This window comes from Acinetobacter sp. WC-743, assembly GCF_000335555.1.
Lineage (GTDB): Bacteria > Pseudomonadota > Gammaproteobacteria > Pseudomonadales > Moraxellaceae > Acinetobacter > Acinetobacter bereziniae.
This window is the reverse complement of sequence record NZ_AMFQ01000034.1, coordinates 1-55,049: the sequence shown is the minus strand read 5'-3', so window position 1 is coordinate 55,049 and position 55,049 is coordinate 1. Positions and strand designations below refer to the sequence as shown.

The window sequence follows — 55,049 nt, the reverse complement described above, 5'->3', positions numbered from 1 at the left end:
TCCAATGTAAATGCCAATTATGCGTCGGTAAACGAACAGTCAGGAGTTTTCGCTGGAGATGATGGTTATCAGATCAAGGTGAAGAATAATACTGATTTGAAAGGAGCGATCATTACTTCGACACAGACTGCTGAAAACTTAAAGAAAAATAGTTTAGATACAGGCACATTGACGCATTCAGATATTCGTAATGTCAGTGAGTATGATGCCAAAGGTATTAGCTTGAGTGCAGGGTTTAATGCAGGCAAAAGTGATGAAAAAGGTGGCAAAACGCCTGATACTGTACTTTCTACACCAAACAAAATTGATCAACATGCATCCACGACTACAGGTGTAAGTAAGTCGATCGGTTTTGGTTTAGACAGTGATAAAGACAGTAGTGTGACCAAGAGCGGTATCAATACGTCAAATATCACCATTCGAGATGAACAAGGTCAGCAAGCATTAACAGGTAAAACCGCTGAACAGATCAAGTCAGACATCTTGACCAGTGTGACGACAGATACAGCCCGAGAAAACAGTGGTGCGTTGAAAAATAACTTTGATAAAGATAAGGTTCAAAGTGAAATTAACTTGCAGATGGAAGTGACGAAGAACTTCGATGCAAATCGCCAAGAAGCAAAAGCAGAGATTAATAAGAAGATTGATGAAGCGAAGAAAGAAAATCAATCCATTATAGACAAACAAAAACAGGGTTTAAGTTTAAGTGATCAAGAGCAGACCCAATTGAATGCTTACAATGACAAAGTCGCCAACTATCAAAAACTAGGTGTATTGGTTGATACGATATCAACAGGATTGTCAGCGCCAACAAGTTCAGGACTTAGTATTGCGACAGCAACCTTAAGTCCTGTAGCAAGTTATGAGATAGGTCAATACTTTAAATCTAAGGATGCAGAAGGAAGTACAGCGCATATTTTAGCCCATACCGTTCTAGGTGCAGCAGTTGCAGCAGCGGGAGGAAATGATGCATTGACTGCTTGACTTTCAGCAGGAGGAGCTGAGGCAGCCGCACCAGTTTTATCTAATTTCTTATATGGTAAGGATGCAAAAGATTTAACGGCAGATGAAAAGAGTACGATCAGTGCAATCACTGGTTTAGTCGCCTCTGGTGTTGGAGCGACTACAGGTGATGTATCAAATACAGTTCAGAGTGGGAACGTTGCGCAAAATGTGGTAGAAGAGGATAATTTATTCGGAGTTTTAATGGCAGATAAGAAAATAGATAAGCAAAAAAATAACTATTATTTCCAAGCACTACAAGCGTGTACTCCTGTAATTGTTAGAATTGATGACAAGAGTCGAGATTTTTTACATTTTGTGGTTGTAGATGGGGTTACTGTAAGAAACGGACAAAAGGTTCTAGCAATCAGAGATCCTCATGGGAAGTCATATTTGAGTCCATTAGATAGTTTCAAAAAATCATTCACAGGGGATGCTGTTATTCCTAGGAGTTATAAGTAATGTTAGAGTTAACTGCTAGTTTTTCTGATAATTTGTATACAGAAATGATATTAGAAGCAGATAGGATGCCTTGTTTGTGTAAAATCTCTAGGATATTTGAAATTGAGTTTTTGGTTGCAAATCCTCAAGTCATAGGGGTGGTTGAGGATTGGAATCATAGAGACATTGATATGAGGGTCCCCGCTGGTGCGGGGGGAAAATATACACATTATAGTTATGGGCTAATTTCAATTTCTAAAAAAGAAACTGATCGATATATAATTGAAAATTTATCAATCTTTGTATTGGGAATGGGATGGATTGAGGTAATAGAAAGTAGAGAATATACAAATATTGTAGAGGTTGAAGAGCCAGATTGGCTTAAAAATAATTAAAAAATAGTTAATGATTTTGTCTCAACTGGAGATTTTGATCCTATAAAAAATCTTTTAATGGTGAAGCAATTGTTCCTAGGAATTATAAGTAAATGTTAATTTTAAATTTAGAGCTTCCTGATAATATTTATTCTGAAATGATGTTGGAATGTTCTGATATTCCGTGTTTAGTCAAAATAGATAGTAATTTTATAATTGATTTTTTTGAGACAGTACCCCTTGTCTCAGGGTATGTTTTAGAATGGTCTTGGTATGATTTAAATGAAAGGATTCCTGCTGGGGCTGGAGGAGATTACTTATACTATAAAAGAAGCTTAATTACTTTAGACCAAATTGATAATAAAAGGTTCAATATTATTGGATTAAGTATGTTTGTAAATGGTGTAGGATGGTGCAAAGTTATTGAAAATGGTCAATATGCTAATCCAAATCCTGAGTTATGGGATATAGATCCAGATGAATAGAAGAGTGGCAATAGTAATAAATTGTATTATTTTCAACTGATAGTTAAGATGTCTGTGAAAATTAAACATGTAATAAATTGCCTCGTTCCCAATATAGTCTCTTAGGTGGGCAAACTGACTTACAGATTGCAGCCAATACTCTTGCACCATATGTATAAATGTCATTGGGCAACAATTGGGGCATGGCGAAGACAAGAATAAAGTAGCTCAATTGGCTGCCCATGCGATATTGGGAGCAACGCTTGCCTTTGTAAATGGCGGTAACCCAGCAGCAGGAGGCAGTGCGGCGGTTGCGAGTGAAGCAGCGGCGGATTATTTAGCTGGACGTTACAATGATGGCAAAACTGCGATAAATCCTAAAACAGCTGATTTTGATCCTAATCTTTTACCAGAAGATGTTAAAACTAGCATCCGCGATTTGACAGCTGCAATCGGAGTCGCTGTTGGCGGAACTGTAGGAGATTCAGCATTTAATGCGCAGATAGCAGGTGTGGTTGGGCAAAATGCTGTTGAAAATAATGAGTTTTCAATAATTAGTCAGGGTATTGAAAAGAAATTAGCTGAAAATAAAAAGAAAGATGAAGGTCAGCCTAAATTTAGCTGTCCAAAAGGTCAGAGTTGCATTATTCCAATACCTGAAAAAACTATGGGTGAGAAGGCGATTGGAATTATAAACGATTTGACAGTTCGTCAATTAGCAGCAGCTTTAGGGGCTGATAATGATCCATTAACGGGAGAATATATAACACCAAATGAAAGGCAGTTAGCTAAAGCATCGATGTTAAGTTTAGGTTTCTCTAGAACATTATCAGGTCCAATAAAATTGACTGAAGAAGTCATTATTGCTTTAGAATCAAAAATAGGTAAAGTTGCAACGCAGAAACTTCTAGCATTACCAGCTCCTAAATCTAGTAAATTAGTGAATATGCAACACATGGAATCACATGAAATTCAACAGGCTCAGAGTATTATTGATTTGAAAGGTGGTATTTTTGAAGGTACTCCTACAGCTAGATATCCTGCTATTGATGGTTGGCTCGATGGTATACCTGTTCAACTTAAAACATTTACAGGAAATGGTTTAACTGCTATACAGCGAAATATATTAAAAGCAGATGCTGCTTTGAAAAAAGAAGGATATCATCAAGCAGAAATGTATATTGATGCTGTCCAAACAGGCATTACCCGAAAACAGTTAAATGATTTTATAAAACCAGGAACACCTATCAGTAATATCTTAAATGAAGGTGCTGTAAAATCAGTTTCAATTAACACAAAAGATGGTTGGTTAATTATTAATAGATCTACTTTTAATAAGTAAAAAAGGGTGTTTTATGATTTCGTACTCGATTCCATGTAAAAATAATCTTTCATCTACTTTTTTGTTTAATTTTATTAAAAATGAACTAGAACAAAATAATATTTCAGATGTTAAATTAATTTTTGATGAAGATCAGAAAAAATTATATATAGATACTCTAAAGGCAAGAATTTGGGTTGATATTTATAATATTGAAACAACTTTAAAGGACTTAAAGGATACAGTATTAGGCGAGTCATTAATTTTAAGTTGCTTTCCTGATAAAAATGAAGATGATGTTTTATATTATTATATGTATGATATTAGTTCAAAAAGTAGAGATCCTGAAACAATAAAAATTATGAATAAATTAGCTTATGTATTATCTAAAAGTGAAAATAGTTTCATACTTGATGATAATGGAATTTTGGTAGCTAATAAAGGAATATATCTTCCTGATGAAATTATAAAATTCATTAAATAGTCCTAATTAAAATGGATCAACTAAAACTAGGGGCATACTATAGCTATTTAATTTAACTTTAGGAAATTTAAATGCTTGTAGTAGTGATAGGCTTTGTTGCATAAAGAGCTAAAAGATAGAGTTCCCTCTAATGGGCTTAAATTTAGAAGGAAAAGAACCTACATGTGGTCATAATTCATGTGCTATGGTTTTAGATACGTTGGGTAAGCCTGTGAATGTGGAATCTTTAATTGCTACGCTTAAACCAACTCAAGAAGGAATATTATCGAAAGAAGTTTCTAATTTACTAAGTAAGAATAATGTTGAAAATTTATTTCTTAATGGTCGTACTATCAATGACATTAGTCGCTATACCGATAAAGGTACCCCAGTTATTGTAAGAATTACTGATTCTAAAAACCCAAAAGAATTCTCACATTTTGTTGTAGTGGATGGTATCACTGAAAGGGCAGGGCAAAAAGTGGTAGCAATTCGCGATCCACATGGTAAAAGTTATTTTAGTCCACTTGAGACCTTTAAGAATGCGTTTACTGGCGAGGCTATAATCCCAAGGAATTTTAAATAATGTTACAAGTTCAAGCTAAATTCGAAGACGATCTTCATACAGAAAATATGCTTAAAACATCACAAATACCGTGTTTATGTAAGATTGCTGAAAAATTTGAAATCGATTTTTTAGTCGCTTATCCTCAGGTTACAGGTCTTGTAACAGGTTGGGAGTATAAAGAAATTGATTTAAGAGTATCTGCAGGTGCTGGAGGAGAGTATCTTCATTATAAATATGGCTTAATTACCATATCTAAGCTTGAGAATGATTTGTATATTATTGAAAACCTGTCTATGTTCGAATCAGGAAGTGGATGGCTTCCAGTAGTTGAAAATAGAGAATATAGTCATGTACCTGAAGTGGAAGAACCAGACTGGTTGAAAAACATGTAGTTTTATATAAATTAATAGGCTTCTTGCGAAAGTATAGAGTGTTTATAATTGTTTCATAAAATTCGAAAATTTAATAACCTGCGATGATATTTAATTCAAACGTTTAGAATGATGCATTGACTGTTGGACTTTCAGCAGTAGGAGCGGAAGCGGTAGTACCCAAACTTGCACAATACTTATATTGTAAGGATGCAAAAGATTTAACAGCAGATGAAAAGAGTATGATCAGTGCAATCACGGGTTTAGTCGCCTCTGGCGTTGGACCGACTACAGGCGATGTATCAAGTACAGTTCAAAGTGGACAAGTTGCGCAGGTTGCTGTTGAGGATAATTCACTCATTACCACAAAAAATGATGGTAAAGTTAAATACTATACAAAAGAAGATGATAAATATAATTTATTGCAATATTTGGTTGCAACAAATCAGCTAACATCTGATCAAGTCCCTGACAGTATATTTAAAGATTTAGCGAATACAGACGTATCTTTCACTTTAGATGGTAAAGAGATAAGTACACGGTAATATGTATTAGTTCCGACTTGATCCTACACGCTAACCCTAACAAATCAACAACAAGCGATACTCTCCATCACTTTCGACTGGGGCTCGATGAACACAAGGCAAAACTTGCTGTGTTGGATGATCAACGGCTAAACGCCAAAGATGACCTAAGCCTAAGTTAATCGGTAAGGCGTTGGGTTTAGGCTGATAATGTAAATCAAAAAAATAGTCTTTTAAAAAGTTTTCAAACTCTGCTGCTGACCCTTCATGGAGTGCTTTAAGTTTTTCTCGAATTTCTGGAATAAGTATTTTTTGCTCAGCCTCAGCGTTTAGTAGAATATCACTAGACGCGCCATGATAAGTGCATAAGAAAGTATCTGTTTCAATCGGAGAGCGGTCAACATGAAACGAATAAACATCCGTAGAAATGAAATCTAATTCCTCATCACGTTTATAATATTGAATGAGGTTTAGTGTAGGCGAAGCACCAAGCCGAGTTAATTGTTTTATATCATTTAAAATAATTTCTCTTGCCAGTTCACCTTGTTCAGTAAGTTTTAAAGCAAGAAGATCTTCCTCAGACACTTCTGTTATATTTTCTTTTAACTCGAGTTTAGACACAATCTCTTTAAAATCGCCCGTTAAATTTCTGTGCCAACACATTGCATTGGTATCACCTTGAAATGCTGTTTTGATCAGTTCGTCAAAACTAAAAACAAGGCGAATTTGAGGATGGTCTGAAAAGGTGTGGGTCATAGAGATGGATCATAATAGGGAAACAAGATTGAAGACTTTAACTTAGTTTTAGAGGTGGGGATTAAAAGCTATAACACTGTCTCTATAGTAGGATATTGTAGCAATAGTGGATATAATTTAAAGAATTTTACATGACAAAAATCATAAAAGGCTCAACTCTTTTCAATTATATTAAAATTTTATATCGTTAATTGATTAATATTCTTCAAATAAATATCAATCTGACAGTCACTATAATTGGATTAAACTGTCAGATTAAATTTGAAAAAGCATCATGCAGGCTATACTTACATTCTGATGTTACCTAAGCGCTATGCATCGCATCTATTCATATAAAAACGATGGCTTAGAGTTGAATCCAAGTAGTCTTTAATTGAGTAAACTTATCGATTGCATGTAGCGATAAATCACGACCATAGCCAGATTGCTTGTATCCACCGAAAGGTGTGCAGACATCTAAAGCATCTACGGTATTGATGGATACAGTCCCAACTAAAAGTTGCTTGGAAAGAATGATGGCTTTTTGGATATCTTGCGTCCAGATCGAAGCGGCAAGTCCATAGATTGAGTGATTAGCAAGTTCGATTGCTTCTTCTTGAGTTTCAAAGGTCGTGATGCTCACCACTGGACCAAAAACCTCTTTGTGAAAGATATCAAATTCCGGTGTAACGCCAGTCAAAATTGTTGGCGCAATATAGCTTGCTTGATCTAAATCATCATCTAAATTTAAACTAATGCTATGACATTCAGCACCTTGTGACTTAGCTTGGTCAATTGCTAGTCGTACATTGTTGGCATGTTGGCGATCAATTAAGCATCCCATTTGGGTATTGGGATCAAGTGGATGCCCAATCTTGATATTTTTTGCTTTTTCGACAAATTTTTGAATAAATTGTGGTGCAATACTGCGTTCCAATAATATACGCGAATTTGCAGAACACACTTCACCTTGATTATAGAAAGCCCCAAAAATCGCTTTATCAAGGGCTTGATCAATATTTGCATCTGCAAAGATAATATTGGCACTTTTTCCGCCTGTTTCAGGCCAAACAGGCTTCATATTGGATTCAGCTGAATAAACTAAAAACTTTTTGGCTGTTTCCGTCGAGCCTGTGAAGACCAAACAATCAATATCAGGGTGGCGTCCTAAGGCTTGTCCAGTGACTTGCCCTAAGCCTGTAAGGACTTGCAAAACACCATCTGGGATTCCTGCCTGTTGGGCAAGTTCTGCCAGTTTAAGTGCAGTAAAAGGAGATTGTTCAGCAGGCTTTAACAGCACGCAATTCCCTGTTGCCAATGCAGGTGCAAGTTTCCAACTCGCTAAATCCAGTGGAAAGTTCCACGGCACAACAGCTGCAACAACCCCGATGGGTTCACGACAAATCATCGCCAACTGATCGTGGTGGGTCGGGGCAATTTCATCATACATTTTATCGATGCTTTCCGCATACCACTCAAAACAGAATGCTGCACCGGGAATATCAACATTGAGTGAATCTTGAATCGGTTTACCCACATTGAGACTTTCAAGTAAGGCAAGTTCTTCAGCATGCTCAAGAATCAGTTCTGCAAGTTTTTTGAGTTTCTGTTTACGTTCACGTGGAGCTAATCGTGACCACACCCCGCTTTGAAAGGTATTTCTGGCATGTTGCACAGCTTGATTGACTTCTTGTGCATCACATGCTGACATGCTGACTAAAAACTCGCCAGTGGCAGGGTTTGTGACAGGGTATGTTTGTTTAGCCTCAACATATTGTCCTGCTATAAAATAAGACTTTGGGAGTTTAATTTGAGAAAGTTGATCGAACCAATCCTGTTTGAGTTTCATTGAGTTTCCTTAGAATTTTAATGTTATGGCACAATAAACCGTATAATTTTTAGATCAGGTTGTGAATTCGTTTTATATAAGCTTTTGCTTTAGAAAAAACAAATTAGTAGGCATCCCTATTTTCTTATAGGTATCAATACTTCATCTAGTAAAACAGTTGAACCTTTATATCCTTTTGAAATAAAATTTTGCAATCTGCATCATGTTTAAGCGGCAATACAACTGAGCAAACGCTCAAAAAAAGCATCACATTCATCCATCTGAGAAATTTCGATATATTCATCAGGCTTGTGTGCGACTTGAATCGAACCTGGACCACAAACTAACACAGCCGTATTCAATTGCTGTTGAAATAATCCGCCTTCTGTACCAAATGATATTTTCTGTAATTCAGTTTCGGGTTTGAGCAGTGATTGTAAGAATTTAACCGCTTGAATGGTCGTCGATGTATTCAGTCCGGGGTATTGATTGATTTCCTGAATATTGACAAATTTTGCAGAAGGACTCTGTTCAATATAATTAAAAATTTTTTCTTGTATGGCATCTGTTGTTTGTTCAGCAATATTACGAATCTCATAATCTAAGATACATTCATTGGGCACGATATTTAACGCTTTACCACCGTGTATTTTTCCTATGTGTACCGTGCTAAAGGGTACATCATAGTCCGTGTCTAAAATAGAACCTTCCGCGATCTCTTTTTGCGTAGTGCGAATCGCCTCAATCAAACTTTGCGCATTATGAATTGCATTGACATACAATGGTGCTAAAGCAGAGTGACCTTCTTGACCATGACATATGGCTTTGAATACTGCTTTACCTTTATGACCTGTTGCGATATTCATACTGGTGGGCTCACCAATGATACAAAGCTCTGGTTGAATAATAAATTCGGAGAGCAAACCAAGAATACCGCGTACACCAATACAACCGATTTCTTCATCATAAGAAAGACATAAATGTAGTGGTTTATTTAATTGAGGCAAGTCTACTGCGTTGATCATGGCGTGAATTGCACAGGCGATGAACCCCTTCATATCCGCAGTACCCCGACCATAAATTTTATGATCTTTGATCAATGCTTGAAATGGATTACTACTCCATGCTTGTCCTTCAACGGGAACAACATCCGTATGCCCAGACAATAAGATGCCAGCTCGGTCTTTAGGTCCAATCGTTGCAAATAAGTTGGCTTTGGTTTGCTCAGCATTTGAATTTAAAAATATACTGATTCCCTTAGATTCAAGTAGATTTTTGACATAAGAGATTAGCGCTAAATTACTTTTATGCGATGTCGTATCGAATTCAATAAGTTTTTGAAGCAATTGAATACTAGATAAGTTAGACATCTGAGGCGTCCTTTTGTGTTTGGTTTTTTATATAGGGATCGTAGAAATGAGCAGAGCTCATACCAGAAATAAATTGATCAGAGATAAAGCTTTTACAACGACTAATAAATGCTTCAACGACAATATTCTTTGGTACATTTTTAGGGGTTGCTATACCGATATACATGGGGCGATGTTCTTCAGCAATGCGTATTCGTATCAATCGCTTACCATCAAGACTGTAATTATTTTTTGGGCGAACATTTAATATGGTATAACCAATATTATTGGCAACCATTGAACGAACCACATCAATATTCTTTGAAGAGCGGACAACATTGGGTTTGAGATTTTTAGTGCTAAATAACGATAAAAAATATTCATTGCTAAAGGGCATATCTAAAAGAATCATGGGATATGTTGAGAGTTCCTCTAGGGTGACAGCAGGAAATAAAGCTAAGGGATGCTGTTCACTGACCAGTGCATGTGGGGGTAACTTGGTTAATGGTTCAAAATGAATAATATTTGCATCTATATTCAGGTCATAGGTTAAAGCCAAATCAATATCGTTACGGATCAGTGCATTGAGAAGAGCTTGTTGATCATCTTCATAGAGATCTAAAGAAACTTGCTTATATAAATTGGAAAAGCCATTGATGATGTCGGCATAAATCATCGGTGTAAAAGCAGGAAAGCACCCAAGTTTTAAAGGTCCACGAATTGAACCTGAAAATTCAGCCGTAAGAGAGTATAGGCTGGATGCTTGATTTAAGATTTTTTTGCATTCCAACATGACACTTTTGCCCACAGTGGTTGGGATTAAGCCTTTGGCATGTTGTCGGATAAAGAGTTGAGTTTGTAATTCGGCTTCAATATGTGCAATTGCAGCGGAAATAGATGGAGAGGATACATGTATCTTCTCCGAAGCAATGATGATGCTGCCACATTCTGCGGTTGCAACAAAGTATTCCATTTGTCTTAAAGAAATTCGATTTAACACTTTGGATACACCTCCATTGTATACCCTAAAAAGGTTTATTCATTTCCTGGAACACCAAAGCTACGCGCGCGCATTGGATCTAATGCTCTTAATATATAATCATCAATTTGCGGTTGATAAATCTGCCATAGTTCGATGAGATCGGAAATGGGTCGCACTGACCAGTCTACGCGTAAATCAATGATGGGCCATTCCAACTTGTCAACAACTAAAAGACCAGCAGAATGTATTGCTCCAGCTTCCCCACCAGCCTGTTCTCCAGCTTTTAGTGCTTTGAGCAAACGTTCTGCTAAAACACCTTTACTTTGTTCGAACTGTTTCAGCATAACATGGGGCACTTGATCATTTGCGAGTAAATTACCTGCACATACTGCATGCTTCCCAATATGTTGTGCATAAATCCCTAAGGTGTGTTCTCCACTAAATGCAAAAGGCTCATTCACGGCATCTAATAAACTCAACTGTCGATATTCTATGAAATCTGTATTTCTAGTTAATTCCGTGATCGCGCGATGTGGTGATATATTGTATTTGGTCATTTCAAGTAAAATGTTGGCCAAACTTGGGTCGGTTATATTTTGACTTGCTGCAACCCCGACACCAGCTTTGGCACGAATACATCTTGCGGCAACAGCGGGAGAGGATGAACTGATCGCAGCACCAAATTGTCCTGTTTCACTACATCTTGCAATAATTGAAAATGTCATAACGTTCTCGTGTCGTTGCTTATTTTAATCAGGAATCACAGCAGTCGCATCGACTTCCACAAGCCACTCAGGTCGAGCTAAAGCAGAAACAACGATTCCAGTTGAAACGGGATAGACACCTTTAAGCCATTTACCTACGACACGATAGACATCTTCACGATAACGTGGATCGACGATATATACGGTGATTTTACAAATGTCAGCCAACTCACCTCCTGCTTCTTTGAGAAGCATGTCGATGTTAAACATGGCTTGTTCAGTTTGACCTTTGACATCAGCAAGCGCGACACTTTCAGATGTATCTAGATTTTGCCCAATTTGCCCACGAAGGAATACAGTGCGACCACGTGCCACCACAGCTTGGCAAAGATCATTGTTCAAGTTTTGTTCTGGATAGGTTTTTTGAGTATTAAAAGTCCGAATACGGGTATGTTTCACAGCTGCGTCCTAAGTCAATGAAAGTATTTATCTAGTATGCTGACTTCGCTTAGAGTCACAATTTGTGTTTTCCTTTCTATTAATTTAGTTTTTCCGTAGCAATCTAAAGCGCAATAAAAATTTAAAAATATTTAAAATTTATTGAGTAATTTCATTGGTTTGGTTCTTAGATTCAGTTTTCTTGATTCATTTGTTTTGGATATCCTATTTTCTCTTTACTCATCGACTGCCTATATTTTTCTTAAACAATGTTTTTGTTCTTTTCGATATTTCACTTCTGCAAAGCGAAATATAAAGCAAAGCATATATACAACCCGTTACAGCTGGGAAATACAACATTGGAGTGGATTCAACAATGAATTGTTGAAAATAAATGACTCAGTTCGACAAGGATTAAAAATGAGTTTAGATCAATTAGAAATAGATACGGTGGTTATTGGTGCAGGTCAAGCTGGTGTGGCAATGAGTGAACATCTGACAGAATTAAACATTCCTCATGTGGTCTTAGAAAAAAATAGAATAGCGGAAGCTTGGCGTACACGCCGTTGGGATTCTTTAGTGGCCAATGGACCTTGTTGGCATGACCGCTTTCCCAATATGGCGTTTGATGCAGATCCAGATAGTTTTGTACACCATGATCAAGTTGCGGAATACTTTGAAAAATATGCCAAGCGATTTAATGCGCCTATTTACACACATGTAGAAGTCAAAAAAGTACAAACCAATCCGCAAGCGGCAGGATTTATTGTTGCAACATCTCAAGGTACCTTAAAAGCACATCGGGTTGTGGTGGCAACAGGACCATTTCAAAAAGCCATGATTCCTGAGATAGCACCGAAAAGACAAGATTTGTACCAGATACATTCTGATCAATACAAGAACCCAGAGCAAATGCCAGATGGTGCTGTCTTGGTTGTAGGGGCAGGTTCTTCAGGTGTGCAAATTGCTGATGAATTAAATCGTGCTGGCAAAAAAGTCTATTTATCTGTGGGGCGTCATGAGCGACCACCTCGTGTTTATCGGCAACGTGATAATGTGTGGTGGCTAGGTGTATTGGGCGGATGGGACAGCAGTAAAACCGATACAGGACCTTTAAAAGGCTTGGCGGTCAGTGGGGCACATGGGGGGCAATCGATTGATTTTAGACGATTGGCAATTGAAGGCATCACGCTTGTAGGAATGACAAAACAATTTGATCAAGATAACGTAAGTTTTCACGATGATCTGCAAAAGAATTTACAAGAAAGTGATCAGGCATATTTTGAATTTCTAGATGCCGCAGACGCGTATGTTCGACGTACGGGTATCGATTTACCCGAAGAACCAGAAGCTCGCCATATCTTGAAAGATGCTCAATGTATTCAACAACCGATCTTAACGCTGGATTTAACTCAAGCCAGCATTGGCTCAATTATTTGGGCATCAGGTTTTGGCTATGACTATGATTGGTTAGATGTAAATGCCTTTGATGTGAATGGTAAACCCAATCATAAGTTAGGTGTATCCACTGAACCAGGGGTTTATTTTGTTGGCTTGCCTTATCTATATGGGCGCGGTTCAAGTTTTATTTGGGGGGTATGGCATGATGCCAAACGTATTGCAGGGCACATCGATATTCAACGTCAATATTTAGAATATCAAGATAAAACCCAAAGACATTTATTCATCCAACAAGAAAAAACTGCATGAAATAATATTTAAATTCAAATCTTTAATCTTCACTCTAGGAGGGAGGAGCAGATGACAGGACAAAATAATAAGCATGGACGCAGTTTTATTCATCATGCGAAAACAGTGAGTGAGAAAAAACTAAGCTTGTTTAATTTAATCGCCATTGCCGTTGGCTTGGTCCTCTCGCAAGGGGTGATGGTGATTATTTTGCAAGGATTTGGTTTAAGTGGGATCAGTTTTTTTATCCCACTGATTATCGGTTTTTTTCTAGCGATCAGCTATGCAACTTCATTTGCAGAGTTAGCGCTTCTCGTTCCTAAGAGTGGCAGTATCAGTGATTATAGCCTAGTAGCAACTGGGCATTTGCCCGCGATGCTTTCGGTATTTTGCGGTTATATTTTGGTTGCGATGTTTGCTGTTTCAGCAGAATTGATTTTAATTGATGATGTCATTAGAAAGATATTTAAACTAGATGTACCTTATTTTGGCATCGGTTTTATTATTTTATTTATTTCAGTCGGTTTAAATCTGCTGAAAATTGATATTTTTTCAAAAGTTCAGAATATCGTGGCTTTTGTCATGGTTGTTTTATTACTTTTGCTGGGAATTTTTGCAATTACCGGTTGGTATTATCCACATACTCAAGTCGTGGATCACCACATAAAATTTGATAGCAATACTGTAGCACTTGTTGCTTTAGCATTTTGGGGATTTGTCGGGGTAGAGTTTGTGGTCCCGATGATCGAGGAATCAAAAAATGCCAGTAAAAATATTCCCCGAGCGATGTATATCGGGCTTAGCACGATATTTATCACGATTTCATTATATGGTTTGGGAGCGCTATTCTTTTTACCTCAAGATCATTTGATCAATTCTTTGACCCCACATATTGAATATGCAACAGCGGTCTTTGGTCCGACAGGATTGTTGTTTATTGCTGTTGGTGCATTATTTGCAACCTTAAGTACTCTAAATGCGACCTTAGCTGCCTTACCACGGATGTTGCAGGGAATGGCGCTGAATAAACAAGTTTTGTCCATATTTGCTCAAGTCAATCAGAAAAATAATGTGCCATGGGTGGGTGTGCTTTTCGTTGCGGTCATCATCATGATTCCAATGTTGTTATCGCAGCGTGAAACCGAAGTCATTAAAGTTCTGTTAACAGCGGCATGTATCTCTTGGTTGATCGCTTACATCATTGCACATATCAATGTCATGGTTTTGCGTCAACGTTATCCCAAAATGTCTCGACCTTATAAAGCACCATTTTATCCATTCCTACAAATCATCGGCATTGTTGGGATGGTCTTAACGATTTTCTATGCCGTTCCTACGCCTGATTTGAGAGTCAAAATATTTACTTGGGTGGGTGTTGTCATTGGACTGACCACCATCATCAGCATTCTTTGGATCAAATTGGCAATGAAGCAACAACTCTTTCATCCTCAATCAATCGAAAGCTTGATGAAATGAAATTTGAATTTTAACAAGGAGTTATCACATGAAACAGTTATCAACAACACAAATTACTGAAATTTGGAAGAAAGACAAAGAACACCATATTCATCCTTGGACTGACTTTGCGACTTTTAAAGATGAAGGTGCAATGATTCTTGCACATAGCGAAGGATGTTATGTTTTTGATGCAGAGGGAAATAAATATCTAGATGGAATCGGTGGTCTATGGTGTGTCAATGTTGGCTATGGACGCAAAGAAATCGCTGATGCCATTTCAGAACAGGTGATGCAAATCCCTTATTATTCTGCATTTGGACATCATACTTCGATTCCTGCTGCACAATTGTCGGCAAAAATTGCTGAATTGGCACCAGGAAATTTAAATCATGTGCTGTTTGGTTGCGGGGGTTCAGTTGCTAATGATACAGCAGTACGTGTGATTCACTTTTATTTTAATCAGTTGGGAAAACCGACCAAGAAAAAGTTAATTTCTCGAAAAGATGGTTATCACGGTAGTACCTATATCAGTATGTCACTCACAGGTGTTGAGTTTGATCATATCGGTTTTGATATTGACCGTGAATTGGTACACCATATTTCATGTCCAAATCCATACCGCAGAGCAGAAGGTCAGAGTCTTGACGAATTTTGCAATGAAAAGGTACAGGAGCTCGAAAATAAAATTTTGGAACTGGGTCCAGAAAATGTCGCTGCATTTTTTGCCGAACCGATTATGGGGGCTGGCGGAGTGATTATGCCACCTGAGGGTTACCATAAAAAAACTTTAGAAATTTGCCGTAAATATGGAGTTTTATATGTATCAGATGAAGTGGTGACTGCATTTGGGCGTATTGGGTATTTCTTTGCTTCGGAATCTGAATTCGGGATTGTTCCAGATATTATTACCTGTGCCAAAGGTTTATCTTCTGGTTACTTACCTTTGGGGGCAACAATTATTTCTGATGAGATTTATGAGGTCATCAATCAACCTCAAGCAGATGGGGCACTATTTACCCATGGTTTTACCTATTCGGGGCATCCCGTTTCCTGTGCAGCTGCTTTAAAGAATATCGAAATTATTGAACGTGAAAATTTGCTTGAACACGTTCAAGATGTCGGACAATACTTTGAAGATCAATTAAAAACGCTGGTTGATTTAGACATCGTTGGAGAGGTACGCGGTAAGAAATTTATGATGTGTATTGAAAATTTAGCCGATAAAAAAACCAAAACGCTTTTCCCGAGTTCTGTCAATGTCGGTGCTCGAATCGCTGAATACTGTCAGAAAGAGGGTTTAATTATTCGTCCTGTCGGACATATGAACATCATGTCTCCACCATTAATCCTCAATAAACAACATGTAGACTTCATGGTTAGAACTTTACGCAAAGCAATTTTAAGTACAACAGCTGATTTGAGATTTGAAGGTCATTTAGCTGCTTAATCTGAAAAAAATAAGTTAACTTTAAAGAAATCAAGATTTAAATCAAATACATTTAAATCTTGATTTTTTATAACAAATTATATGATTCATCGAATTAAGTTAAACTCATGCTAATTCAACAGAATTTTATTCCAGCAAAAATTTTATATAGAATTCAAAATGTAAATTAATTTTGCTTTTCCTTTTGCCTATTTTATTTGAAATTGTTATCGCCTTTGGTGGTATGGATACTGCCGTTACTCAAGAGTGATAAGTATCTACCTTCGACCAACAAAGGGCTTTTGCTACTTTTCTCCGAAGAAAAGTAGAGCACCGTCTACACAAATTAAGCGAAATTTTGGACAAAATTGCAGGCATTGAAAACACTTTATTTATATGATGCGAGTTTTCAAGAATAATGATGATGAGTTTAATTTGTGTGATGTTTGATATGGCTTGATTAAATTATTTTCCAGCATTGAAAATCACTTCTTTAGACTATTTTCGCAAAAATCTAATACCTAGCATGTCGCTCATTCTTTGATCATTGAAGTCGCTGAATCAATACAACTCTTGATCATCATTCGATGAAGTCTTATTTTTAAGCTAACTATAAAAAAGAATATAGGGAGCTGTATTTTTTGTTATATTTAATTTATTGATATTAAATAATAATTTTTAATTTTTTTACTAAAATTCTGATTGAAATATGTTTTATTCATATGTTTTAAACTATTGTGTAATTTAGTACATATGATTTTTTAAATTTTTATATAAAAATCAATAGTTTGATTTATATTTTTTTCTATTCTTTTGTGTGTTTATTGAGCAGTACTGAGTCGCATGTAATGATTTGTTCGCATTCACATTTAATGTGTCGCAGTTAACAAATAATACATATCATGGGATTTAGTATGAATATTCTTAAAAAATTAACACTTTCTTTACTGTTGGGCACAGGGTATATCGCAACTGCACAAGCGGCTGTTACTGGTCAGGTAGATGTTAAACTCAATGTTTCAACAGGTTGTACTGTAGAAGGCTCTACAGTTGCAGGCAGTATCAACCAGTTTGGTACATTGGATTTCGGAAAAACATCGGGCAATTGGGACAACATCCTAACTGCACAAGTTGCAGCTTCAGCAACGGGCAGTCATCTCAATGTAAAATGCGACAGTACGACACCTGTTAACTTTACCGTAGCGATTGATGGTGGGCAACGCGCTGATCGTAGTCTTAAACATACAACAGGTACAGACTTAGTCAGCTATAACGTATACCGTGATGCGGCACGCACAACCGCCTATGCAATCAATACACCGCAAAGCTTTAGCGCTGCTTCTGGCGTATCTGAACAGGTGCCAATTTTTGGTGCGATTGCTGCAAATAGCGGTACAGCAAAAGCACAAGGCGACTATCAAGATACTTTATTGGTGACTGTTAATTTCTAATCCGTATACGTAACAGTGAGCAGATTTGTTATGCGTAACAAATCTGCCTAGAGGAGGAGCGTATGCATCTATTTTTGAAACAATGTTTGGGGTTTCTAACTTGTGGTTTTATTGCAACGTTTGTACATGCAGGGCAGTTGGGTGCCAAGCTCAAATTGCAGATAGAACTTGAACCATCTTGTCAGGTGAATAACCAACCCATGAATAGTGGATCAAATGGGTTAAATCTAGGTCAATTAGATTTCGGCGAAACAATGGCTTCATTTAATCAAGTTATTGAGACTCGCTTAACTAATGCTTCTGGTTCAGGTCTAACGATTCAATGTTTGACTAATTCGCCAATCAAAATCACTTTCGGAAATGGTCAAAATGATGGGCAAGTGCCATTGTCTTTCCGTACAAATTACTTCCGCGCAATGAGTAATGGCACCGATTATCTTGCTTACAACATTTTATATGGGAGTAATAGAGATGTGCTTAGACCAAATCAATTCATTACTTTGAATAATAATGGTCAACCACAGACACTTGATTTAATTGGGCAGACTGTCAATAACGGACAGCCAGTTTCTCTGGGTTATTATACCGATACGATTCCAATTACTATTGAATTTTAAAGAAAAATCATGAAAAAAATAGCTTTGAGTATTCTACTGATGTTGAATGCAGCGGGTGCTTACTCACAAACTACAGCCACTTTTCAGGTTCAAGCGACCATAGAAAAAGGGTGTGAGCTGAGCAAAGTTGAACAGTTAATTGATTTTGGTCGTCATCCTGTGATATCGCAGGATAAACTTTTGTGGGGTGGGTCAAATACTGCACAAAGTTGGAATATTCGTTGTACTGATCAATTGCCTGTAAAAATTATGTTGAGTAGTGGAGATTACTTTTCAAATTCCTCTCGGCGGATGAAACATGCTCAAGAAAATGAGTTTATATCTTATCAACTATATCGAGATACTAATATGCTGAGTGAGTATGTAAGTGGAAATGCCTACACACTTACCCCAACAACTGTTTCAGATCCGCTATTGAATTTTTCTGTATACGCTTTTGCAGATTTAGATAACAACAATCAACCACGATCGGCTGGACTTTATAAAGATATGGTCGCAATAACGATTACTTGGTGATGACATGAACGTATATAAAATGAAATTATGGTCAGGCAGAACATTATCTGCTGTATTTGTGTCGATAATGGCTTCATCTGTATTTGCCCAAGCGACTTTTTTGATTTGGCCCATTTATCCAAAAATTGAAGCAAACGAAAAAGCATCTGCAGTATGGTTAGAAAATACTGGGAAATCTGATGCAATGGTTCAAGTTCGAGTCTTTAAATGGGATCAAACGGATCAGCAAGATTCCTACCAAGAGCAAACTGAAATCATCCCAAGTCCGCCAGTCGCCAAAATAAAGGCGGGTGAAAAACATATGTTGCGATTAACGAGAGCGATCAACACGATTGCTGGAAAAGAAGATGCTTATCGAATCGTAGTTGATGAATTGCCCATTAAATTGGATTCAAATTCAGAGCAAAATACATCTACTGTAAGTTTTCAGATGCGTTATTCAATTCCACTCTTTGCATACGGAAATGGATTGGGGAGTGGTTTGACTGAAGCCTCACAAAAAACAAACGCTAAAAATACATTGGCAAAGCCGATATTGAGTTGGTGGGTTAAAAACAACCCACAAGGTGTACCAGAGCTGTATATCCAAAATAAAGGAGTGAAATTCTCTCGACTTTCGGGTATTCAGTTGAGTCCCAATTCAGAGCAAATCGTACTCGGGAAAGCAGCCTTTGGATATATCTTGGCAAACAGTACGATGAAATTTGAGTTGGATCAGTCAGTATTTACGCGTTTGAATCAGCAGAATACTTTGTATGGCGTGGATACCTCAGGTGCTAAACAAGATCTCATTGAAATGAAAAAAGAAGGAGGGCAGTAATGCGCTATATCTCCGACTCAAATCCACCTTCTTTTTTATGCAGAAGTCTCGCACTTATTTTGATGTCTAATCTTCCTGCATTTGCAACGCATGTATATGCAAATAGTTTACCACCACCACCGAAAGATGTTTCTGAAGTCAATGGGCTGTTTAAACTTTATTTAGACTTAGTCGTCAATCAGCATGCAACTCAACAGGTGGTTCCTGTGATTGTTAAGGGCGATTATTATTTTATTCAACACTCTAAATTAGATGAATTGGAAATCAAAATCCCACTTCAAAATATAGACAGCCAGCCTGAAACAATACTGACTGATTTAGAGATTTTTACATTAGGGTTTTCAGGGAAGGCATCAGACTGGGTTGCCTTAAACCAAATCCCTGAACTGAAATATGATTACAATTCAGCAAAACAGTATTTTAGTGTGGATATACCTGCCAGTTGGATGCCTGTGCAAATGCGAGGACAGGATTCTTGGTTTAAGGCACAAACAGCAGAGTCTGGAACAGGTTTACTGAATAACTACGATTTTTATAGTTATCGTCCTGAGAAGGGGGGAAATAGTACATCACTATTTACTGAACAGCGTTTTTTCTCTCCTTATGGTGTACTGAAAAATACCGGTATTTATCAAAAAACAGATTTAAAATCTATTGTAAATGACTCGAAACTTAATCATGATGGCTATCGACGTTATGATACGACTTGGCAATATGATGATCCAACCACGGTATTGTCCTATTTAGCAGGCGATGTCACGACTGGCAATAAAAACGCTTGGGGGAGTTCTGTTCGCTTAGGTGGCTTACAAATTCAACGTAATTTTGGTACACGACCAGATTTGATTACTTATCCTTTGCCACAGTTTAAAGGAGAGGCGGCATTACCGAGTACAGTTGATTTACTGATTAATGGGCAAAAAACCAGCACTTCTGAAATACAATCTGGACCTTTTATTTTAAATAATATGCCTTTTATCAATGGTAAAGGCGAAGCTGTGATTGTGACGACTGATAGTGTAGGGCGTCAGGTATCTACTGCAGTTCCATTTTATGTTTCAAATACTTTGCTTAAACCTGGACTATTGGACTATTCATTATCCTTAGGGCAGATTAGAGAAGATTATGGAATAAAGAATTCTTCATACGGTAAATTTGCTAGTTCTGCCGATGCGCGTTATGGCATCAATGACTGGTTAACCACTGAGGGGCGTGTAGAATTTTCAAATGCTCTTCGATTGGCTGGCGTTGGTTCAGTCATGAAACTTAAGCATTTTGGAGTGTTGAGCAGTTCTGTTTCTCAGAGTTGGGCTGACCGTGAATTAAACCGTTTTGAAAATAAAAATCTCAATGGAAATCAATATACATTGGGCTATAGCTATAATCAGAAACGTTTTGGTTTTGGTTTAAATCATTCTCAGCGTGACAAAGAATATGCTGATCTTTCAAAGCTTCAATACAGCAATTTGATTTCTGCAAATAGTACCAAAAATTGGGTAGCGAATACTTATTTTGCAACTGAAAACTCAGGTAGTTTTGGTGTTGCTTATATCCGTTCCAAAACCAATGATATTGAAAATAAATTAATGAATTTATCTTGGGCACCGATCTTACCTTCTTACATGCGCGGTGCAACTGTATCGTTAAGTGCTAGTCGTGACTTTGTTGAAAAAGATTGGAGTGCTGCATTTCAATTATCGGTACCCTTATCAAAACGTAATACAAATACAAGTTTAGGTTACAGTAAACAGTCAAATGGAGACTATGGTTATATTAATTTTAACCAGAATATTCCAATGGGCGGTGGTTTTGGATTTGATGTGAGTCGACGTTACAATGAAAATAGCGATGATTTTAATCAGGCACGTGTAAGTTACCGTAACCGATATGTGAATACTGATGTTGGTATGTCAGGGGATAAAAATTATAACTACTGGTTAGGTCTAACAGGTTCAGTCATTTTAATGTCTGGAGACATATTTGCTTCAAATCGACTTGGACAATCCTTTGCTTTAATTGATACCAATAAAGTCGCTGATGTACCCGTACATTATGAAAATAATCTGATTGGACAGAGTAATTCTAAAGGTTACATTTTTGTACCCACTGTGACCCCTTATTACGCTGCTAAATACACTATTAATCCAATTAATTTAGCTTCTAACTACAATACAACTCAGGTTGAAAAACGGATTGCTGCAAAACTAGGCTCTGGTGTCGTTGTGAAATTCCCAATCAAACAGTCTTATGCTGCGAATGTTTATCTGGTTCAGGAAAATGGACAGCCGATTCCTGTCGGTGCCGTGGTTCATCGTGCTGATCATGAGTCGAGCTATGTGGGCATGGATGGGATTGCGTATCTTGAAAATTTAAAAGCTGAAAATAGCATCAGTATTCAACTATCAGATCAAAAACTCTGTAAAGCTAACTTTTTATTGGATCTCAAACAAGCACAACAGCAAATTGCTGTTGTTAAGCCTGTTGTTTGCCATGAGGTTGTACAACCATGATCTTTAATATAAAAACCTTTAATTTAAAAAAATTGATACCCACTAGTATCTTTATCACTGGGTTGATGCTTATGTCTAGTCAGAGCCAAGCGATTTGTTCAGTTAATTCCAGTGGAAATACCAGTATGGGAAATATTTCATCGATCAGTTTGCTGGAAAATGGGACACAATCCAATCAATTTAGTGCAGGCTTATCATGTGTAGGTTTTAGCTTAGCAGCAGCGAATAGAACCTATTTAAAATATATGGTGAGTGAAATGCCGACCAATTTTATTAATGACCAAACAGGTGAGGTTCTGATCGTCAATTATTTGGATATCAATAATAGTCCGATTGTTGTCGGTGAAGAACGAGATCTGAGTACTTTTTCATTGATTAATATTTTTTCCTCAGTTGATGGTTCATTACCATTTTATGCGAAAATAACACCTGGACAATCTATGCCTCCAGGAACATATAGAGCCAGTACACCTTTCAAAGTAAAGTGGTATTATTCTGTGCCTTTTCTTGCTGTAGGTGGAATAGGATTTTTTGAGGAAAGCCCTGGTTTCTATCGCGGTGTCTTTGGGGCTGGAATGAGTTGGGGTTCGGGACGTGATGCATCTCTGAACCTTAGAATTAATGTTTTACCAGATTGTCGTATTTCGACCAATGATATTAACTTTGGAACAGCTGCATTTGCCAATGAGTTTGAACCTGTACAGACTTCTATGGGTATTCGTTGCTCAGCAAAAACACCTTATATGGTGAGTTTGGATGATGGTTTATATCTACAAAATGGGTTTCAGCGTGCCATGAAGTCAAATAGTGGAAATAATTTTTTACTTTATGAAATTTATAAAAACTCAACGACTGAGCGATGGGGGAATTGGGGCAGTGAACGATGGTCAAGTGCCAATGCAACAACCAATGCTGGTAATTATGATGCAATAACGCAACAAGGATATGCATTTACAGCAAAAGTGCTTGATTTTAATCCAGATAACTTACCTGCAGGTAACTATAGCGATAAATTAACTGTTAAGGTCGAATTTTAAGATGAAAACCCCAAGATTAATTTATGAATAGATAAGTCATATTATCTGTATGATATGACTGATTATACTTAGAGCAGATTTAAATTTTTATTTAAAGCGCTGCTCTAATTGTGATTGGTAATTAAATTATATAATAATTAATAAATAAAATAAATTTTTAAACAATATATCTATCAGTTTTATAATGAACCCTTATTTTTGGTTAAGATTGTCTTGCTGATAAATAAATGTTCCATATGTGTTTTTAAATATTAGATGGTTCTAAATATTTCTTGAATTTTGGATGTAGGTATTGTTGTTTAAAGAGGAACTATTGTGCGTGCTTATGCATATTTTAGAACTGATGAGGTCTCAAAGGAGGATTTTAATTATGTTGATTATCTTAAAAAGTATGGTTATGAAATTCCAAAAAATAGATTTATTTTTGAGCAGGTAAAGATCGGGATACCATTAAAATTTAGACAAAAGTTAATTATATTAATTAATTATACACTTGAAAGTGGAGATCTTTTAATCATTGATGGAATAGATTCATTAGGAAGTGATTTTAAAGAAATATATTCAAATGTCAGTACTATTTTTAAAAAGGGGATACGTTTAGTGTGTTTAGAGTTTTCAAAAAAAGAAATAAAAGGAGATGTTAAAAAAATATTCTTCCATTTTTTAAAAATGTGTTCTGATTTTGATCGCAAAGTTAAACTCGAAAAAATGGGCGGGCGTAAAAAGATAAATAAAATAGGTCGACCCGAGATATTAACTAAAAAGAAGAAAAAAGAAATTATAGAAAAATTTAAAAATGGGCAAAGTGTATATGCTTTAGCTCGACAATACGCTGTAGCTAGATCGGTTATTCAACGACTACTTTCTCAGGCAACTGCAAATATTAATTATGAGGATTAAAATGAAAAAGAAAACCAAAATAAATCGTTTAGTAAGAGCTAGGCATAAAGACAATATAGAGAAAACCATGGCTGTTCAATTAAGATATCATTTTAATAAAAATCCTTGGGTAAGTGATAAAATTCATCAAATTGAGATTTACTCTGTAGATGGTCTGATTAAGTATAAGGTTTTAAATGTTGCTTATGAGGGAAGGCGTATTACTTTTTTATATGGTTCTCTCACATATGCTGTTGATTTGAGAAATTAATTTTATATTTAACTTCTTTGATCAAAACATTTGTGTGTTGAGTGATATAAATATCGAAGGTAACTTCTCTCGATGAGAGAAGTTTAGGATAAAAGGAAAATTCATAATAAAAGCTACTATAAAAGTAAACGCATGAAGCCCTATAACCAAATGACGACATTCATTTGGTTATTTTAAAACTTAAAACCCATTACTCCAATGTTCTGAGCGGATGCATACCATCAACCATGCCCATAAATGGAGGATAGATGGAGTACCCAACCAATGCTTGAAGTGCTGGTGAAAGCGACTTTACCGTCTCTTTTGATAGCTCAAGCAAATAATTTTCTTGTTGTCGTAAATAAGCCTCACAGTACTGATGTGTCACCGCTAAGCGAGGTGCTATGGTCTGGTTTTCTCCTGCACCATGCCATGTTGTACCCAGAAAAAACAATACAGAGCCTGCTGGCATTACAGCAGATATTGCTGCTGATCTTTGAGCAATTTGATCGTCTCCCCAACAATGACTTTTCGGCACAACCACTGTCGCTCCATTGTGTTCAGTAAAGTCATCAATTGCCCAAATTGTAGCTGCACCGAGTGCTTTTCTAGGGCGAGGTAGGCGATAAAAAGCATCATCATAATGTAAATGTTGTGCTGACTCTTCTGGAAGAATATTGATCATTTGGCTTTGTGAAAGAAGAAAGCCTGGTTCAAACAAACGGTCCATTAAACCTAGAATTCGTGGGTGTACTGCAAGTTGATCAGTGATGCGCGTTTTAGCGAGGACATTATATACACGTTGTGTTTGCAGTCCCTCGAATGAATTTCGTCCTTTTCGCTCAAGTAAGGCATATGCTTCTTGTTTAATTGCTTGGCAGCTTTCTTGAGAAATTAAACTTTTGATAATGACATAGCCATCCCGCATCAATTTTTCGAAATCTTGATCAATTTCGGCTGTATTTCGCTCCGAACCTGTCTGTAACTGACGATATGTTTGTGCTTGATCACGCTGTTGATATTCATGAATATTGAATTGCTTCATCCTTCAAAACTCCCTTTTTGATGTTCCTTAAAACAAAATATTGATGCTCAATATTTAGTTCAGTTTTTTATTCATAACTACTTAGGATGTATGGGGTGTTGGGATAGGTTCAAGTTGTAAAGTATTGCTGATCAGTAACCAAAGCTGTTCCAACAATGTTGTATTCGATGGCTTTTGCTCTGTAAGCAAAGCTTGATCTATGGCAAGGCGTAAGCCACCCATTAACATGGCTACTGTGATTTCAGGATCAAGTGTAAGAGGAATTAGTCCTAACTTTTGCCCTTGAGCAATATTGCGAACACCTTGTTCGATTAAAGCTTGGATATGTGCACGTTCGATATCGAGTACTTCAGGTTCACGAGCAAGACGACCTGCAATCAAGGGCGCTAGAGGATGACTATAAAAATAATCAATGATTGCTTTGGTACGTGCCTTTTCTCTTTCACGCCACTCGAGGTCTATTGAAATCCCGTTACCTAAAGCAATTTCTCTGAGTGGTTCATAAAATTGGTCAACAACTGCAGCGATTAAACCTGTTTTGGAACCAAAGTGGTGATAGGTGAGTCCTACAGAGCTATTTGCTCGTTTAGCAATCGCACTAATTTCCATATGACCATTGTTTGCGATTAACTCTTGTTCTGCCGCAGCAATGAGACGAAGGTAAGTGTCCATCTTTTTATCAGTCATTTTTTGTTCTTTAAAAATTGAATTGAATTCAATTTAGTTTGATTTTAGAAATAGATCAAGCCAATAGCCGTTATTTCTTAATTACATTTTTGTAATACACTAAAGCTGAATAGGTCTAGAAAAATGATCAGTCCTGTTGAATAGCGATGAGTCAATGATTAAATAGATCGGTTTCTTTATAATTTCTGGAAAGAAAGTAGAATAAGCGCCCAAGCTATACATGGAGAATGTCTAGGCTTGTATGAGGGACAAATGTTTGTTGTGTATTTATTTTGATGAAATGATGATTAGTCTTACGATCTGTATAACACACTATATATGAGGCGTATTTGAGTTACTGCGATGTAATAATTTAATTCGACTTAGGGTCTATTGACACTTCGCTGTCGCAAGCATCTGTGAAGTGTCAACAGACTTTATCTATTTTCAAAATGCATAAGCCTTAGCTAAAGCGGTTTTAGCAATAAAATGGTGATAGGGCTTGTGAATTTTTGTGTTAAATTGGCTCATCAAGAATGATCAGTTAAGTTGATTTTGTCTTGCTTCGTTTTGTTGAGAGAATCTTTACCCCAATTAAACTTTTGAGCACAGATGCCAAGAGCAACAATAAATACCGCAAGAAGGGTTGTATAGGAAACCTCTTTAAAATAAGTTCCTTCAATTACCATCGTAATTAAAGCAACAACAATAAAAATGATCACCACATAGGTTAGCCAAGGAAACAACCACATTTTGAATGGAATTTCTTTTCCTTCAGCTTCAAGTTTTTTACGCAGTTTTAACTGTGAAATCGCGATAACGAGATAGACATATAATGAAACGGTACCTGTTGCTAGCATAAGAACGTCATAAATATTCATACTTTCTGTTGCAGTTAGATATGCAGCAATAATTGAAAATATACTTGAAAAGATGACCCCAATCCACGGACTATTATTGCGATTCGTTGATGCGAAACTTTTGGGCGCATCACCACGTTTTGAAAGGGAATACATCATCCGTGAACAGGTGTATAACGCAGAGTTAAAGCAACTACATACAGAGGTTAAAACGACAAAATTGACAATATGTCTAGCTTCTGGGATACCAAGCGCAGTTAAAGTTACACTGTATGTTCCCCAAGTCGGGTCTTTGAGTAAAGGGTTATTGTAAGGAATTAAACAAACAGTAATGAACATTGAACCAACGTAGAATAATATGATTCGCCATACAATTGAGTTTGATGCTTTTCGAATTTCTTTCGCAGGGTTATTTGTCTCGGCAGCTGCAACTGTGACAATTTCTGCACCCATGTAAGCAAACATAACACCAAGTAATGCCGTGATCACGGCTGAAAATCCATTGGGCATAAATTCATTAGAAGTCAAATGAGTAACACCACCTAGCATAGAGGCATCACCCCAAGGCCAAAGATGTAAAACCGCTAAACTTCCGATCACCAAGAAGAGGACAATCGCAACTACTTTAATCATGGCAAACCAGAATTCAAACTCACCATAGTTTTTGACATTGCGTAAATTTACCCATACTAGGCTTATTGTCACCAGTAACATATAGCCCCAAATCGGAATAAACGGAAACCAACTATTAAGGATCTTTCCCGCAACAAATGCTTCCCAACCCATTAATAAAGTCCAAAATGACCAATATAACCACCCGATAGAAAATCCTGCCCAACGACCAATTCCTCGGTCTGCATAGGTTGAAAATGATCCACTGTCTGGGTTGAGTACAGCCATTTCACCTAACATTCGCATAATTAAAAGAACGAGAAGCCCTCCTAATGAGTAGGCTATAAGCGCAGCGGGTCCTGTGGAATAAATCACACTTCCTGAACCTATAAATAAAGCGGCGCCTATTACTCCAGCAATTGAAATCATTGTAAGGTGACGTGGCTTAAGTCCACTTTTTAGACCTTGAGATGAATCATCTATTGAGTTAGGTTGATTTGTTATCATATTATTTCCCTTAATATTCTTTATATGGTTGCAAGGTGATGCTATCTCCATCCATGAACTATTTATCCATTGAAGCGATGACTGATGGCTTAAGTATCGACTTAAAATTTAGCCAGCTTAAAATGTGATGACACGACTGCTTGCTTGAGTGATCACACTGTTGCCATCGGGCTGTCCTAAGCTATAGTGTTGGTAATCTCTCTTTTTTGTTATGAGGTGACTAGAGCCATTTTTTATGTATTTAAAGGAGCCAATTTATTTAAATAATGAAAAGTGTATTAAAAAACGAATTAGGCAGCGCATGAATAGAAAATTTATAAAGAGATTTTTTAAAGCTGAATTATGATTAAAATACTGAGTTACGATTATTTCTTAATTTAAAGTTTGAATACCTGCATCACGTAAACATTCTAATAAGATACCGAAAGCAATCAGTATCTTTTGTTCATTGACACAAGCAAAACCAAGCAATAGCCCCTTATGCTGGGTAGAATATTGTTTGGTGTAATATTGAGAAAGGGCTCGAACTTTTACGCCTTTCTCTAAGGCATTTGCAGCAATCAATACATCATTACTGTCACTTGGTAATTTTAAAATAAGGTGCAAACCCGCTGCTGTATTGTATTCGTGAAGAAAATTTTGTCCCAGATGCCTATGGATTAAGTCAACCAAGAAGGCATGGCGCTTACTGTATAGAAGGCGCATCCTGCGAATATGTGCTTCATAATGTCCCTCTCGAATAAACTCAGCCAATATGGTCTGATCTAGTAAATGACCTCCTCGATACAATTCTGCGGCAGCCACTCGTAAAGGTGAAAATAGCTTTTTGGGGACAATCAGATAGCCTATACGCAATGCAGGGTAAATTGTTTTACTGAATGTTCCCATATAAATGACGGGAGAATCGTCTTCAAGACCTTGCAAGGAAGGGTAAGGTTGTCCTGAAAATCTGAATTCACTGTCATAATCATCTTCGATAATCCAACTTTTGTGCTGACGAGCAAATGCGATGAGCTGCTTGCGTCGTTCAAGACTCAAATGTGATCCCAAAGGATATTGATGCGAAGGCGTGACAAAGATTAACTTTGGCGATTCTTTAACATCAAGGTCAGGAATAATACCATGTTGATCCACAGGCAGAGCACGTATGTGAACACCATTGATGCGTAAAATATTACGAATTCCCCAATAGGCAGGGTCTTCAATCCAGACGTCATCTCCTAAATCACTTAAGGTACGTGAAACTAAATCAATGGCTTGATGTGTGCCTTCGGTAATGATGATTTGATCTGCATCACACTGCACAGACCGTGCAATCGTAAGATATTCGGCAAGTGCTTGACGTAATTCAATAGACCCACCTTCATTACTGTAAATCAATTGACTAACACTGGGTTCACGGCTTAAACGGGTCTGGATTCGACTGAATATATGATGCGGAAATTCGGTTACGTCGGGTGCACCTGGAACAAAAGCTCCCCATTGATAAGGAGATGCTGCCGAATAACCGACCAGATAAGAACCTCTTTGAGATAGGTTATAGGACTCGTTTTGTTTATTTTCTTCAGTGAGGCAAATGTTATTTTCTGCTTTGATCATGAAGGATTCAGGTATTTTTTCTGCAATCCAAGTCCCTTGCCCTGTGCGGGCTTCAACATATCCTTGTGCTCTTAATTGTTCATAAGCACTTAACACTGTATTACGTGAGACTTTTATTTCTTTTGCAAGATCTCGTGAAGCGGGTAAGCGAGTCTTGGGAGCAAGGACACCTTGAATAATGGCATTGCGCAAACAGCGAAAAACACGCAATTGTAGTGTTCCTTCAACATCTTGCTGCAAGCGTTGTAGTAAATAATCTCCAAGTAAGCTTTGCAAATTGGCTCTCTCCCAAAAATAAAAAGTGGCTCTCGCGAGCATAATATCAGCGATGCAAAATAATGAGATTAGGTCAATGCTCTGCGTATTTTTCTTAACAATCACGGCAAATATGATTTTTTTATATGTCAGAGCATATACAGACTTTTTGAGAAAAGCAAAAAATCTGAGCTTAATTTTTAGTAATACAGATTGTGTTATTAAAAACATGAGGCAATCAATTTATAGGTCCATTACTCAAAATGAGTCACTTTTGCTGAGGCAAGGAAATGCAACAGCAGATAAAAAATAGGAATAAATAATGAACACTTTACCGCAATGTTTTTTAAAGCAACGGCTAATCGCGAAGGCTTTGAAGCTACATCTCAAACAGCAAGTCTATTCAAGGCAAGATTTTATTGATCCCACTAAAATGCAGGATATTTTTCCTGTTGGATAAAATTCAATTTTGATTATTGAGAATGATTGAAACTCGAAATTCTAATTTTATAAATAATTTGATTTAAACATATTTTCATTAGGGAACTTTTATGACGTCACCACATTTTTTTATAAAGTTATTTGTATTGGTAAACAGTGCTGCATTAGTCACCATTCCAACACTAGCAAAAGCAGAAATCGTGTCATGGGGCAATGCAGATACAAATTTAGGTAAACTTACGGTATCAGGATGGGTTAGGGCGAATTATCAGGAAAAAGATTATTCTGATAATGACCACAAATTAAAATTCAATGCAGCCAAAATTGACTTGAAATATGATGCAAAACAATTTTATGGAAATGTGGAGTATCGTTGTTATCAAGAAGATACTTTGTGTGATTTTTCAACACTCGTGAACGCGAATTTAGGATATAAATTGACTGCTGATAGTCGAATCACGGTTGGTCTACAAGACATGCCTTTTGGTATTAGTCGATTTTGGACGAGCAGTTGGTATGGTAGTTCTCTGGATAATGTAGGGCTAGAAGACACTCACAATCTAGGGATAAATTGGCAGCAACAACTTGGACAAAATACTCGCTTAGATTTGGCTTATTTTGCTCGAGATGGGGGAAATTATGGAGGTCTTGGGGACGCTGCTCGCTATTCTGCAAACTATGTTAAGCCTGATAATCCAAGTCTCGATGATACGATTAAAGAAAAAAATATGTGGGTGGCTAGAGTTAATCAAAAAATTCCACTAGATAGTTCTCCAATAAAACTGAATGTAGGAGGATCTTATTGGTATTCCGATTTAGAAAACAACAATGGACGAACAGGTCATCGAAATGCATGGAATGTTTTTAGTCATTTAAATTATCAAAAGGCAAATTTGACAGTGACAGCTGGACAGAATCGCGCAAAGAATGAATCTTTGGTTGAACCAAACTATACAACAGTAGGTTCATTCGAATCAAAATATTATGTGGCAAACAAAGCTAATTATTATGTCGCAAATTTTGATTATCACATTGATGATTTTTATAAAGACTATGATTTATCACCCTATATCAGCTATGCAGTGTTTGATAAAGATCAATCAGGTTTTGCGACATCTTTCCGAACTATTTTGGGGGCTCAATTGGATATTCATCAGTTTTCGTTAGTTACTGAATATATTATGGGTAAAAATGATGTATTTATTGGGGGAGATGCGAATTCTTTGGCTAAAGGGGATTTTGCTGGGAATAGTAAGTTGTTGAATTTATTGTTTATCTATAAATTCTAATTTTAAAGTTATAAACTTATTTTTAATATAAGCCAACAAAAATAATCCTTCTGCCTAAATCCTTTAGGGAGAAGGCGCTTTCAATATCTAAATGCCTCACTGTTCATACGTATCTTAATTCATAATAGCTCAACAAAAAAACATCTATAAACAGATACTTTTTTGTTCAGAGCTTCCCAATTGATTAACTTTAAAACTTTATACATCTCTGAAAAATTATAAATTGGTTCTCTTTAACTCACCCAAAGTGGCTCTCGTCTCTTATTGCTAAAAGTGCAAAATTGGATCAATGACCTGCATCTCATCAACCATATGATCGAGATACTAAGATTTACCATTTATGAATGAAAAATAATGAGGTATGACATGAGTAGTAAGCACATTTCAATAAATACACGTAAACAACAAGCAACACCTCGAGGTGTTGGTGTGATGTGTCAATGGTATGCTGAAAAAGCTGAAAATGCGACAATCTGGGATATGGAGGGTAATCAATTTATTGATTTCGCTGGAGGAATCGGTGTATTAAATACAGGGCATCGCCATCCCAAAGTTATTAGTGCTGTTACTGAACAACTATCAAAATTCACCCATACCGCATATCAAGTTGTACCTTATGAAAGTTATGTCTCTCTTGCTGAGCATATCAATGAACGTGCACCAATTAATGGCAAGGCAAAATGTGCATTCTTTTCAACAGGGGCAGAAGCTGTAGAGAATGCAATAAAAATCGCCCGTTCATTCACTCAGCGTCATGGCATTATTACTTTTAGCAATGCTTTTCATGGTCGTTCATTTATGACCATGGCAATGACAGGTAAGACCGCGCCTTATAAAAGTGACTTTGGTTTAATGCCTGGAGGCGTGTTTCATGCACGTTATCCATCCGAGTTGAAAGGTATAACGGTAGATGATGCGATTCGAAGCATTGAAGATATTTTTGCAGAGGATATTGCTGCACATGATGTTGCAGCGATCGTACTTGAGCCTGTACAAGGTGAAGGCGGTTTTAACGTAGTGCCTGCTGAATTTTTAAAGCGTTTACGTTCCTTGTGTGACCTACACGGTATTTTACTGATCGCTGATGAAGTGCAGTCTGGTTTTGCGCGTACAGGTAAATTATTTGCGATGAACCACTATGAAACGAAAGCAGATTTAATCACCATGGCAAAAAGTCTGGGTGGTGGTTTTCCAATTTCTGGTGTTGTAGGGCGAGCGGATGTCATGGACGCTCCAAATCCTGGGGGGCTAGGTGGGACTTATGCTGGAAGCCCAATAGGTGTCGCTGCAGCACTTGCTGTTCTAGATGTGATTGAAAGTGAAGACTTGTGTAATCGTGCAAATGTATTAGGGGCAGAGTTAGTTGCACTTCTAAATACGATTAAAGCGACAACACATATGATTACAGATATTCGTGCACTTGGATCCATGATTGCAGTTGAATTAGAGACAGCTGAACAAGCCAAAATCATACAAAGTTATGCAATGGAAAATGGTTTATTGATTTTGACTTGTGGTCGTCATGGTAATGCGATTCGTTTCTTATATCCATTAACGATTCCTGCTACACAATTTAGCCAAGCATTGAGTATTTTAAAACAAGGATTTGCAAACTTAATTGCATCATAAGCAAAAGGACTTGAAATGCTTCAAAATCACTTAAGATATTTATTACAGCATTCAGACGTTTGTTTCGAAATGCCTAAAGATGGCTGTTATATCGAAGTCAAAGATGCTGCAACACATCAATCATTAGCATGGGTAAAAGCTTACAATCGTGAGGCTGTAGAGGACGTTATTAAGCGTTCACAAACAGCACAAACGACTTGGAAAGCTCAAACAGCATTACAGCGCGCGGATATACTTTGGAATTGGTATAAATTAATCATAGATAATCAAGAGCATTTAGCGCAGATCTTAACTGCTGAACAAGGCAAATCTTTGGCAGAGGCACGAGGTGAAATTGCTTATGCAGCATCGTTTATTCGATGGTTTGCAGAGCAAGCGCGCCGTATTGACGGTAATGTGCTTACACCAACGCAATCACATCAACGTTTATTGGTTATTAAACAGGCTATTGGAGTGACTGCAGCAATAACTCCTTGGAATTTTCCAGCAGCAATGATTACACGAAAAGTAGCTCCTGCTTTAGCCGCAGGTTGCTCTATGATCGTGAAGCCTGCTGAGCAAACGCCTTTAACTGCCTATGCTTTGGAAGTTTTAGCAGTTCAGGCAGGTTTACCACAAGATGTATTACTTCATATCAGTGGTGATGCGATTGAAGTTGGTAAAATGCTGTGTGAAAGTGCCACTGTAAAAAAACTCAGTTTTACAGGTTCGACACAAGTGGGGCGTATTTTAATGCAACAATGCGCACCAACAATTAAAAAACTGTCCCTTGAATTAGGCGGCAACGCCCCAGTTCTGGTTTTTGATGATGCAAATCTTGAACAAGCTGTTCAAGGTATTATGCAGAGCAAATTCCGTAATAGTGGTCAAACTTGTGTGTGCGCAAATCGTATTTATGTACAAGATGGGATATACGATCAATTGGCTGAAAAATTAACTGAAGCTGTCGCAAAGTTAAAAGTTGGTGATGGTCGCCTTGAGGGTTCAACCCAAGGTCCATTGATTGATGACAAAGCTGTTGCTAAGGTGCAATCTCATATTCAGGATGCAGTCAGTAAAGGTGCCAAGATAAAAGTGGGTGGGCAACGTTCAGTTATAGGTGGAACTTTTTTTGAACCTACTGTTTTGACTGAAGTGACTCAGGATATGGATGTAGCAAAGGAGGAAACCTTTGGTCCTTTAGCGCCATTGTTCCGCTTTAGTCATGAAGAACAAGCTGTGGCGATGGCGAATGATACTGAGTTTGGATTAGCAAGTTACTTATTTACGCAGAATACTGCACGTCAATGGCGTGTGGGTGAAGCACTTGAGTACGGTATGGTCGGGATAAATACCGGTCTTATTTCAAATGAAGTTGCACCATTTGGTGGGATTAAGCAATCAGGTTTGGGACGTGAAGGTTCTCAGTTTGGGATTGATGAATACCTCGAAATGAAATATCTCTGTGTAGATTTATCGGTATAAGCAATTTTTATAGTAGACCTCTTTCATAAATCAAAAATGATTATGTTGAACCAATTACATGGGTTTCGATTTATTCCAAGTCATGACTTGGAATAATCCCAACTTAAAGCAAATACAAATTGAAATCATGGACTCTATAAAGCTTTGTGTCCACATCATATATAAAATCATCACGATAAAGAACAAATCACACTAATTTTCATATGACCATTGTTTGCAATCAACTCTTGTTCAGCTGTAGCAATGAGACGAAAGTAAGTGTCCATCTTTTTATCAGTCATTTTTGTTCTTTAAAAATTGAATTCAATTTGGTTTGATTTTTAAAAGAGATCAAGCCAATAGCACTTATTTCTTAATTACATTTTTGCAATACACTAAAGCTTAATAGGTCTAGAAAAATGATCAGTGATTATGAAAGAATAGCATCTTTCATGTGATATATATCTAATTGATCATGCTTATGCACTATTCAGTTAATATTATTTGATATGAAAATTAGAATTTTATTTCTAAAGGGTTGAGATTATAAATATTTTTATTAACTACCACTTACGGTATCTTAATTTAGAATCACAACAATAAAATTTAAAAACACTCATCAAAATTCAAAAATTAAGGATTAATTCATGAGTAAAATTGAATCTAGCCCTAAATTAGGGACTTTAAGCGCAGATTGTGTAAGAAATTTTACTGTCCATTTTAGACGTCCATATGAAATTGGTCGACCTTCTGATCGATATCATGGAGAGTTTGGGTTTGATTGGGTGCGTGATGAATATATCTATCCTTTGCTTAATATTGAAGGGAAAAAAGATACGGTTCTAATCGTTCCCAACTACAGTTCACTTTATCAAGTTATGTATAGTAATACGGATAGTACTTATCATCTTAAAGATAATTTTTCATATTTCCCATCTTGGCTTTATTTTTTTGCTTCAAATTATAAAGGAATATATGGCAGTGAGGAAATAAATAAAGATGGTGTATGTTTAGATATAGAAATTCATCAGCAATTTACTGACAAAAATGACCCAGGACTGATTGATGAAAAAGAACCTCTGACAGATAATGGAACTATTCTAAAGTTTCAGGCTTCGAGTAAGTTCATCACACTATCAACATTTAATAATAATCAAAATGCTCAGACAGTATTTGAAAATGAAAATAGTATTGAATATAAACCCTTATGTGAACCTTTAAGTAGCTTTATCAACACAAAACGAGAATTTAAAAAACTAGATGCTCGTGAAGACATAACAACAGTTAATGGTGAAACTGTTAAAAAAATTGTAGAAACCAATAGATATAGTTATAAAAAAAATAATGCAATTACAATTCGTTGTTCGGGTGCAGTATTAAAAAAGAATGAATACATTAAAGTTATCGCATCACGAAATGGATGTCCGGATAAAGAGGTTGGGGTGATATATATTGGTCAAAATTCTGCGATCAGCGTCATTAGTATGGTTGAAGTTGATGTTAAAGTTAAAGGAGAAATTTTAGAAAAACCCAAAAACTATGAGTGGGAACTTAAAAACAGATATTTTAATCAATCTCTGATGGTATTTAAGGTTGTGAAAAGAGAGCTTTTTGATTTAGATTTATTGTCAAAAACAGACCCAGAAGTCCGAAGTTTTGTAAAAAAATGGTGGGAAGATGAGATAAAGAGTAAATATGGCATCAAATATTTGGAAAATATAACTGGTGAAAATGAAATTAAGGAAAATAATTTAAAAAGAAAGAAAAAGTTTAATCTAACTGAGGCTATTTATACAGAATTTATTAGAGAGTTAAAAGAACTCTATTGGCGTAAAATGTGGGTAGAATTACGATCGCCATATAGTGATTTAGAAAGAAGAACATTTATTTTTTTCACACCGATTCGTATGAGAGCTGTACCACCTGAAAATCGAAACGATAACTGGGGTGGAATCTCAGGAAGTGCAAGTTTTAAAGCTTATCCAAGTCTAAACTATTTTAAAGGAGAACTTTCTAGTCAAGATGAATTTGATAATGCTATTGTTTTCTTTAAAGATGGTGTTGAACAAGGCTTTTTGGAAACGTATGCCCATGAGCTTGGTCATGCATTAGGATTAACGCATATTTTTGAATATGGGGAATTATTTGAATCGTATCAGGGGTATACAGATAATTTAATGGATTATGACTATACTACAAGTAATGCTATATCTAAGTTTAAAAATAGAGTAAATATATTATCTAAATATCAAATTGATAATATTCGTCTAAATCAACGTATTACAGGTATATTATGGATTTGGGTCGGAAAAGAGGCTAATTATTGAATTGTAAAGAAACACAAACAGGCTTATTTTTCCTCATAAGCCTGTTTTAAATTAGTTTGATTTATTCCAATCATATTTCTAGTAGGTCTCCTTCATAACTAAAGAATCTTTATTTTGAAGGACTCATATGGATATTGAAAGTTGCTTATTCCTTATGGAGAAGGCTAGGATGAGGAGATTTTTATGTTGATATATATTTTTGAAAAAGAAATTTTTAAAGAAGTCTAATTATCGTTTAATGCTTTAGTATATTGGGTTGAGGTTTTATATTTTCAATTAGGTTGATTAAGGTTTGCTTTTTATATTTCAGACTGTATTGGTGCAAGGATTGTCTTTGGGTGGAAAACTAATAGCTTAATTATTATTTAACTGTTATTTTTGAGTTTTTAAAAAATTGAGTTGTTATATCTTATGTGGATTTTGATTTATTTTTTAAAATATATTGTATTTTTAACAAGAAAATTTAAGCTTTTATTTTTCATATTAATGCCATCAATTCTTCTAATGGGATGTGTGTATACGCCAAAAAATAAATCTGAGCCTATAAACTTTCATGAAAGTTTAACATTAATTTCGAAGAAAAATAATGTATGTAATCTCGCGATTGCTGTAATAAAGAATAAGAAAATTGTTGCATTGGATTCTGCCAACGGATGTGCCAAACCGTCTAAACAAGATACCGAAAGTATTTTTCAAGCAGCTTCACTCAGTAAACCTGTTTTTGCTTATGTCGTTATGAAATTGGTTGACGAAGGTAAATTGGAACTTGATGCGCCATTAACCAAATATTTAGCCCAAGGCTATCGGCATCAACATGACCCTTTGAAAAAACAACCTTATGATCTGGTCACTGATCCTCGCCTTCAAATGATCACTGCCTGGATGGTATTAAATCATACTTCTGGTTTACCGAATTGGGTATCAGGACCCTTAAAGTTTAATGCAACACCTGGCGAAAAATGGATGTACTCAGGGGAAGGCTTTATACTGTTACAGCGCGCTGTTGAAAATGTGACTGGTATGCCATTAGATCAAGTCATGAAAGATAAAGTATTTAACAGGCTTGGTATGGTACATAGCAGTTTTGTTTGGAATACAGACATTGAGAAAAAGCTTCTTATCGGAACTAAGTCTAATGCTCAGCCACGAAACATTATAAAACTTACTGAGCCTGTTTCTGCATTTTCTCTATATACCACAGCAGAAGATTATGGAAAATTTTTAGAAGCAGTATTAAATGATGCCAAATTGCTTCAAGCAATCACTCAATCAACTGTAATGGTCGAGCCTAAACTTAATCTAAGTTGGGGCTTAGGATGGGGTGTCGAAAAAAACCAGAAAAACACTTATATATGGCATTGGGGAAATAATCCCGGCTATCGATCTTTTGTTTTTGCTTCTGTACAAACGGGTGATGGGTTTGTATTTTTGACCAATAGTGAAAATGGCTTATATTTAGCCCAACCAATTACAGATATGATTTTGCCAGATCAGCATAAGGTATTTGAATTCACGATGCTTAAAAGTGATATCGTTAATATTTTATGTAATTCAGTGCGTATATGCTTTTAGCATTGTAATCAGAGTTTGAGTCACATATAGTCAAACCGCCTGATTATTCATACAAGTGATTTGGATGATTCATTTATTTTGTACTTATGAATCATAAACAGTCTTGCTATCACGAGGCGACATGGATGTCGCCATGTTGAGCGGGGGTATTAGGATGTACCCCTCGCTCAACGGAAGATTTTTGTTACTTTTCATCTCTGAAAAGTAAAGTATCGCCTACGCAAAACAATTTAAACTTTAGAGCTAAAGCGTGGCAGTGCAAGCTTTATATCATCAAACAATATATTGATCGCTTTAATTTTATGATCAAGAGAAATGATATTCTACTGTATTAATTTTTCAACAGATTGACTATATTTAACGCTATAATTGAATAATAAAAATAGCGAAGTGTCATAAAAAACAGGTGATAAAAATCTTTCTTAGATGAACGCTTAATTGTGCAATCTTAAAGCGAAACCTATATTAATCATAAACAAGGCTTATTTTTCCAACTAAGCCTTGTTTAAATTAGTGTGATTTGTTCCAAGTCATGACTTTAAATAATCCAAACATCAAGCAAATCCAAATTGGAATTAAAATGACGGACTCTTTAAAGCCTTGTGTCCACATGATATATAAAATCATCACGATAAAAGTCAAGACGAGATAATTACTGAAAGGCGAAAATAACGCAGGGAATTTAGTCTGAGTACCTTCTATCTGAGCTATTTTTTTAAACTTTAAATGGGTAAAACTGATAATTGCCCAATTTAAAACCAACGCAGCAACAGCCATATACATAAGATGGCTCAATGCTTGTTCAGGTATAAAATAATTCAGCAAAACGCAACCAAAAATAAGAACTGAGGAGAATACCACCGCAGGCACAGGTACGCCTTGTTGCGTTACTTTGGCAAAAATCATAGGTGCATTACCTTGAATAGCAAGTCCGTGGAGCATACGGCTATTGGCGTACATACCACTGTTATAAACAGAAAGTGCTGCGGTCAAAATAATAAAATTGAGCAGATGAGCTGCCCATTCAATACCAAGCTGACTAAAAATCATCACAAATGGACTTTTGTCCAAACCACCCAAATCAAGTTGATTCCATGGTATCAAAGACATGATGATGGCAAGAGAAGCGATATAGAAGATTAGGATTCTAAAAATGACTTGATTGATGGCTTTAGGAATACTTTTCTCAGGATTTTCTGCTTCAGCAGCAGTCATACCAATCAATTCAATACCACCAAAAGCAAACATTAAAAAGGCAAGCATATAAAATAACCCTGAAAATCCATGCGGGAAAAACCTGCCGTGCTGCCATAGGTTACTAAAACTTGCTGTTGAATCTGCGCCTGCTGTAAGTAATAAGTATAGTCCAAACACAATCATTGAAATGACGGCAGTCACTTTGATAATGGCTAACCAAAATTCAGATTCACCATAAAACTTAACATTGCCTAAATTAAAGCCTGTAACCACGATAAAGAAAAATAAAGTGGATACCCATGCAGGTATATGTGGCCACCAATAATGGATGTATTTGGCGATTGCGGTGAGTTCAGTCATCGCGACTAAAATATAGACGACCCAATAATTCCAGCCAGATAAAAAGCCTGGAAATCTTCCCCAATATTTCTGTGAAAAATAACTAAAAGAACCAGCCACTGGCTCTTCTACAATCATTTCCCCCATTTGACGCATAATTAAAAATGCAATCAAACCCACGATGGCATAGCCCAAAATAATCGAAGGTCCAGCAGATTGGATGACTTGTGCAGAACCTAAAAATAGTCCAGTACCCACAGCGCCACCCATAGCGATCAATTGGATATGACGATTTTTAAGTCCACGTTTTAATTGGGGGGAAGAGTGATTCAAAATACAATGCGCTGACTAAAAACCGGTATTGTAATAGATAGATGATCAGCCGCCTAGTTCGAAAATACGCTCAGTGCATGGATATTTTGGGTGAAAATTAAATTATATTTACATTGCAAAAAACTCATTTCAAATTGACTTGAGTTGGCAAATGCAGCACCACTTGTGCATCCTCAACAACATCTAAGCGTAAGATGGTGGATGCATCTAATTCATTTAATAACTGACTTAGTGGTCCACCATGACGAATCAATTTAACATGTTTTGGCAAGAGTTTTTGAGTGAATGAAAGTGTGTTGGTCAAAACCTGAGTTTGCTGCCATTGATGATCAACTTGATGCAACATCGTTGTTTTACTGATTCGAGATTCTGGTTTTAGTTTCTTTAATTTCGGTGTTGTTGTCGTTAAACTAAGATCTGGTTGACCTATAGTATCTGTGAGATATGCATGGATTGTCGATGTATTGATATTGACATGAATTTCAGTCAGCCATTTAGGAAGTTGATAGCCATGTACTCCTCTGATACGTGCAATTTCAGTATCTACAGGGAGCGCGACAACATGAGCATAGAAATGACGTTGACGCATGGAACGGAATAATTCTAAGGCATGTGAACCTTTTGCTTGTGGTTGGCGTACAACAATTGCGACTGAAACTTCGTTATATGGGTCATTATCACAAACATCATAATGGAAAAATGTCAGTGCCACTAAGCCATAACCAGGGAGTGCTTGCAGTGGCTCTAATGGTTGTGGAAGTTTATTTCTAAGTTGTCGAATGGGTGCCAACATTAAAAGTTGAACATTAGAACTCTTATAATAGAAATTCGGCGCCCAAACCAGTCCGACTCTTGATGCTATTTGCTTCTTAGGAATTTTTCGAAAAAAATCGATATTTCCAACAGTAGCGTCTTGAGCGACTTGATCCAAATCGGGATTCATCCTAAAGCGATCATAATATCCACCTGATGGGACTTTGACCTTATATTGTCCAAATTCAACTTCAGTAAACTGCTTATCAGTATTCATTTTAGTTAACCTTTACATGGGAAGCAGGACTAAACCATATGGATTGAGTGGCTTAGAGCTTGATGTAATCACTATAAGTTTGAAGTGGACTTTAAGGTCAAGTCGAAAAATATAACAAATAAATATGCTTGGGAAGCATGTTGCAAGATTGTAAAGTGAAGACCTTTTTTAAAAACTGGAATTTAAAAATAAATTGATAGCGATCAAGGCTCAAACATAAAACCGTTATTTTCAACTGATTTTTTGATTTACATTTTTGCTATCAGGCGATAACTAAAAGTGTTGACCATCAAGTTTACTTTAATCTTAGTATTGAAATTTAATCCAACAATTCATTTCCAATAGGAATGGGATTTGTACGCATTGATTAAAACATAGATCAACAATTGAAATGTAAATCTCAAACGGGAGAAATAAGCATGGCATATGTTACAACAAAAGATGGTGTGGAAATTTTCTATAAAGATTGGGGACCGAAAGATGCACAAGTTTTGTTTTTTCATCACGGATGGCCGCTTAGCTCGGATGATTGGGATGCACAATTATTGTTCTTTTTAAATGAAGGCTTCCGAGTCGTTGCCCATGACCGTCGAGGACATGGGCGATCAAGTCAGGTTTGGGATGGGCATGATATGGATCATTATGCGGATGATGTCGCAGAAGTGGTTAAGCATTTGCGAATAAAGAATGCTGTACATATTGGACATTCTACTGGCGGGGGTGAAGTTGTACATTACATAGCACGACATGGAGAGGAGAATGTTGCTAAAGCCGTCTTGGTCAGTGCAGTACCACCATTAATGTTAAAAACAGAAAATAATCCAAACGGTTTAGCTAAAGAAGTTTTTGATGATTTACAAAGTCAGTTATTTAAAAACCGTGCGCAGTTTTATTACGATTTACCAGCCGGTCCTTTCTACGGATTTAATCGTCCAAATAGCAAAAGGTTAGAGCCTGTGATTTTAAATTGGTGGCGTCAAGGTATGATGGGAGGTGCAAAAGCACACTATGATGGCATCGTGGCTTTTTCCCAAACTGACTTTACGGAAGACCTTAAAAAAATTTCAGTGCCAGTTTTGGTCATGCATGGCGATGATGATCAGATCGTACCCTATGAAAACTCAGGTGTTCTTTCTGCGAAACTTGTTCAAAATGGTACATTAAAAACCTATGAAGGTTACTCACATGGCATGTTGACCATTAATGCTGATGTGATCAATCCAGATCTTTTAGCATTTATTCGTGCTTAATCAAATCGACATGAATTTAAAATAGAGGCAGTGATGTCTCTATTTTTTTGCTCGGTTGATGTAGTAAGGAGAAGAATAATCTCATCTAAAATTTAATTTAAGTATTTGAAATTATTTTTAATTTAATTTTTAGTCTGATTTTTAAGTGTATTATTTAATATATTAAATTTCATTGATAAAAACACACAATATTTGATCTAAATTTTGCGGCTCGTAATACAATAAAAAGGAAGTATTAATGTATGCTTTGTTTATTTTTTGTTCATATTGGGGCATTCAGTTATTTGCTAAGAAATAGCATGATTTTTATACATTAATAAGTAATCTATTCAATTCATTGAGCTTTTTAACTTGTTTATTAAAACTTCAATCTAAAGTCAAAATCACTTGAATTATGCTTGTTTACAGCTCAGTTACAAAAAAATAATAATTTAATTAAAACTGAAAAATCAATTTAATGATTATTTAAGATATTAAAAAATATAAATAAATAATTGATCTCAAAAATTGATAGTTTTGCTAGGAATCGTATCTCTTTCTTTAAAAAGTGTGACATTGTTTACATTTTTGTCTGAGTGTGCATAATACACATCGACCAACACTAATCATTTTTGTTTGTATAGGACACTTGGTATGAAAAAGATTTTTTTAGCGGCATCAGTTGCAGTTTTAGGGGTTTCTAGTGCTTTTGCAGCAGATGGTACAATTACAATTAACGGTTTAGTTACTGATAAAACTTGTGACATCGTTACACCACAAGGTAAAGACTTTACAGTAAGCCTTCCAACTGTATCTAAGCAAACACTTGCTAAAACAGGTGATGTTGCTGGTCGTACTCCTTTCACAATCAACTTAGCAAACTGTTCAGAAGGTAAAGTTGCAACTTACTTCGAACCAGGTTCAACTGTTGACTTCGGTACTGGTCGTTTAAACAACCAAAATGCTACTGCGAACGGTGCTAAAAACGTTCAAGTTCAACTTTTAGGTTCTAACAACCAATTCATTCCAGTACTTGCTGCTGGTGCTTCTGGTGCGCAAACGAACTCTCAATGGGTAGACGTTGCTGATAAAGGTTCAGCTGATCTTAACTACTATGCTGAATACTATGCAACTGACGCTTCTGCTGCTGGTAAAGTTACAACTTCAGTTCAATATACTATTATCTATCAATAATTTTTATTGAATTGTGCAGAGCTAAAGTGGGTCAGCCCACTTAGCTCTTTTACTTTATTTTAGGTAGAGATAATCGTTATGTTCTTGAATCATTCCTTTTTTAAAAAAGGTTTACTGGCACTTTTAATTCCGTTTGGTGCAGCAAATGCTGAAATCATTATTCATGGTACTCGTGTGATTTATCCATCTGATTCACGTGAAATTACCTTACAAGTGAGTAATAACGGAAATAATCCTGCATTGGTTCAAGCATGGATTGATGAGGGGGATGCTAAATCTACACCTGATCAATCAAAAGCACCTTTTATGATTGCACCACCGATTTCACGGGTGGAAGCAAAAAAAGGACAGTCTTTACGTATTAGCAGTATGCCTAAAGCAAATGAATTAAGTAAAACTCAAGAAACGTTGTTTTGGTTGAATATTTTGGATATTCCACCGAAGCCTTCCGCCAAAGATCAAAATGTTGTGCCAGAGAACTTTTTACAACTCGCGATTCGTTCACGTATTAAGTTTTTCTATCGTCCGAGCGGAATTAAAGAAGATGCTGCTTTAGCACCTGAAAAGTTGCAATGGAGCAGTAATGGAACACAGTTGGCAATTAAAAACCCGACGCCATTTTATATTACCTTGACTTCGATTATGCAAGATCAGTCAGGTAAACGCGTTGATTTACTTGCTGAAGGTTTAATGTTGAAACCGTTTTCTGATGGAACTGTGAACTTAAAAGGTTCGAATGTCGCAAAAATGACTTTCACCACAATCAATGATTATGGTGGTCGTGTAGAGCGCAATATTAAATTGCCTTAAATTGGCAAGGCTTTAAATTTCACTGTGATGCGTCATTTAAAGCACCTTTGAATAATGATGAAACACCTTTAATCATTCCATTTAACTGAGAGTAAGCGAATTAAAAACCTATTCATTTGTCAATAGGCAGACTTCTTTATGCAAAAAAATGAACAAAGCTATAAGTGGATCAAGCGACATATTCGTTATTATGTGGCTTGTGGCGTGATTACACTTAGCATTCCAGCTCTAGTTAATGCAACTGAAACTGACTTAGACGGGACAGAACAGTCTCCGACTGCTGCAGAAGCAGAATTTGATTCGGCTTTTTTAATTGGCGACGCTAAAAAGATTGATGTAAATCGTTTTAAATATGGTAATCCTGTTTTATCTGGCGATTACAATGTCGATATTTATGTCAATGGAAATTGGTTTGGCAAACACCGTATGGTGTTTAAAGCCACTGAAAATAATCAAAATGCCTATACCTGCTTTAACTCAAGCCAACTTTTAGAATATGGCGTTAAAGCAGAAGTATTAAAAAAAGGCGAAAGCACTTATCCAACTGGATGTCAGAAAATTGAACAGTGGGTAGAAGATTCGTTTTATGAATTTGATACCTCACGTTTACGTGTTGACATCTCTATTCCACAAGTGGCTATGCAAAAAAATGCACAAGGCTATGTTGACCCAAGTGTTTGGGATCGTGGCATTAATGCTGCATTTCTTTCTTATAATGCCAGTGCCTACAAAACTTTTAATAAATTGCAGGGTGGTGAAGAAACCACCAATGCCTTTACTTCAGTAACTGCTGGGGCAAATTTAGCGGGTTGGCAATTTCGTCACAATGGTCAATGGCAGTGGCAAGATCGAACAACGGTTGATCATACTTCTAAATCAAGTTATGACGCGATCAGCACTTATGTTCAACGTGCGTTTCCTCAATACAGAGGTGTATTGACCTTAGGTGAAAGCTTCACTGATGGTGAAATCTTTGATTCATACGGCTATCGTGGTGTCGATTTCTCCAGTGATGACCGTATGCTTCCAAACAGCATGATTGGTTATGCACCACGTATTCGCGGCAATGCAAAAACCAATGCAAAAGTCGAAGTACGTCAACAAGGTCAACTTATTTATCAAACGACGGTAGCGCCGGGTAGTTTTGAGATTAATGACCTCTATCCTACAGGTTTTGGTGGTGAGCTAGAGGTTTCTATTTTAGAAGCCAATGGTGAAGTTCAGCGTTATTCGATTCCTTATGCATCTGTTGTACAAATGCTACGTCCGGGAATGAGCCGTTATTCTGTTTCAATGGGGCAATTCCGTGATAAAGATATCGACCTTGATCCATTTATCGTACAGGGTAAATATCAACGCGGAGTCAACAACTCAATTACAGCGTATGGTGGTGTACAGTTCTCTGAAGATTATTCAGCTGTGACACTAGGAAGTGCATTTGCTACACCGATTGGTGCAGTCGCACTCGATGTGACACACTCTCAAGCTGATTTTGAGCGCCGTAAAAGTGAAAGTGGGCAAAGTTTCCGAATCAGCTACAGTAAGTTGATTACCCCTACAGATACCAATTTAACTTTGGCGGCTTATAGATACTCTACTGAAAACTTCTATAAGTTACGTGATGCTATCTTAGTTCAAGATTTAGACAAGAAAGGCATTAGTTCTACGCATGTTGGCAAACAGCGTAGTGAATTTCAGATCACGTTAAATCAAGGACTTCCAGAAGGCTGGGGAAACATGTACGTGACAGGTTCATGGGTAGATTATTGGAATCGTCAAGAAACGACACGTCAATATCAGGTCGGTTATAGCAATTCTTACCGTGGTTTGACTTATGGCTTGTCAGCGATCAATCGTAATATCGAAAATAAAGCCACAAAAGTAACCAGTAATGATACTGAGTATATGCTGACATTATCATTGCCATTGTCGTTTAAGAAAAGCTCAGCCAACTTAAACTCAATCATGACGCAAGATAATGCCACAGTGGGTGTGAGTGGTGTGGTTGGTGATCGCTTTAACTATGGTACGTCTGTATCGACGCGTTATGGCGACAATCCAAGTGCTAACTTGAATGCACAGTATCGTACAAACTATGCAACTGTAGGTGGTTCTTATAGTGTTGCTGATGGTTATGAACAAGCAATGTTGACAGCACGTGGTAATATTGTTGCACATCCTCAAGGCGTATTGTTTGGACCTGATCAAGGTCAAACCATGGTCTTGGTTTATGCTCCTGAAGCAGCGGGTGCAAAAGTCAATAATGCGACCGGTTTAAGTATCAATAAATCAGGTTATGCCGTTATTCCATATGTGACACCTTATCGTTTAAATGACATTACACTTGACCCAGAAGGCATGTCTGCGGATGTTGAATTGGATGGTACCAGCCAACGTATCGCCCCTTATGCAGGTTCAATTTCACAAGTCAGTTTTGTGACTAAACTGGGTAAGGCAATTTATATTCACAGTATGAAAGAGAATGGTGACACGCTACCTTTTGCAGCAGAAGTATATGATACAAAAGGGGAAAATGTCGGTATGGTTGCGCAGGGCAGTATGGTTTACTTGAGAACCAATACCACGGCAGATACTGTAACGGTTAAATGGGGCGAAAATGCCGATGAGCAATGTCGCATTCAGTATGATGTTTCGGCGCAAGCAGCAGACAAAAAGCAAAACATGATCATGGCGGAAGGTGTGTGTCAATGAACTATAAAGTTTTAAACAGTGTATTCTTGCTTTTAGCTGGAGCAGTCAGTTCAGGGGCTTATGCTGCTTGTATACCTGATCGAGGGTTCTCAACAGTAGATGTCAGCATGGCAGTAGGACGTGTGGTTGTTCGACCAAGCGATGCTGTTGGCAAAGTTTTGAAAAAAGCGTCTTTTCCAATCAAACCGAATGGGTCAACCTATAGTTGTGGCAGTTCTGGTACGCTTGAGGCAGTTCATACTCAAAATTATTCATTGAGCCCTATCGGTAATTCTGTTTTTAATACCAATATTGATGGTATTGGTATCCGTTTATATCGAGAAGCACCGTCAGCTCCAGGTTTTGCTGATTATTATCCTTACCGACGTACTGCAACGGGTAGACGTGTTTTGGCTGAAGGTTTTTTTATTGTTGAAATTGTAAAAACTGGAACTTCTACAGGCTCGGGTGCACTCGTTCCGGGTACATATAGTAGCTATCGTTCAGCAGATCGCCCAAACCCACCTTGGTTAACCAGTACAGTTTATGGCAATGCCATTACCATTGCTTCGTCTTCATGTGAAATATTAGGGAATATCAATAAAACGGTAAACCTTCCAACCGTGAATAAAGCTGATTTCAAAGGTGTCGGTTCTACCCAAGGCGAACAAGCATTTGACCTGAACATTTTATGTAATGGCGGTAAAAATCCAACAGGTTATGAAGAAACCAATAAAATTAGCCTAAGTTTTGATTATGATGCGGTGAGTAGTAGCCTGCAGAATGTACTTGCCAATACTAACGCTACTGGAACCAGTGCTTCAGGTGTGGGCGTACAATTGCAGTCTCAATATAAGAATGCCAATCGTGTAATTGCTAAAAATGACAAGCTGGAATTGGGTACTTTAAAGTCAAATGACAACATTCAATACAATGTTCCAATGACTGCACGTTACTATCAAACAGCAACCAAAGTGACCCCCGGAAAAGTCCGAGCTATGGCAACCGTCACAATTGAATATGATTAATTGAAGTAAATCATATTTTACTTCAATTATTTTTTTATTTATCCACTGGATAATCTTGTATTAATAATGAGGTTATGTAATTAATTAACTACACCATTTCTTTAAAGGGGATTGAGATGGAGTTAATTAAAAAATTAGCCTTTTTATTAATAACATTTAGTATATCGATTTTAAGTTTAAATGCATCTGCTGAGGAGATCATGTTTTACGGGGATATAGTAGAATTTACCTGTGAAAGAGATTCAAATAATTCAAATTGCAAAATGATTGATAGCACTGTTGAAGCGATTAAAAGCAAAGCAAACGTTGATAGCCTTAGCTTTAACAGCTTGATTGAAAAGCAAGGCAATAGCATGGTTCACCTCAATATAGAAGATTTAGAAAGTGATCTACATAAAATATTGGTTGTGGATTATTATTAAATAGAAATTATGTTAATTGCATCACGTTTATTTTAATATTTATATTATGTTTGGCTTTAAATATGGTTTAGTTTTTAATTAGATTATATTTAAAGCGCTTTTTAATATATTTGTTGAAGTAAACATTATTGAATCGGTGGAACTATTCTTTTTAAAATATCCATAAAAGTTTTTAAAATAATATTAACATTTTTGCCTTTATGTGTAATAAGACATATAGGTGTACTATAATGCATAACATTTTGCATAATAGGTTTCATAAAGCCATCTACGACCCATTTTCTCGCATAGTGATCGGGTAAAAAACCAATAAATTTACCAGTCAGTATAAGAAAAGCGATTCCTTCTCGATCACTTGCAGTAGCAGAACAGTTTAATAACTGATGTAACTTCATTGCTTCTGGGCTGATGGCATAGTTTGGAAGCACTGTATTCCATTGCTTGAGGTCTTTTGGGGTGATTTTACCTGTGTGGTTGAATAAAGGATGATTTTCCCCACAATATAAAAATGAGTTTTCTTGATATAAATGAAAGTAATCCAATCCTGACAGTGGACTGACCAAGGGAATGGCACCTGCATGTAAACGGTTATCTAAAACACGACATTCGATATCGGACAATGTACTCATGCTGATATTGATCACCACTTCTGAATTTTCTTCAGCGAGTTGCGCCAAAGATTTGGTGATATAAGCACTTTGCATGGTGACCAGATTATTAATGATCCCAATGTTGAATTCACCTTTCAATTGATTGTGCATTTGATTGATTTTGGCACGAAAGTCTTCAATCGAGGCGGTCAACATTTCAATGTATTGTAAAACCTCACGCCCTTCATCGGTAAGTGCAAAGCCCGCTCGCCCCCGTTGGCAAAGCCGAATACCTAAACGATTTTCAAGATCACTCATATGTAAACTAATCGCAGATCGGCTAATGCCAAGGATACTTTCGGCAGCAGTAAAGCTGTGGCAATCACATACTGTTTTAAAAATTTTAAGCAACTTTATATCAAAATCAGTCACTTGGTTTAATTTTTTCGGTTTCATTTAGTTTTACTTTTTTATATCTAAACTCAAGATAATTTGAATTTATCAAAACTATATCGCTTTGTACACTCAAGACATAACCCTAAAACAAGAAGAGTGATTATGTTTGAGATCGATACATCAACTGACCGTGACTATGTAGCGGAAGCAAGTCAATCCAATACGCAGATGAATTTGAACTATCAAGCTTACTGGATGCCGTTTTCTGCAAATCGTAATTTTCATCAAGATCCACGTATGATCGTTGGGGCACAAGGATCGTATTTAATTGATAGCCATGGGCGTGAAATTTATGACTCATTGTCAGGTTTATGGACCTGTGGTGCAGGGCATACGAGAACTGAAATTCAACAGGCAGTCAGTCAACAGCTGGCGAAATTGGATTATTCACCGGCATTCCAGTTTGGTCATCCTCTGGCTTTTCAATTGGCTGAAAAAATTATTCAGCATATGCCTGAAAAACTACAACATGTTTTCTTTACGGATTCAGGTTCAGAATCCGCAGATACCGCGATCAAAATGGCACGCGCGTATTGGCGAATTCAAGGAAAACCAAGTAAGACCAAATTGATTGGTCGAGCGCGTGGTTATCATGGGGTAAACGTTGCAGGTACCAGTTTAGGTGGCATTGGCGGGAACCGCAAAATGTTTGGGCAATTGATGGATGTTGATCACTTGCCTCATACTTTACAATCCGATTTGAGCTTTACCAAAGGCTGTGCAGAAACTGGTGGCGTGGCGTTGGCGGATGAATTGCTCAAGCTGATTGAGTTGCATGATGCTTCTAATATTGCAGCAGTGATTGTAGAACCAGTGTCTGGCTCGGCAGGCTGTATTGTGCCACCTACAGGGTATCTACAACGCTTAAGAGAAATCTGTGATCAACACGATATTTTACTTATTTTCGATGAAGTCATTACGGGTTTTGGACGTATCGGAAAATGGACTGCGTCGGAATATTTTGGAGTGAGCCCAGATATATTGACCTTTGCTAAACAAATTACCAATGGTGCAATTCCTTTAGGTGGCGTGGTGGCGAGCCATGAAATCTATGATGCCTTTATGCAACAAGATCTGCCTGAACATGCGGTTGAATTTACCCACGGCTATACCTATTCAGCGCATCCAGTCGCGTGTGCAGCAGCATTAGCAACCTTGGATGTACTTGAAAAAGAAAATTTAATTTCTCAGTCTGCACTTTTAGCCCCAAGTTTTGAAAAACTGATTCATGAATTAAAAGGTGCACCTCATATTCTTGATATTCGTAACTGTGGATTAATCGGTGCCTTACAATTAGCCCCTCGTGATGGAGATGCGACAATTCGTGGCTTTGAAATAGGAATGAAGTTGTGGAAAGCAGGCTTTTATGTTCGCTTTGGTGGTGACACCATTCAATTTGGACCGATGTTTAACAGTACCGAAGCACAGCTATCTCGATTAATGAATGCTGTTGGAGATACCTTATACCAAGTGAAATAAGTTTTGTAGATGAAATCAAAGCTCATGGAAAATGACGGTAGACAAGGAAAAGTGATGAATAATTTAGAAAATTTTAGTCCAGCATCATCAGATACAGGTTTTACAGAAACAATCGAAACGGTTGATGTCGTTGGACATTTTATTCAAGGTGGTCTGGTTGCTAAGACCACCAGAAAACAAGCTGTGTATCATCCAGCAACAGGTCAGGTTAGCAAACAGGTAGCACTTGCTGATACTGCACTGGTCAATCAAGTCGTTGAGCTTGCGCAGCAAGCATTCCCGGAATGGCGTGATACACCTGTGATTAAGCGAGCGCGAGTAATGTTTAAGTTTAAACAATTACTTGAAGAAAATGCGGACAAACTCTGTGAATTAATTGGACAGGAACATGGCAAAATTTGTCATGATGCCAAAGGTGAATTGCAACGTGGCATTGAAAATGTTGAATATGCTTGTGGAGCACCTGAATTTTTAAAAGGTGAATTTTCAAAAAATGTCGGTCCAGATATTGATTCATGGAGCGAATTTCAACCTTTAGGTGTGGTTGCTGGAATTACCCCATTCAATTTCCCTGCGATGGTGCCACTGTGGATGTTTCCAATGGCAATTGTCTGTGGCAACTGCTTTATTCTGAAACCCTCAGAAAAGACTCCTTCCGCAGCCCTATATTTAGCTGAATTGTTGAAACAAGCGGGTTTACCAGATGGTGTGTTCAATGTGGTCAATGGTGATAAAGAAGCAGTCGATGCTTTGCTCCATCATCCAAAAGTACAAGCCATGAGTTTTGTTGGTTCTACCCCGATCGCTGAATATATTTATCGTACAGCAACCTCAACAGGCAAACGTTGTCAGGCATTAGGCGGTGCAAAAAATCATGCCATTATCATGCCCGATGCGGATATTGATAATGTAGTCAACTCATTGTTGGGTGCTGCTTTTGGCTCATCTGGTGAGCGTTGTATGGCATTGTCTGTCGCCGTGGCAATCGGTGATGAGGTTGCCGATCTTGTGATCGAAAAACTCAAACTGGAAATGCAACAGTTAAAGTATGGGCACTATGCCGATGAGCAAAATGACTTTGGACCGCTCATTACACAAGCACATAAAGAGAAAGTAGAAGCTTTTATCCAAAGTGCTGAACAACAAGGTGCTAAAATTGTTGTGGATGGACGCAATGCGAAGCCATTAGGTTATGAAACAGGTTTTTTTGTTGGTCCTACTTTGATTGATCAAGTCTCATCAGAAATGGTCAGCTATCAACAGGAAATTTTTGGTCCTGTTTTACAGGTGATCCGCGTAGCAACCATGCAAGAGGCGATGCAATTGATTAATGAGCATGAGTATGGAAATGGAACTTGTATCTATACACGTGATGGAGAGGCCGCACGTTATTTTACCAGCCATGTTCAAGTAGGTATGGTGGGCGTAAATGTACCATTGCCTGTACCAGTCGCCTACCATAGTTTTGGTGGTTGGAAGCGTTCATTGTTTGGTGACTTATATGCTTATGGTCCAGATGGTGTGCGTTTTTATACGCGTCGCAAGACCATTACCCAACGTTGGCCCTCAGCTCAAATCCGTGAGTGCAAACAATTTGCAATGCCAACTTTAAATTAGCGTTGCGATCCAGAGAGAAAATCCTTGGTTTTCTCTCTTTATTTTTAATAGGAATTTAAAAATGTAATTCACAGTTTTATAAAAGCATGACCATTTTTCAGAGCGTTGTGACAAAGCTCAGATTTGAAATGGAAACTGCTGCTGATTATTTTAAGGAATAAAATATGAATAGTGCAAAAACAACAAAACTAGGTGAAGGACTTTCCAACCGACATATCACGATGATTAGTATCGGTGGTGTAATTGGTGCAGGTTTATTTGTTGGTTCTTCTGCTGCAATTGCAAAGGCGGGTCCTGCTGCTGTACTTGCTTATATTATTACCAGTGTGATCGTTTTTTTAGTGATGCGCATGCTTGGAGAAATGGCCGTAGCTCAACCAGATACAGGTTCTTTTTCTACCTATGCACGTAAAGCGATTGGTCCTTGGGCAGGTTTTACTGTTGGATGGTTATATTGGTGGTTTTGGGTCTTGGTGATCCCGATTGAAGCGATTGCAGGTGCTGAAATTTTACATGCTTGGTTTCCACAAGTCTCCAGTGCGATTTATGCTTTTGCATTTATTATTTTACTGAGTCTTGCCAACTTCTTTAGCACAAAAAGTTTTGGCGAGTTTGAGTTCTGGTTTGCTTTAATCAAAGTGATTGCGATCTTGTTGTTTATTGTGATTGGTGCAACAGCAGTATTTGGACTTTGGCCTTTGGCTCGAGATGTAAGTGGTGTGGGAAATTTATTTTCCAATGGTGGATTTATGCCTCATGGCATGGGCGGTGTGTTGTCAGCGATCCTAATATCTGCATTTTCATTTTTTGGTATTGAAATCCTCTCTATCGCAGCAGCCGAATCAAAAAATCCAAAGGAAAAAATTAAACGTGCGACTAATTTAGTGCTCTATCGTATTATTTTATTTTTTGTTGTCTCAATCTTTCTTGCTGTTGCTTTGGTCGATTGGCGTTCACCCGACTTACAAAAGTTAGGTACATTTCAGTATGTATTAGTGAGCCTAAATGTCCCTCAAACTAAATTGATTATGGATATGGTGGTATTCATTGCGGTTGCGAGCTGTATGAATGCGGCGGTTTATACTTCTTCACGAATGCTGTTTGCTTTGGGAGCACGCAACGAAGCACCAAGACTGGTTACTCAAATTAATGGTTCAGGTGTACCGACGATTGCTGTATTTGCTTCGACTTTTATTGGCTTGATTTGTTGTGCTGTGAATTATATGTTCCCAGGGCAGGTTTTTGGCTTCTTACTGTCAACTACAGGCTCTATTGCTTTGGTGGTTTACTTGGTGATCGCTGTTTCGCAATTGCGTTCACGACATCAGTTGGAAAAAAGGGGTGCGCAGATTAGCTTTAAAATGTGGATGTTCCCTTGGCTGACTTGGTTTGTAATTGCCATCATCATGAGTGTGTTGTCTTATATGTTTTTATCACCACAGTACAGTTATGAAACAACCTTGTCCTTGGGTGTAACTTCTATCGTAGTGATATGTGGTGTACTGGTGACCCGTAAGAATAAAACAACCAAAAGAGTAGTCGTACAAGTAGATTAGAGACTTTGCTCCAGTTTGGTCAAAAGATCAAACATTGCTAAATTGAGTTGATCAAGCTGTCAGAATTTATCCACTTTGAAGCCTCTATTCGTTGGCTGATAAAGTGGATAAATTTTATTTAAAAAATAGGGCGTGTTGACACTTTTAGATTAAAAAATAGCGAAGTAGTAAAATTAAATCGCCAAACCCAATTCTACTATTCGCTATGCCTCGTACCATGTTAACAGATCAACACTGGCAAAAGTTGAAAGCTATTTTGCGTAATTTATCCATTCATCTCAACTCAAATTTAAGAAATTTTATTGAAGCGATTCTTTATAGGATTAGAACTGGGTGCCCTTGGCGTGATATCCCCACTTGCTTTGGACAACCGAACTCTATTTTTAAACGTTTTAATCGCTGGTCAAGTAGTGGTAAGTTACTCACTATATTCAAATTATTATCGCTGAATACAGATATGGAATGGCTGTTCATCGATGGTTCTCATATTCGCGCTCATCAACATTCAGCGGGTATCGCTGATCAGGCAATCTCTAAAAGTGCTGGAGGAAACTCCTCCAAAATACATTTAGTGTAGATTCAAATGGGAATCCTATTGATTTCATTATTACTGATG

General features: G+C 37.1%; 46 protein-coding genes and 3 pseudogenes. 36 read left to right on the top strand and 13 right to left on the bottom strand.

What is annotated here, in order from left to right; all coding sequences use genetic code 11:
* The 9 genes and pseudogenes from ACINWC743_RS24765 to ACINWC743_RS24760 all read left to right on the top strand — a co-directional run.
* Positions 1-1,221 (top strand): annotated as a pseudogene (locus ACINWC743_RS24765) (VENN motif pre-toxin domain-containing protein); the annotation flags it as partial.
* A complete protein-coding gene (locus ACINWC743_RS25065; RefSeq protein WP_009584592.1) occupies positions 1,207-1,464 on the top strand; it encodes a cysteine peptidase family C39 domain-containing protein in 258 nt (85 codons plus the stop codon). The pseudogene ACINWC743_RS24765 and the gene ACINWC743_RS25065, both read left to right, overlap by 15 nt.
* Positions 1,464-1,838 (top strand): hypothetical protein, encoded by a 375-nt coding sequence (locus ACINWC743_RS04865; RefSeq protein ID WP_009584586.1) that lies wholly within the window; start codon positions 1,464-1,466, stop codon positions 1,836-1,838. Before ACINWC743_RS25065 ends, ACINWC743_RS04865 begins: the two co-directional genes overlap by 1 nt.
* A 92-nt stretch (positions 1,839-1,930) precedes the next feature.
* Positions 1,931-2,302: a hypothetical protein gene (locus ACINWC743_RS04860; RefSeq protein ID WP_009584579.1), complete on the top strand. Its 372-nt coding sequence runs from the start codon at positions 1,931-1,933 to the stop codon at positions 2,300-2,302.
* 101 nt (positions 2,303-2,403) lie between these two features.
* Positions 2,404-2,829 (top strand): annotated as a pseudogene (locus tag ACINWC743_RS25250) (VENN motif pre-toxin domain-containing protein); the annotation flags it as partial.
* Positions 2,830-3,636: 807 nt separating this feature from the next.
* Entirely contained in the window at positions 3,637-4,086 is a 450-nt protein-coding gene (locus ACINWC743_RS04850; protein WP_009584558.1) for a hypothetical protein, read from the top strand.
* Positions 4,087-4,216: 130 nt separating this feature from the next.
* Positions 4,217-4,651, top strand: coding sequence for a cysteine peptidase family C39 domain-containing protein (locus ACINWC743_RS04845; RefSeq protein WP_009584567.1), 435 nt, complete (start codon positions 4,217-4,219; stop codon positions 4,649-4,651).
* Positions 4,651-5,025, top strand: coding sequence for a hypothetical protein (locus tag ACINWC743_RS04840; RefSeq protein WP_009584580.1), 375 nt, complete (start codon positions 4,651-4,653; stop codon positions 5,023-5,025). Before ACINWC743_RS04845 ends, ACINWC743_RS04840 begins: the two co-directional genes overlap by 1 nt.
* 116 nt (positions 5,026-5,141) lie before the next feature.
* Positions 5,142-5,549, top strand: a complete 408-nt coding sequence (locus tag ACINWC743_RS24760) for a VENN motif pre-toxin domain-containing protein (protein ID WP_009584569.1) — start codon at positions 5,142-5,144, stop codon at positions 5,547-5,549.
* Between the two features lie 36 nt (positions 5,550-5,585).
* Here the strand turns inward: ACINWC743_RS24760 and ACINWC743_RS04830 are convergent, their stop codons facing one another.
* The 6 genes from ACINWC743_RS04830 to ACINWC743_RS04805 form a co-directional block, all read right to left on the bottom strand.
* Positions 5,586-6,284, bottom strand: a complete 699-nt coding sequence (locus tag ACINWC743_RS04830) for a DUF1826 domain-containing protein (protein ID WP_009584589.1) — start codon at positions 6,282-6,284, stop codon at positions 5,586-5,588.
* A 346-nt stretch (positions 6,285-6,630) separates the two neighbouring features.
* Complete coding sequence (locus ACINWC743_RS04825) at positions 6,631-8,112, bottom strand: aldehyde dehydrogenase (protein WP_009584557.1); 1,482 nt, start codon at positions 8,110-8,112, stop codon at positions 6,631-6,633.
* Positions 8,113-8,318: 206 nt separating this feature from the next.
* Positions 8,319-9,461 (bottom strand): acetylornithine deacetylase, encoded by a 1,143-nt coding sequence (argE, locus tag ACINWC743_RS04820; protein WP_009584560.1) that lies wholly within the window; start codon positions 9,459-9,461, stop codon positions 8,319-8,321.
* The gene (locus ACINWC743_RS04815; RefSeq protein ID WP_009584564.1) at positions 9,454-10,440 is read right to left on the bottom strand and encodes a LysR family transcriptional regulator; all 987 of its coding nucleotides are present in this window, start codon (positions 10,438-10,440) and stop codon (positions 9,454-9,456) included. Before ACINWC743_RS04815 ends, argE begins: the two co-directional genes overlap by 8 nt.
* 35 nt (positions 10,441-10,475) lie before the next feature.
* Positions 10,476-11,147: a DUF1028 domain-containing protein gene (locus ACINWC743_RS04810; RefSeq protein ID WP_009584588.1), complete on the bottom strand. Its 672-nt coding sequence runs from the start codon at positions 11,145-11,147 to the stop codon at positions 10,476-10,478.
* A gap of 24 nt (positions 11,148-11,171) precedes the next feature.
* Entirely contained in the window at positions 11,172-11,585 is a 414-nt protein-coding gene (locus ACINWC743_RS04805) for a RidA family protein (protein ID WP_009584585.1), read from the bottom strand.
* Positions 11,586-11,984: 399 nt separating this feature from the next.
* On the opposite strand from ACINWC743_RS04805, the gene ACINWC743_RS04800 reads away from it, so the two are divergent.
* From ACINWC743_RS04800 to ACINWC743_RS04750, 11 genes are all read left to right on the top strand, one after another.
* The gene (locus tag ACINWC743_RS04800) at positions 11,985-13,274 is read left to right on the top strand and encodes a flavin-containing monooxygenase (protein WP_035300345.1); all 1,290 of its coding nucleotides are present in this window, start codon (positions 11,985-11,987) and stop codon (positions 13,272-13,274) included.
* A gap of 51 nt (positions 13,275-13,325) precedes the next feature.
* The gene (locus ACINWC743_RS04795) at positions 13,326-14,729 is read left to right on the top strand and encodes an APC family permease (RefSeq protein WP_009584549.1); all 1,404 of its coding nucleotides are present in this window, start codon (positions 13,326-13,328) and stop codon (positions 14,727-14,729) included.
* Between the two features lie 28 nt (positions 14,730-14,757).
* A complete protein-coding gene (locus tag ACINWC743_RS04790) occupies positions 14,758-16,158 on the top strand; it encodes an aminotransferase (protein WP_035300343.1) in 1,401 nt (466 codons plus the stop codon).
* 893 nt (positions 16,159-17,051) lie between these two features.
* Entirely contained in the window at positions 17,052-17,588 is a 537-nt protein-coding gene (locus tag ACINWC743_RS04785; protein WP_035300341.1) for a spore coat U domain-containing protein, read from the top strand.
* A 62-nt stretch (positions 17,589-17,650) separates the two neighbouring features.
* Positions 17,651-18,205 (top strand): spore coat protein U domain-containing protein, encoded by a 555-nt coding sequence (locus ACINWC743_RS04780; RefSeq protein WP_009584581.1) that lies wholly within the window; start codon positions 17,651-17,653, stop codon positions 18,203-18,205.
* Between the two features lie 9 nt (positions 18,206-18,214).
* Positions 18,215-18,721, top strand: coding sequence for a spore coat U domain-containing protein (locus ACINWC743_RS04775; RefSeq protein ID WP_035300338.1), 507 nt, complete (start codon positions 18,215-18,217; stop codon positions 18,719-18,721).
* A gap of 4 nt (positions 18,722-18,725) precedes the next feature.
* Entirely contained in the window at positions 18,726-19,541 is an 816-nt protein-coding gene (locus ACINWC743_RS04770) for a molecular chaperone (protein ID WP_035300335.1), read from the top strand.
* Positions 19,541-22,051, top strand: a complete 2,511-nt coding sequence (locus tag ACINWC743_RS04765) for a fimbria/pilus outer membrane usher protein (RefSeq protein WP_009584565.1) — start codon at positions 19,541-19,543, stop codon at positions 22,049-22,051. The genes ACINWC743_RS04770 and ACINWC743_RS04765 overlap by 1 nt, the downstream gene beginning before the upstream one ends.
* Positions 22,048-23,088: a spore coat U domain-containing protein gene (locus ACINWC743_RS04760; protein ID WP_009584571.1), complete on the top strand. Its 1,041-nt coding sequence runs from the start codon at positions 22,048-22,050 to the stop codon at positions 23,086-23,088. The genes ACINWC743_RS04765 and ACINWC743_RS04760 overlap by 4 nt, the downstream gene beginning before the upstream one ends.
* Before the next feature lie 315 nt (positions 23,089-23,403).
* Positions 23,404-23,988, top strand: coding sequence for a recombinase family protein (locus tag ACINWC743_RS04755; protein WP_009584572.1), 585 nt, complete (start codon positions 23,404-23,406; stop codon positions 23,986-23,988).
* Between the two features lies 1 nt (position 23,989).
* Complete coding sequence (locus tag ACINWC743_RS04750) at positions 23,990-24,238, top strand: hypothetical protein (protein ID WP_004829055.1); 249 nt, start codon at positions 23,990-23,992, stop codon at positions 24,236-24,238.
* A 190-nt stretch (positions 24,239-24,428) separates the two neighbouring features.
* On the opposite strand, the gene ACINWC743_RS04745 is transcribed toward ACINWC743_RS04750, so the two are convergent.
* The 4 genes from ACINWC743_RS04745 to ACINWC743_RS04730 all read right to left on the bottom strand — a co-directional run bounded on the left by ACINWC743_RS04745 (position 24,429) and on the right by ACINWC743_RS04730 (position 29,782).
* The gene (locus ACINWC743_RS04745) at positions 24,429-25,262 is read right to left on the bottom strand and encodes a phytanoyl-CoA dioxygenase family protein (RefSeq protein WP_009584566.1); all 834 of its coding nucleotides are present in this window, start codon (positions 25,260-25,262) and stop codon (positions 24,429-24,431) included.
* A gap of 81 nt (positions 25,263-25,343) precedes the next feature.
* Entirely contained in the window at positions 25,344-25,949 is a 606-nt protein-coding gene (locus ACINWC743_RS04740) for a TetR/AcrR family transcriptional regulator (RefSeq protein ID WP_009584570.1), read from the bottom strand.
* Positions 25,950-26,458: 509 nt separating this feature from the next.
* The gene (locus ACINWC743_RS04735) at positions 26,459-27,907 is read right to left on the bottom strand and encodes an amino acid permease (protein WP_005032577.1); all 1,449 of its coding nucleotides are present in this window, start codon (positions 27,905-27,907) and stop codon (positions 26,459-26,461) included.
* A 372-nt stretch (positions 27,908-28,279) separates the two neighbouring features.
* On the bottom strand, positions 28,280-29,782 hold the full coding sequence (locus ACINWC743_RS04730) for a PLP-dependent aminotransferase family protein (protein ID WP_035300348.1): 1,503 nt from the start codon (positions 29,780-29,782) through the stop codon (positions 28,280-28,282).
* 301 nt (positions 29,783-30,083) lie between these two features.
* Here ACINWC743_RS04730 and ACINWC743_RS24455 point away from each other — a divergent pair, with 301 nt between their 5' ends.
* From ACINWC743_RS24455 to ACINWC743_RS04705, 6 genes are all read left to right on the top strand, one after another.
* Positions 30,084-30,221, top strand: a complete 138-nt coding sequence (locus ACINWC743_RS24455; RefSeq protein ID WP_009584591.1) for a hypothetical protein — start codon at positions 30,084-30,086, stop codon at positions 30,219-30,221.
* Between the two features lie 91 nt (positions 30,222-30,312).
* Positions 30,313-31,491 carry a hypothetical protein gene (locus ACINWC743_RS04725; protein ID WP_009584574.1) on the top strand — a complete coding sequence of 393 codons (1,179 nt, stop codon included), beginning with the start codon at positions 30,313-30,315 and terminating at the stop codon, positions 31,489-31,491.
* A 366-nt stretch (positions 31,492-31,857) separates the two neighbouring features.
* Positions 31,858-33,120, top strand: coding sequence for a 4-aminobutyrate--2-oxoglutarate transaminase (gene gabT / locus ACINWC743_RS04720; RefSeq protein ID WP_009584554.1), 1,263 nt, complete (start codon positions 31,858-31,860; stop codon positions 33,118-33,120).
* Positions 33,121-33,135: 15 nt separating this feature from the next.
* Positions 33,136-34,584: an NAD-dependent succinate-semialdehyde dehydrogenase gene (locus ACINWC743_RS04715; RefSeq protein WP_009584593.1), complete on the top strand. Its 1,449-nt coding sequence runs from the start codon at positions 33,136-33,138 to the stop codon at positions 34,582-34,584.
* Between the two features lie 626 nt (positions 34,585-35,210).
* A complete protein-coding gene (locus tag ACINWC743_RS04710) occupies positions 35,211-36,890 on the top strand; it encodes a M43 family zinc metalloprotease (protein WP_009584563.1) in 1,680 nt (559 codons plus the stop codon).
* Positions 36,891-37,394: 504 nt separating this feature from the next.
* Entirely contained in the window at positions 37,395-38,462 is a 1,068-nt protein-coding gene (locus ACINWC743_RS04705) for a serine hydrolase domain-containing protein (protein WP_228129102.1), read from the top strand.
* A 510-nt stretch (positions 38,463-38,972) separates the two neighbouring features.
* Here the strand turns inward: ACINWC743_RS04705 and ACINWC743_RS04700 are convergent.
* Together ACINWC743_RS04700 and ACINWC743_RS04695 are read right to left on the bottom strand one after the other, a co-directional pair.
* The gene (locus ACINWC743_RS04700; RefSeq protein ID WP_080972015.1) at positions 38,973-40,331 is read right to left on the bottom strand and encodes an amino acid permease; all 1,359 of its coding nucleotides are present in this window, start codon (positions 40,329-40,331) and stop codon (positions 38,973-38,975) included.
* A gap of 124 nt (positions 40,332-40,455) precedes the next feature.
* Positions 40,456-41,361, bottom strand: coding sequence for an acetoacetate decarboxylase family protein (locus tag ACINWC743_RS04695; protein ID WP_009584551.1), 906 nt, complete (start codon positions 41,359-41,361; stop codon positions 40,456-40,458).
* Between the two features lie 419 nt (positions 41,362-41,780).
* On the opposite strand from ACINWC743_RS04695, the gene ACINWC743_RS04690 reads away from it, so the two are divergent.
* The 6 genes from ACINWC743_RS04690 (at position 41,781) to ACINWC743_RS04665 (ending at position 48,735) form a co-directional block, all read left to right on the top strand.
* The gene (locus tag ACINWC743_RS04690) at positions 41,781-42,611 is read left to right on the top strand and encodes an alpha/beta fold hydrolase (RefSeq protein ID WP_009584556.1); all 831 of its coding nucleotides are present in this window, start codon (positions 41,781-41,783) and stop codon (positions 42,609-42,611) included.
* A 633-nt stretch (positions 42,612-43,244) separates the two neighbouring features.
* Positions 43,245-43,784: a fimbrial protein gene (locus ACINWC743_RS04685; RefSeq protein WP_009584595.1), complete on the top strand. Its 540-nt coding sequence runs from the start codon at positions 43,245-43,247 to the stop codon at positions 43,782-43,784.
* Positions 43,785-43,862: 78 nt separating this feature from the next.
* Positions 43,863-44,594 (top strand): molecular chaperone, encoded by a 732-nt coding sequence (locus ACINWC743_RS04680; protein ID WP_004829024.1) that lies wholly within the window; start codon positions 43,863-43,865, stop codon positions 44,592-44,594.
* 138 nt (positions 44,595-44,732) lie between these two features.
* Positions 44,733-47,306 carry a fimbria/pilus outer membrane usher protein gene (locus tag ACINWC743_RS04675; RefSeq protein ID WP_009584550.1) on the top strand — a complete coding sequence of 858 codons (2,574 nt, stop codon included), beginning with the start codon at positions 44,733-44,735 and terminating at the stop codon, positions 47,304-47,306.
* Positions 47,303-48,313 (top strand): fimbrial protein, encoded by a 1,011-nt coding sequence (locus ACINWC743_RS04670; protein ID WP_009584552.1) that lies wholly within the window; start codon positions 47,303-47,305, stop codon positions 48,311-48,313. Before ACINWC743_RS04675 ends, ACINWC743_RS04670 begins: the two co-directional genes overlap by 4 nt.
* Positions 48,314-48,429: 116 nt before the next feature.
* Positions 48,430-48,735, top strand: coding sequence for a hypothetical protein (locus ACINWC743_RS04665; RefSeq protein ID WP_004829019.1), 306 nt, complete (start codon positions 48,430-48,432; stop codon positions 48,733-48,735).
* A gap of 125 nt (positions 48,736-48,860) precedes the next feature.
* On the opposite strand, the gene ACINWC743_RS04660 is transcribed toward ACINWC743_RS04665, so the two are convergent.
* Positions 48,861-49,781, bottom strand: coding sequence for a LysR family transcriptional regulator (locus tag ACINWC743_RS04660; protein ID WP_009584594.1), 921 nt, complete (start codon positions 49,779-49,781; stop codon positions 48,861-48,863).
* A gap of 102 nt (positions 49,782-49,883) precedes the next feature.
* Here ACINWC743_RS04660 and ACINWC743_RS04655 point away from each other — a divergent pair, with 102 nt between their 5' ends.
* The 4 genes and pseudogenes from ACINWC743_RS04655 to ACINWC743_RS04640 form a co-directional block, all read left to right on the top strand.
* Positions 49,884-51,260: an aspartate aminotransferase family protein gene (locus ACINWC743_RS04655; protein ID WP_009584561.1), complete on the top strand. Its 1,377-nt coding sequence runs from the start codon at positions 49,884-49,886 to the stop codon at positions 51,258-51,260.
* A 51-nt stretch (positions 51,261-51,311) separates the two neighbouring features.
* Positions 51,312-52,877 carry a CoA-acylating methylmalonate-semialdehyde dehydrogenase gene (locus tag ACINWC743_RS04650; protein ID WP_010590982.1) on the top strand — a complete coding sequence of 522 codons (1,566 nt, stop codon included), beginning with the start codon at positions 51,312-51,314 and terminating at the stop codon, positions 52,875-52,877.
* A 164-nt stretch (positions 52,878-53,041) separates the two neighbouring features.
* Complete coding sequence (locus ACINWC743_RS04645) at positions 53,042-54,433, top strand: amino acid permease (RefSeq protein WP_009584577.1); 1,392 nt, start codon at positions 53,042-53,044, stop codon at positions 54,431-54,433.
* 205 nt (positions 54,434-54,638) lie between these two features.
* Positions 54,639-55,049 (top strand): annotated as a pseudogene (locus ACINWC743_RS04640) (IS5-like element ISAbe13 family transposase); the annotation flags it as partial.

Excerpts from the sequence above, each read along its gene's own strand:
- ACINWC743_RS04830 (WP_009584589.1), bottom strand. The coding sequence starts at position 6,284 with ATGACCCACACCTTTTCAGACCATCCTCAAATTCGCCTTGTTTTTAGT.
- argE (WP_009584560.1), bottom strand. The coding sequence starts at position 9,461 with ATGTCTAACTTATCTAGTATTCAATTGCTTCAAAAACTTATTGAATTC.
- ACINWC743_RS04850 (WP_009584558.1), top strand. The coding sequence starts at position 3,637 with ATGATTTCGTACTCGATTCCATGTAAAAATAATCTTTCATCTACTTTT.
- ACINWC743_RS04690 (WP_009584556.1), top strand. The coding sequence starts at position 41,781 with ATGGCATATGTTACAACAAAAGATGGTGTGGAAATTTTCTATAAAGAT.
- ACINWC743_RS04785 (WP_035300341.1), top strand. The coding sequence starts at position 17,052 with ATGAATATTCTTAAAAAATTAACACTTTCTTTACTGTTGGGCACAGGG.
- ACINWC743_RS04810 (WP_009584588.1), bottom strand. The coding sequence starts at position 11,147 with ATGACATTTTCAATTATTGCAAGATGTAGTGAAACAGGACAATTTGGT.
- ACINWC743_RS04695 (WP_009584551.1), bottom strand. The coding sequence starts at position 41,361 with ATGAATACTGATAAGCAGTTTACTGAAGTTGAATTTGGACAATATAAG.
- ACINWC743_RS04680 (WP_004829024.1), top strand. The coding sequence starts at position 43,863 with ATGTTCTTGAATCATTCCTTTTTTAAAAAAGGTTTACTGGCACTTTTA.
- ACINWC743_RS04780 (WP_009584581.1), top strand. The coding sequence starts at position 17,651 with ATGCATCTATTTTTGAAACAATGTTTGGGGTTTCTAACTTGTGGTTTT.
- ACINWC743_RS04725 (WP_009584574.1), top strand. The coding sequence starts at position 30,313 with ATGACGTCACCACATTTTTTTATAAAGTTATTTGTATTGGTAAACAGT.
- ACINWC743_RS04660 (WP_009584594.1), bottom strand. The coding sequence starts at position 49,781 with ATGAAACCGAAAAAATTAAACCAAGTGACTGATTTTGATATAAAGTTG.
- ACINWC743_RS04715 (WP_009584593.1), top strand. The coding sequence starts at position 33,136 with ATGCTTCAAAATCACTTAAGATATTTATTACAGCATTCAGACGTTTGT.
- ACINWC743_RS04655 (WP_009584561.1), top strand. The coding sequence starts at position 49,884 with ATGTTTGAGATCGATACATCAACTGACCGTGACTATGTAGCGGAAGCA.
- ACINWC743_RS04735 (WP_005032577.1), bottom strand. The coding sequence starts at position 27,907 with ATGATAACAAATCAACCTAACTCAATAGATGATTCATCTCAAGGTCTA.
- ACINWC743_RS04775 (WP_035300338.1), top strand. The coding sequence starts at position 18,215 with ATGAAAAAAATAGCTTTGAGTATTCTACTGATGTTGAATGCAGCGGGT.
- ACINWC743_RS04685 (WP_009584595.1), top strand. The coding sequence starts at position 43,245 with ATGAAAAAGATTTTTTTAGCGGCATCAGTTGCAGTTTTAGGGGTTTCT.
- ACINWC743_RS04770 (WP_035300335.1), top strand. The coding sequence starts at position 18,726 with ATGAACGTATATAAAATGAAATTATGGTCAGGCAGAACATTATCTGCT.
- ACINWC743_RS24455 (WP_009584591.1), top strand. The coding sequence starts at position 30,084 with ATGAACACTTTACCGCAATGTTTTTTAAAGCAACGGCTAATCGCGAAG.
- ACINWC743_RS04845 (WP_009584567.1), top strand. The coding sequence starts at position 4,217 with ATGGGCTTAAATTTAGAAGGAAAAGAACCTACATGTGGTCATAATTCA.
- ACINWC743_RS04645 (WP_009584577.1), top strand. The coding sequence starts at position 53,042 with ATGAATAGTGCAAAAACAACAAAACTAGGTGAAGGACTTTCCAACCGA.
- ACINWC743_RS04840 (WP_009584580.1), top strand. The coding sequence starts at position 4,651 with ATGTTACAAGTTCAAGCTAAATTCGAAGACGATCTTCATACAGAAAAT.
- ACINWC743_RS25065 (WP_009584592.1), top strand. The coding sequence starts at position 1,207 with ATGGCAGATAAGAAAATAGATAAGCAAAAAAATAACTATTATTTCCAA.
- ACINWC743_RS04760 (WP_009584571.1), top strand. The coding sequence starts at position 22,048 with ATGATCTTTAATATAAAAACCTTTAATTTAAAAAAATTGATACCCACT.
- ACINWC743_RS04860 (WP_009584579.1), top strand. The coding sequence starts at position 1,931 with ATGTTAATTTTAAATTTAGAGCTTCCTGATAATATTTATTCTGAAATG.
- ACINWC743_RS04790 (WP_035300343.1), top strand. The coding sequence starts at position 14,758 with ATGAAACAGTTATCAACAACACAAATTACTGAAATTTGGAAGAAAGAC.
- ACINWC743_RS04825 (WP_009584557.1), bottom strand. The coding sequence starts at position 8,112 with ATGAAACTCAAACAGGATTGGTTCGATCAACTTTCTCAAATTAAACTC.
- ACINWC743_RS04865 (WP_009584586.1), top strand. The coding sequence starts at position 1,464 with ATGTTAGAGTTAACTGCTAGTTTTTCTGATAATTTGTATACAGAAATG.
- ACINWC743_RS04745 (WP_009584566.1), bottom strand. The coding sequence starts at position 25,262 with ATGAAGCAATTCAATATTCATGAATATCAACAGCGTGATCAAGCACAA.
- gabT (WP_009584554.1), top strand. The coding sequence starts at position 31,858 with ATGAGTAGTAAGCACATTTCAATAAATACACGTAAACAACAAGCAACA.
- ACINWC743_RS04670 (WP_009584552.1), top strand. The coding sequence starts at position 47,303 with ATGAACTATAAAGTTTTAAACAGTGTATTCTTGCTTTTAGCTGGAGCA.
- ACINWC743_RS04750 (WP_004829055.1), top strand. The coding sequence starts at position 23,990 with ATGAAAAAGAAAACCAAAATAAATCGTTTAGTAAGAGCTAGGCATAAA.
- ACINWC743_RS04710 (WP_009584563.1), top strand. The coding sequence starts at position 35,211 with ATGAGTAAAATTGAATCTAGCCCTAAATTAGGGACTTTAAGCGCAGAT.
- ACINWC743_RS04795 (WP_009584549.1), top strand. The coding sequence starts at position 13,326 with ATGACAGGACAAAATAATAAGCATGGACGCAGTTTTATTCATCATGCG.
- ACINWC743_RS04765 (WP_009584565.1), top strand. The coding sequence starts at position 19,541 with ATGCGCTATATCTCCGACTCAAATCCACCTTCTTTTTTATGCAGAAGT.
- ACINWC743_RS04665 (WP_004829019.1), top strand. The coding sequence starts at position 48,430 with ATGGAGTTAATTAAAAAATTAGCCTTTTTATTAATAACATTTAGTATA.
- ACINWC743_RS04740 (WP_009584570.1), bottom strand. The coding sequence starts at position 25,949 with ATGACTGATAAAAAGATGGACACTTACCTTCGTCTCATTGCTGCGGCA.
- ACINWC743_RS04800 (WP_035300345.1), top strand. The coding sequence starts at position 11,985 with ATGAGTTTAGATCAATTAGAAATAGATACGGTGGTTATTGGTGCAGGT.
- ACINWC743_RS04705 (WP_228129102.1), top strand. The coding sequence starts at position 37,395 with ATGGGATGTGTGTATACGCCAAAAAATAAATCTGAGCCTATAAACTTT.
- ACINWC743_RS04675 (WP_009584550.1), top strand. The coding sequence starts at position 44,733 with ATGCAAAAAAATGAACAAAGCTATAAGTGGATCAAGCGACATATTCGT.